The organism is Blastomonas sp. CCH9-A1 (genome assembly GCF_001557175.1).
Taxonomy (GTDB): domain Bacteria; phylum Pseudomonadota; class Alphaproteobacteria; order Sphingomonadales; family Sphingomonadaceae; genus Blastomonas; species Blastomonas delafieldii_A.
In genome coordinates, this window is the sequence record NZ_LSHM01000045.1 from 1 (window position 1) to 40,382 (window position 40,382).

45 protein-coding genes, 3 pseudogenes and 1 other annotated feature are annotated in these 40,382 nt (G+C 61.9%); of the genes and pseudogenes, 28 read left to right on the forward strand and 20 right to left on the reverse strand.

Translation table 11 applies throughout. The features are described 5' to 3' along the window. Nucleotides 1-58 precede the first annotated feature (58 nt). The 4 genes from AX725_RS13875 to AX725_RS13890 all read left to right on the forward strand — a co-directional run bounded on the left by AX725_RS13875 (nucleotide 59) and on the right by AX725_RS13890 (nucleotide 2,193). Nucleotides 59-313, forward strand: a complete 255-nt coding sequence (locus AX725_RS13875; RefSeq protein ID WP_449469943.1) for a helix-turn-helix domain-containing protein — start codon at nucleotides 59-61, stop codon at nucleotides 311-313. Nucleotides 314-401: 88 nt separating this feature from the next. Continuing rightward, nucleotides 402-638 carry a site-specific integrase gene (locus tag AX725_RS13880; protein WP_066110640.1) on the forward strand — a complete coding sequence of 79 codons (237 nt, stop codon included), beginning with the start codon at nucleotides 402-404 and terminating at the stop codon, nucleotides 636-638. Nucleotides 639-845: 207 nt separating this feature from the next. Next, a complete protein-coding gene (locus AX725_RS13885) occupies nucleotides 846-1,916 on the forward strand; it encodes an AAA family ATPase (RefSeq protein ID WP_066110638.1) in 1,071 nt (356 codons plus the stop codon). A gap of 127 nt (nucleotides 1,917-2,043) precedes the next feature. Beyond that, nucleotides 2,044-2,193: a hypothetical protein gene (locus AX725_RS13890; protein ID WP_196490417.1), complete on the forward strand. Its 150-nt coding sequence runs from the start codon at nucleotides 2,044-2,046 to the stop codon at nucleotides 2,191-2,193. Between the two features lie 33 nt (nucleotides 2,194-2,226). Here the strand turns inward: AX725_RS13890 and AX725_RS13895 are convergent, their stop codons facing one another. Together AX725_RS13895 and AX725_RS13900 are read right to left on the reverse strand one after the other, a co-directional pair. Continuing rightward, the gene (locus AX725_RS13895; RefSeq protein ID WP_060979523.1) at nucleotides 2,227-5,232 is read right to left on the reverse strand and encodes a Tn3 family transposase; all 3,006 of its coding nucleotides are present in this window, start codon (nucleotides 5,230-5,232) and stop codon (nucleotides 2,227-2,229) included. A 9-nt stretch (nucleotides 5,233-5,241) separates the two neighbouring features. After that, a complete protein-coding gene (locus tag AX725_RS13900) occupies nucleotides 5,242-5,859 on the reverse strand; it encodes a recombinase family protein (protein ID WP_015449304.1) in 618 nt (205 codons plus the stop codon). Between the two features lie 162 nt (nucleotides 5,860-6,021). On the opposite strand from AX725_RS13900, the gene AX725_RS13905 reads away from it, so the two are divergent. Continuing rightward, entirely contained in the window at nucleotides 6,022-6,363 is a 342-nt protein-coding gene (locus tag AX725_RS13905) for a BrnT family toxin (RefSeq protein WP_231726934.1), read from the forward strand. After that, entirely contained in the window at nucleotides 6,344-6,628 is a 285-nt protein-coding gene (locus AX725_RS13910; protein WP_010339846.1) for a BrnA antitoxin family protein, read from the forward strand. The genes AX725_RS13905 and AX725_RS13910 overlap by 20 nt, the downstream gene beginning before the upstream one ends. 234 nt (nucleotides 6,629-6,862) lie before the next feature. Here the strand turns inward: AX725_RS13910 and AX725_RS13915 are convergent, their stop codons facing one another. The 4 genes from AX725_RS13915 to AX725_RS13930 form a co-directional block, all read right to left on the reverse strand. Next, entirely contained in the window at nucleotides 6,863-7,333 is a 471-nt protein-coding gene (locus AX725_RS13915; protein ID WP_060979522.1) for a YybH family protein, read from the reverse strand. A gap of 10 nt (nucleotides 7,334-7,343) precedes the next feature. Next, nucleotides 7,344-8,033, reverse strand: coding sequence for a DUF2231 domain-containing protein (locus tag AX725_RS13920; RefSeq protein ID WP_208598038.1), 690 nt, complete (start codon nucleotides 8,031-8,033; stop codon nucleotides 7,344-7,346). 82 nt (nucleotides 8,034-8,115) lie between these two features. Next, nucleotides 8,116-8,883, reverse strand: coding sequence for a MauE/DoxX family redox-associated membrane protein (locus AX725_RS13925; RefSeq protein ID WP_060979526.1), 768 nt, complete (start codon nucleotides 8,881-8,883; stop codon nucleotides 8,116-8,118). Nucleotides 8,884-9,085: 202 nt separating this feature from the next. Continuing rightward, nucleotides 9,086-9,322, reverse strand: coding sequence for a hypothetical protein (locus tag AX725_RS13930; RefSeq protein ID WP_060979521.1), 237 nt, complete (start codon nucleotides 9,320-9,322; stop codon nucleotides 9,086-9,088). A gap of 191 nt (nucleotides 9,323-9,513) precedes the next feature. Between AX725_RS13930 and AX725_RS13935 the strand changes: the two genes are divergently transcribed. Further along, entirely contained in the window at nucleotides 9,514-9,882 is a 369-nt protein-coding gene (locus AX725_RS13935) for a DUF305 domain-containing protein (RefSeq protein ID WP_099046548.1), read from the forward strand. 192 nt (nucleotides 9,883-10,074) lie between these two features. Beyond that, nucleotides 10,075-10,404 carry a hypothetical protein gene (locus AX725_RS13940; protein ID WP_155646063.1) on the forward strand — a complete coding sequence of 110 codons (330 nt, stop codon included), beginning with the start codon at nucleotides 10,075-10,077 and terminating at the stop codon, nucleotides 10,402-10,404. Between the two features lie 78 nt (nucleotides 10,405-10,482). On the opposite strand, the gene AX725_RS13945 is transcribed toward AX725_RS13940, so the two are convergent. The 3 genes from AX725_RS13945 to AX725_RS13955 all read right to left on the reverse strand — a co-directional run bounded on the left by AX725_RS13945 (nucleotide 10,483) and on the right by AX725_RS13955 (nucleotide 13,663). Beyond that, nucleotides 10,483-11,418 (reverse strand): NAD(P)/FAD-dependent oxidoreductase, encoded by a 936-nt coding sequence (locus tag AX725_RS13945; protein ID WP_060979519.1) that lies wholly within the window; start codon nucleotides 11,416-11,418, stop codon nucleotides 10,483-10,485. A 346-nt stretch (nucleotides 11,419-11,764) separates the two neighbouring features. Then, nucleotides 11,765-12,196, reverse strand: coding sequence for a hypothetical protein (locus AX725_RS21550; RefSeq protein WP_230962526.1), 432 nt, complete (start codon nucleotides 12,194-12,196; stop codon nucleotides 11,765-11,767). Between the two features lie 183 nt (nucleotides 12,197-12,379). After that, nucleotides 12,380-13,663: a glycoside hydrolase family 130 protein gene (locus AX725_RS13955; protein ID WP_060979517.1), complete on the reverse strand. Its 1,284-nt coding sequence runs from the start codon at nucleotides 13,661-13,663 to the stop codon at nucleotides 12,380-12,382. Nucleotides 13,664-13,803: 140 nt separating this feature from the next. Here AX725_RS13955 and AX725_RS13960 point away from each other — a divergent pair, with 140 nt between their 5' ends. From AX725_RS13960 to AX725_RS13970, 3 genes are all read left to right on the forward strand, one after another. Continuing rightward, nucleotides 13,804-14,481 (forward strand): YgjV family protein, encoded by a 678-nt coding sequence (locus tag AX725_RS13960; RefSeq protein ID WP_060979516.1) that lies wholly within the window; start codon nucleotides 13,804-13,806, stop codon nucleotides 14,479-14,481. Further along, on the forward strand, nucleotides 14,478-15,044 hold the full coding sequence (locus tag AX725_RS13965) for a GNAT family N-acetyltransferase (RefSeq protein WP_066044258.1): 567 nt from the start codon (nucleotides 14,478-14,480) through the stop codon (nucleotides 15,042-15,044). The genes AX725_RS13960 and AX725_RS13965 overlap by 4 nt, the downstream gene beginning before the upstream one ends. 100 nt (nucleotides 15,045-15,144) lie before the next feature. After that, nucleotides 15,145-15,600: a hypothetical protein gene (locus AX725_RS13970; protein WP_066044257.1), complete on the forward strand. Its 456-nt coding sequence runs from the start codon at nucleotides 15,145-15,147 to the stop codon at nucleotides 15,598-15,600. Here AX725_RS13970 and AX725_RS13975 read toward each other — a convergent pair whose 3' ends face one another. From AX725_RS13975 to AX725_RS21310, 5 genes are all read right to left on the reverse strand, one after another. Continuing rightward, the gene (locus AX725_RS13975) at nucleotides 15,601-16,344 is read right to left on the reverse strand and encodes an energy transducer TonB (RefSeq protein ID WP_060979795.1); all 744 of its coding nucleotides are present in this window, start codon (nucleotides 16,342-16,344) and stop codon (nucleotides 15,601-15,603) included. It abuts the gene before it with no gap. A gap of 4 nt (nucleotides 16,345-16,348) precedes the next feature. Next, entirely contained in the window at nucleotides 16,349-16,963 is a 615-nt protein-coding gene (locus AX725_RS13980) for a hypothetical protein (protein WP_060979796.1), read from the reverse strand. 7 nt (nucleotides 16,964-16,970) lie between these two features. Continuing rightward, nucleotides 16,971-19,187, reverse strand: a complete 2,217-nt coding sequence (locus AX725_RS13985) for a TonB-dependent receptor (protein WP_066113912.1) — start codon at nucleotides 19,185-19,187, stop codon at nucleotides 16,971-16,973. A 410-nt stretch (nucleotides 19,188-19,597) separates the two neighbouring features. Beyond that, nucleotides 19,598-19,960 (reverse strand): hypothetical protein, encoded by a 363-nt coding sequence (locus AX725_RS13990; protein WP_230962527.1) that lies wholly within the window; start codon nucleotides 19,958-19,960, stop codon nucleotides 19,598-19,600. Continuing rightward, nucleotides 19,915-20,124, reverse strand: a complete 210-nt coding sequence (locus AX725_RS21310) for a hypothetical protein (RefSeq protein WP_167348229.1) — start codon at nucleotides 20,122-20,124, stop codon at nucleotides 19,915-19,917. Before AX725_RS21310 ends, AX725_RS13990 begins: the two co-directional genes overlap by 46 nt. Nucleotides 20,125-20,492: 368 nt before the next feature. On the opposite strand from AX725_RS21310, the gene fliE (AX725_RS13995) reads away from it, so the two are divergent. After that, entirely contained in the window at nucleotides 20,493-20,801 is a 309-nt protein-coding gene (fliE, locus tag AX725_RS13995) for a flagellar hook-basal body complex protein FliE (protein ID WP_060979797.1), read from the forward strand. A 308-nt stretch (nucleotides 20,802-21,109) separates the two neighbouring features. Here the strand turns inward: fliE (AX725_RS13995) and AX725_RS21315 are convergent, their stop codons facing one another. Continuing rightward, nucleotides 21,110-21,280 carry a hypothetical protein gene (locus AX725_RS21315; RefSeq protein WP_155645651.1) on the reverse strand — a complete coding sequence of 57 codons (171 nt, stop codon included), beginning with the start codon at nucleotides 21,278-21,280 and terminating at the stop codon, nucleotides 21,110-21,112. Nucleotides 21,281-21,341: 61 nt separating this feature from the next. Continuing rightward, nucleotides 21,342-22,376, reverse strand: a pseudogene (locus AX725_RS14005) (Tn3 family transposase); the annotation flags it as partial. A gap of 4 nt (nucleotides 22,377-22,380) precedes the next feature. On the opposite strand from AX725_RS14005, the pseudogene AX725_RS14010 reads away from it, so the two are divergent. Further along, a pseudogene (locus AX725_RS14010) lies at nucleotides 22,381-22,683 on the forward strand (transposase); the annotation flags it as partial. A gap of 22 nt (nucleotides 22,684-22,705) precedes the next feature. Here AX725_RS14010 and AX725_RS14015 read toward each other — a convergent pair. The 3 genes from AX725_RS14015 to AX725_RS14025 form a co-directional block, all read right to left on the reverse strand. Continuing rightward, entirely contained in the window at nucleotides 22,706-23,578 is an 873-nt protein-coding gene (locus AX725_RS14015) for a phospholipase D-like domain-containing protein (RefSeq protein WP_066113921.1), read from the reverse strand. 44 nt (nucleotides 23,579-23,622) lie between these two features. Further along, nucleotides 23,623-23,961 (reverse strand): YnfA family protein, encoded by a 339-nt coding sequence (locus AX725_RS14020; protein WP_060979606.1) that lies wholly within the window; start codon nucleotides 23,959-23,961, stop codon nucleotides 23,623-23,625. A gap of 130 nt (nucleotides 23,962-24,091) precedes the next feature. Then, nucleotides 24,092-24,496, reverse strand: a complete 405-nt coding sequence (locus AX725_RS14025; protein ID WP_052241857.1) for a MerR family transcriptional regulator — start codon at nucleotides 24,494-24,496, stop codon at nucleotides 24,092-24,094. 83 nt (nucleotides 24,497-24,579) lie between these two features. Between AX725_RS14025 and AX725_RS14030 the strand changes: the two genes are divergently transcribed. The 15 genes and pseudogenes from AX725_RS14030 to AX725_RS20625 all read left to right on the forward strand — a co-directional run. After that, entirely contained in the window at nucleotides 24,580-25,206 is a 627-nt protein-coding gene (locus AX725_RS14030) for a cation efflux transmembrane domain-containing protein (RefSeq protein ID WP_060979605.1), read from the forward strand. Continuing rightward, the gene (locus AX725_RS20620) at nucleotides 25,203-26,000 is read left to right on the forward strand and encodes a DUF3703 domain-containing protein (RefSeq protein WP_081097181.1); all 798 of its coding nucleotides are present in this window, start codon (nucleotides 25,203-25,205) and stop codon (nucleotides 25,998-26,000) included. Before AX725_RS14030 ends, AX725_RS20620 begins: the two co-directional genes overlap by 4 nt. Before the next feature lie 163 nt (nucleotides 26,001-26,163). Continuing rightward, complete coding sequence (locus tag AX725_RS20960) at nucleotides 26,164-26,331, forward strand: hypothetical protein (protein WP_155646035.1); 168 nt, start codon at nucleotides 26,164-26,166, stop codon at nucleotides 26,329-26,331. Between the two features lie 408 nt (nucleotides 26,332-26,739). Continuing rightward, nucleotides 26,740-28,017, forward strand: a complete 1,278-nt coding sequence (locus AX725_RS14040; protein ID WP_039330833.1) for a TolC family protein — start codon at nucleotides 26,740-26,742, stop codon at nucleotides 28,015-28,017. Further along, entirely contained in the window at nucleotides 28,017-29,186 is a 1,170-nt protein-coding gene (locus AX725_RS14045; protein WP_060979604.1) for an efflux RND transporter periplasmic adaptor subunit, read from the forward strand. Before AX725_RS14040 ends, AX725_RS14045 begins: the two co-directional genes overlap by 1 nt. Nucleotides 29,187-29,189: 3 nt before the next feature. Next, nucleotides 29,190-32,435 carry an efflux RND transporter permease subunit gene (locus AX725_RS14050; RefSeq protein ID WP_066113924.1) on the forward strand — a complete coding sequence of 1,082 codons (3,246 nt, stop codon included), beginning with the start codon at nucleotides 29,190-29,192 and terminating at the stop codon, nucleotides 32,433-32,435. 53 nt (nucleotides 32,436-32,488) lie between these two features. Beyond that, nucleotides 32,489-32,977, forward strand: a complete 489-nt coding sequence (locus AX725_RS14055) for an SRPBCC domain-containing protein (RefSeq protein WP_039330838.1) — start codon at nucleotides 32,489-32,491, stop codon at nucleotides 32,975-32,977. Next, the gene (locus AX725_RS14060; protein ID WP_066113927.1) at nucleotides 32,974-33,351 is read left to right on the forward strand and encodes a hypothetical protein; all 378 of its coding nucleotides are present in this window, start codon (nucleotides 32,974-32,976) and stop codon (nucleotides 33,349-33,351) included. The genes AX725_RS14055 and AX725_RS14060 overlap by 4 nt, the downstream gene beginning before the upstream one ends. 45 nt (nucleotides 33,352-33,396) lie before the next feature. Continuing rightward, nucleotides 33,397-33,738 carry a flagellar hook-basal body complex protein FliE gene (fliE, locus tag AX725_RS14065; RefSeq protein ID WP_060979601.1) on the forward strand — a complete coding sequence of 114 codons (342 nt, stop codon included), beginning with the start codon at nucleotides 33,397-33,399 and terminating at the stop codon, nucleotides 33,736-33,738. 31 nt (nucleotides 33,739-33,769) lie between these two features. Next, on the forward strand, nucleotides 33,770-34,657 hold the full coding sequence (locus AX725_RS14070) for a bestrophin family protein (protein ID WP_060979600.1): 888 nt from the start codon (nucleotides 33,770-33,772) through the stop codon (nucleotides 34,655-34,657). Further along, entirely contained in the window at nucleotides 34,657-35,046 is a 390-nt protein-coding gene (locus AX725_RS14075) for a hypothetical protein (protein WP_060979599.1), read from the forward strand. The genes AX725_RS14070 and AX725_RS14075 overlap by 1 nt, the downstream gene beginning before the upstream one ends. A 3-nt stretch (nucleotides 35,047-35,049) precedes the next feature. Next, complete coding sequence (locus AX725_RS14080; protein ID WP_004212882.1) at nucleotides 35,050-35,736, forward strand: ZIP family metal transporter; 687 nt, start codon at nucleotides 35,050-35,052, stop codon at nucleotides 35,734-35,736. After that, nucleotides 35,733-36,341, forward strand: coding sequence for a cation efflux transmembrane domain-containing protein (locus AX725_RS14085; RefSeq protein ID WP_004212885.1), 609 nt, complete (start codon nucleotides 35,733-35,735; stop codon nucleotides 36,339-36,341). The genes AX725_RS14080 and AX725_RS14085 overlap by 4 nt, the downstream gene beginning before the upstream one ends. After that, entirely contained in the window at nucleotides 36,338-38,872 is a 2,535-nt protein-coding gene (locus AX725_RS14090) for a heavy metal translocating P-type ATPase (RefSeq protein ID WP_060979598.1), read from the forward strand. The genes AX725_RS14085 and AX725_RS14090 overlap by 4 nt, the downstream gene beginning before the upstream one ends. Before the next feature lie 15 nt (nucleotides 38,873-38,887). Next, nucleotides 38,888-39,645: pseudogene (locus tag AX725_RS20625) on the forward strand (IS3 family transposase); the annotation flags it as partial. Then, nucleotides 39,169-39,276 (forward strand) — a sequence feature (AL1L pseudoknot). It overlaps the preceding pseudogene by 108 nt. A gap of 99 nt (nucleotides 39,646-39,744) precedes the next feature. On the opposite strand, the gene AX725_RS14105 reads toward AX725_RS20625, so the two are convergent. Then, on the reverse strand, nucleotides 39,745-40,382 hold a 638-nt coding region (locus AX725_RS14105), incomplete at its 5' end, for a site-specific integrase (protein ID WP_155645808.1).

Sequence of the window (40,382 nt, forward strand, 5' to 3'; positions counted from 1 at the left end):
TTCGCTATCCGTTCGCCCTTTCCGTGCAGATACGTCACTTTCGTGTAGTCACCCCCCGATGGCCAATCTGATGCTCTCGGTCATGGGTGCGTTTGCTGAGTTCGAGCGCGCCCTGATCCGCGAACGGCAACGCGAAGGCATTGCGATCGCTCGGCAGCGCGGCGCCTATCGGGGGCGGAAACGGTCGCTCTCGGATGAGATGATTGCCGATCTGCACCGCCGCGTTGCCGCCGGTGAACGCAAGGCGACCATCGCGCGCGACATGGGCATCAGCCGCGAAACCCTCTACCAGTACCTTCGCGCCGCTGCCTGACACCAATGTTCACATTATGTCCGGAAAATCGTTGTTCAGCGTACAAAGCTTGAGGTGACGCCCACAAGGGATGATGACAAAGGAGCCGATGTCAGATCGCTCGGTTGCCCGCTTGATCCAGCGCTACGCCGAAAAGGTTGGGCTCGATCCTGCCGCAGTCGGTGCGCACTCGCTGCGCTCAGGGTTCCTGACCGAGGCGGCCAAGGCCGGAGCCTCGCTGCCCAAGATGCAGGAGGTATCGCGTCAGAAGAAGGTGGAGGTGCTCCTCGGTTATGTTCGCGATGCCGCGTTGTTCGAGAACCACGCCGGTGAGAGCTTTCTATAGAGAATCTAGGCTATGGAATGCTGGCTTGCTCCACGATGGTCCCTGGTTTCAGGTACCCTTACGGAGCGTCACATATGGCAGAGGCATTATCGTGCTCGGTCTGCTAGGGCTGGATCGCGAATAATTGATTACACCGCAGGAAAATTTCATTAGATTCCCCGAGTAGTCGATTTTGATCCTGCCGATTGAGTGACTGAAACATAGAAAATGGCCCGCGCTGATCATCTCGTCTCGCTTGTTCGCGCCAGCGTTGCTGGCGACCGTGAGACGCTGCGCGCAGCGGCCGAGGCCATTGCGGCGGACGAACGAGCCAAAAATCACCACATCGTTGCAGATCGCATCGAACGCGCACTAAGCACCGTGCCGGTAACGCCGCCGCCTCTCACGACCTCCCAGCCTCAGGTCGGGCCAGGTCGAGACACGATCATCGAAATCGAAGCGCGGGTTAGATTTGATGATCTGCTCCTTTCGTTGCCGGCGCGCGAGAATGGGCGTCAGCTGATCGAAGAGCACATGCGGGCTGATGTTTTGCGCGCACATGCCTATGAGCCACGGCATCGAATTCTGCTTTCCGGGCCTCCTGGAAACGGGAAGACGTCCTTTGCTGAGGCAATCGCGGAAGCGCTGGGCTTACCATTCTTCGTTGTGCGTTATGATGCTTTGATCGGCAGTTACCTTGGTGAGACCAACGCCCGGCTTCGCAAACTGTTCGATTATGTGCGCACGCAGCCGAGCGTCCTATTTTTCGACGAGTTTGATGCTATCGGTAAAGAGCGTGGCGACACCCATGAAACCGGCGAAATCAAGCGCGTGGTCTCGTTCTTGCTCATGCAACTCGATCAATTGCCGCCGTATGTTATAGTTGTTGCGGCTACTAATCATGCAGAGTTGCTTGATCGCGCGGTATGGCGTCGCTTTCAGATGCGGTTGGCTTTTCCGCAGCCTGATCGCAAACTGCTTGAAGTGTTTTTGGACAGGGTCATCTCTGGCTGGCCTGAAACTCCGCGCATGAATGTACAGAAGCTCGCGACCCGCCTTGGCGAAGTAAGTTATGCCGAGGCGCTCGACCTATGCCAGAATGTGAGGCGCAGGCAGATACTGGGTTTGGGGGAGATTGGGATCGATGATGCGCTCGAGACAGAGCTTGAACTATGGAAATCGCGCGTACGGCCCGGGAATGTAGATGGCGAGCGATCCAACCAAGCCCCTGCTGAGGCTGACGCCAGACCAATCAAGACAACGTCCCGCCGGTCAGCAAAAATTTCCCCGACCACCTGAATCTTTCCCTCGGGATCGCCAGCAGGCCACATTTGCCCCGAAATTCGACCGCCTGGCCCAGGCTTTGGCGCGAGATCCGGGCGGTCTCGAACTGCGTGCTGATCCGGCTGCCCTGGCACCGGAGAGATTGCTCGTCTTCGAAGTCCGGGGCTCGGTGAACAATTTTGCCGCAGCCGTTCAGCGCGTGCCCGGCCTCGAACTGATCGACGAGGAGGAGTTAGGCAGCGACAACGACAAGGAGCCCGTTGCCTACCTCCTTGTTCCGGGGGTTGAGTAGCAACGGAACAGAAAACCTACATAAGGCGCGGCTTCAGGCATCGTCGATGCCCGTGACGCTGGGATCACGGAGCGGCCGCAGCTCGCCGCGCGCGACCATGTCGGGGATGGTGAAGGCGTAGCGCCCGAGCATGTTGATGTGTTGGGAGCCGAGCGGCGAGAGGCGCGCGACGTCCTCGTCGAGGATCACATGACCTTCGGTGCGGAGCTGGTTGAGCGCGGCGTCGATGTAGATCGTGTTCCAGAGCACGACCAGATTGACGACGAGCCCAAGCGCGCCGAGTTGATCTTCTTGCCCTTCGCGGTAACGCTGACGAAGCTCACCGCGCTTGCCGTGGAATACGGTGCGGGCGAGCTGGTGACGGCTCTCGCCCCGGTTGAGCTGGACCAGGATGCGTCGCCGGTAGGTTTCGTCATCGATGAACCGCAGCATGTAGAGCGACTTGATGAGGCGGCCAAGTTCCTGGAGCGCGCGCGCTAGCTTGGTCGGGCGATCGTTGGTCTGAAGGACACGGGTGAGCCCAGTCGCGCGCACGACGCCGAGTTTCAGCGATCCGGCCAGGCGCAGCAGGTCATCCCAGTGCTCGACGATCAGCTTGGTGTTGATCCTGTTCGACGCGAGGTCGTCCAGCACACCGTAATCGGCCTTTCCATCGACACGCCAGAACCGCGCGCCGCCGATATCGGCGATGCGCGGCGAGAACTGGAGCCCGAGGAGGTAGAAAACGCCGAAAATCGTGTCGGTATAGCCGGCCGTATCGGTCATGATTTCGCTTGGCCGCAATTCGGTTTCCTGGTCGAGCACGACCGCCAGCAGATGGAGGCTGTCGCGCAACGTACCGGGGACCGTCACGGCATTCAGCCCGGAAAAACGGTCGGAAACCAGATTGTACCAGGTGACGCCGCGTTCGCGCCCGAAATAGCGCGGGTTCGGGCCGGCGTGGATCGTGCGGACCGGCACGGTGAATCGCAGCCCATCGGCCGAGGCGACCTCGCCGCCGCCCCAGGCACGGGTCAGTGGAATCCTGTTATGCGCGGCGACCAGTAGCGCGTTGGCCGCCGTCAGCGTTTCGGCCCGCATGAAGTTCTGCTTCACCCAGCTCAGCCGCGACCGGCGCAAGGCGGGGACCTCCGAGCGGACAAGCGGCTCGAACCCGGTATTGGTTGCCTCCGCGACAAGCACTGCACAGATCGTGGTCGCTATATCCTCAGCGCGCGCATTGCCCTCACTGGCATGAGTGAACGCTGCCCCGAACCCCGTTCGCGCGTGCATCTCCAGGATCAGCTCGGGGAGATCGAGCCGCGGCAGTCGCGCATCGATCGCATTATGCAGGTTGGTGAGGCTCAATGGCTCGTCGATCTTATCGAGCGGTGCGATTGATAGGTCGGCGGCGCTCGCGGTCTTCGTAATTGTCACCGCATCGTTGTCCGGCACGCGCGCGGCTGTTTCGCGGTAGGCAAGATCGAGCCGCGCCGAAAGTTTGGCGATTTCCTCGTCGCCAGCGACCGCCACGCCGACCGTGCGGCATACCGTCGGTCGCGCCGCCTCCCAGCCAGCTCCCGTCAGTAGGCCCTTGCGAGGATCGGCATAGCGAAGTGAGCGAACGGGAAAGACGTCGCGGCGACGGATGGCGCGGCGTAGTCGGTCGAGCGTACAAAGCCGGTATCCGATCAGATCGAATGCACCGTCCGCGGTCTTCAGCTGGCGGGCCCAGGCCTTGGGTACGAAAGATGTTGGTACCGGTCCACGGCGCTTTTCACCCTGGTGAACTCTCCGCAGGTGATCGACCGCGTCCAACAGCGGCTGCCCCGCTGGCGCCGCCGCAAGATCGAGCCCAGCAAGCATCTTCGGCAGATAGCGCATCGTGCCAGTCTGCTGGCGCAACTCGACGAAGTAGCTCTCGTCGGTCGGCCGGGCGAGCAGGTTCACCTGCGCGACGGCCTCGGTCAGCGCTGCCCGGTCGACGAGCGCGAACACGGCTGCGCGGACCTCGGTGTCGCCGATACTGTCATCGAGCAGCACCGCCCCGACATCGCGAAGCCGGAGCGATGCGGCGTCGAGATCGCGCAGTGAGCGCATCCGCGCCTCCTTGGCGTTGATGCGCGCATTGGAGAACATCTTGGTCGACACGGCGTCGAACAGGTCGATGACATCGTCGCTGGCCGACGCTTCAAGCGTCCGGATGAAGGCAACCAGGGTCGCCGCGCGGCGATCGTCCGGCAACCGGGCGACGGCCTGCGCTTTCGCGGCGCCGGCAAATCGCGCTAATGCGGCGGCCTTGCCGGGCGGTACGCGGTCGAGTTCGGGCAAGCCTGTGGTGAATGTACGGATTTCGGTCAGTCGGTCGATGGCCCGGCTGATCTCAGGGCCGCTTTGCAGATATGGCCCATCACGGAGTCGATCGAGCGGGCTTTGCCGTCCATCTTCGGCAACAGCGACGAGCGTATCGAGCCGGGTACGTTGCTCTGACGTCAGCTTGTCGACCAGGCGGCGATGGACGTGCGCGGCGACTCGCGTGCGGACCCGTGCGATATCGCGCTCGAGGACGGACAATCCCGGTAACATCACCTTGAACTCGAGCAGCCATGTCGCGGCTGCGTCGAACAGGGCCGACGGTCGATCGGTGCCCGTCCAGCACAGCGCATACAGGAAACGATGCAATCGGAACGCGACGCCGGGATCGGAGAAGACTCGGTAGCCATAATGAATGCGGATGCGCGGGCCGTGCCGCCATCGTCCCTTGGTCGCGCAATATCGCGCCATTAGTTCGGCCGATCCGTCGATCGCCAGTTGGTCGCCAGCAAATCGCGTGACGGACGCAGGTATTTGCGCCGGATCTTCGAGAAAAGTGCCGAGCAGCCTCAACGAGCCAAGCTGCACCGCGACACCGAACCGGTTGTGGTCGCCGCGGTGTGCGCCGATGAACGCCCGGTCCGCATCGTCGAGATGAAAGTGCCGCGCCAGCTGTTCCGAGGTCGGATCGCCTACGAAGCGACCATATCGCAGTGCCTGGTCGTCCGAGAGAAAGCTGACTGGCACCGCTTCACGCTATGCCGCTGCCGCGGATCTGGTCCCGCGCTTGGCCAACAGTTCGCTGGCCCGCTCTCGCGGCTGTCCTTTGGCGTCGACATAGGCATAGAGTGTCGACACCGATACTCCGAGCTGGACAGCGACGTCGCGCGCGGCATTGTCGCGGTCTGCCATCAACGCCATTGCGGCCTTCAACTTCTGTTTCGTCATCACCCGTGGCCGCCCGCCCGCGCGGCCACGGGCCCTGGCCGCAGCCAGCCCTGCCATCGTGCGCTCGTGGATCAGGTCGCGCTCGAACTCGGCCAGGGTTGCGAAGATGCCGAACACTAACCGGCCCGTGACGGTCGTCGTATCGATATCGCCGGTCAGCACCTTCAGGCCGACGCCGCGCTTCTGCAGATCTCCGACCAGCCCGACGACGTGAGGCAGCGACCGTCCAATTCGGTCGAGCTTCCAGACAACAAGAGCGTCGCCATCACGCATGATATCGATTGCCTTGTCGAGCCCAGGCCGTTCGGTCGTACGGCCCGAGCAAACGTCGTCGAAGATCCGGTTGCATCCGGCACGATCGAGCGCATCACGTTGCAGATCGAGATTCTGCTCGCCCGTCGACACCCGCATGTACCCGATCAGCATCGACGCCCGCTCCCTCTTGCATCAATCTATCGAACGATGGGTTTACCGGCTATAGGTTTCTGGACGGGTAGATGTGAGATTGAAGGCCGTCCAGTGGGTCGATCGCGTTCGTCGGACCGCTTCGCATCAAACCGGGGTTTGTTGTGACCGCATGGTTCAGCGTTGCATCTGGCCCTCGAGCAATGTATGCACGATAATGTCAATACAGGAAGTTTTGTGATATTTGAGTGGGACGACGACAAGGCCGCTGCCAACCTGCGCAAGCACCATGTCGCATTCGAGCTGGCTGAGCTGGTCTGGGATGATCCCGCCCATATCATCGTGTTTGATCGCTATGAAAACGACGAAGAACGCTGGCACGCGATTGGCTTGGTACGCGGCATATTGATCTTAACGGTCGTCCACACGCTCCCCACGGGTGACGATGAGAACAGCATACGTATTATCAGCGCCCGAAAAGCGACAGCCGATGAAAGGAAACGTTATGAAGCACAAGATGACTGAGGCTGACATAGCGGCCCAAATTGCGCAGCTAGTGGACATGCCTGACACTGACATCGACACGGCGGATATTCCCGAGGCACCGATTGAGAATTGGGCTTTGGCAAAGCGTCCCGGTCTTTACAAGCCGCGCAAAAAACCCGTTACCCTGCGGCTCGATACCGATGTGGTGAGCTGGTTCAAGGATCACGCGCAATCGGGGGGATACCAGACCGAAATAAACCGCGTGCTGCGCCGTTATGTCCATGACAACGCGGACCGGAGATAAGCGGCTGCTTGGCTTATGTAGGTTTTCTGTTCCGTTGCTACTCAAACCCCAAGATGAGACGCCAAACGTTTCCGAAGACCAGATGAACCATTATGCGGGTATCCTTGAACACGATCACCCGACTAATTCCGCGACAAGCACGGCTCCGGAGCCGACTACGCCGGATCCAGCAAAGAAGCAGTAGCTACCGCGTCGTTGATACCCGAAAGCTTTGGGATCAACGACGCTGATCGATCAGGCGCCTCTCGGCGTGCGACCGCTATTGTGCATGCTGACGATCTTCCAGCTGCTTCCCACGCGCCGCAAGACGCTGGTTGCGACGCCAAGGCGTTCAGCAACAGCCCCGGTCTTCGGCTCGATCCTGTAGCGATAGCTCTCGGTCGCGAGGGCGACCGAACCTTCGAAACGGACGCTGACCTTGTAGTCTGAGAACTTGAACGATTTGAACGCCGCCAGCTCCGGCCCGAGATGATGGGCGAGGTAGGTCGCATAGGTCCCCTCGGAGCCGCCCGTTTCGAAAATCTGGGAGTCGGCCGCGAAGAGACGTTCTGTCCCGGTCGCGTCGAGCTTCTCGATCGCCGCCTTGTACTCAGACAGCACCGCTTCCACGGCTTTCGTGTCCACCATGCGCGATGCAGGCTGCGCAGCGACCGCAATCGGCACTACCAGCGACGTGGCCACAGCCACCCTCAAAGCAAAAATCATCTTTCCCCCTTCAGAACGCAAGATGGTTGAGGCCGCCATGCATGAACGTGCCCCCCAGGAACCCCTGTACCGATATTGCCAGCGTCATCAAAGCGAGCAGCACCCAGTAGACAGTACGCGATCGGTCGGGTGCTCTACGGTGCGCTGTAGCCAGGTAGGCAAGGCCTATTCCGAATACCGCGATCGAGGTACCAAGCCAGCGATGGGTCATCAGAATAGGGTTGCGGTCCGATAGATAAAAGCCGCCAGCGAACCAGCCGAGGAACGCCGCCACGATAGCCCCCAGCGCTCCGACCACGAGCATGACGTGCGCCGCCCGCTGATAATCGCGGTTCTGGCGCCATAGCCCGAACAGCTCGACCGCGAATGCACCGATGAACAGTGCGATTGGGAAATGGATGACCATCGTATGGACGCGGCCGAGCCAGCTCACGAGGCGCTCGCCGAAGCTCTTGTTTTTGTTGGCGCCCTCATCGTGCATGCCGCCCATCGCCATCTCGTCACCGGCCATATTCATACTGGGGCTCGTCATCGAGCCCATGTCCATGTGATCATCTGCCTTGGCGGGGGCTGTGCTATTGGCCACCCCGGGGCCTGCGCCCAGCGCGTCATGATCTTCATGCGCGAACGCAAGCGAGCCCGTCGACAGCGCGACAAAGCCCAGCACTATCATTGTCAACCGCTTTGCCGATCGCATCATAACATTTTCCTCGTCTTGAGTGATTTTATCGCTCGTATTGTTTTTGGACTGTTGCCGATCGATCAGTGATCTGACCGAGGCTCTAACCGGCCATCGTCAGCATGCCCGGAGCAAGCGCCATCCACATCGCCATGGCCACCATCATCACATTCTCGGTCAGCGAGATGAAGCCGAGGGGCACGTTGCTATCCCCTCCCACGCAAGCGCATTTCAACTCGCGTTTATCGATATAGACAGCCTTGAACACCGACACCGCGCCGATCGTCCCGATGACGAGAGCAACCGGCACCGATAGCCAGGTCAGAGCGCCCGCGATCATCAGCACGCCCGCGCCACCTTCGGCAAACGGGTAGATGTAGGAATAGGGCACCCAGCGTTTGGCGAGCAGATCGTACCCTAGGAACATACTGGAAAAGCTTTCGATGTTCTGGAGCTTCAGCAGCGCCAGGACGCACATCGAGAAGGCGATGAACCATTCGCCTGCGCGGATCGTGAACGGGGTGCCGAACACGGCATAGCTCGTGGCAAGCGCCATCAGCGCCGTCATCGCGAAGACCGCGATCACTGGACGGTAGGAGACAGCTTTCGGGTCGCTGACCGTCTTGCCGAAAAAGCGGCGCAGATCGTCATAGCCGCCTATTCGCTCGCCCGAGATAAATGTCTGGGGGGTCGTCTTCACCCCATACTCCACCTTGAAGGCATCGGTTTCTTCGCGGGTCGTAAGCCAATGATCCTCGACCGCGTAGCCCTCGCGCCGCAGCAGGTCCTTTGCTTTAAGACCGTAAGGACACGTGTGTTCGGCCGTCACCATCCGGTAGGTGGTTGCCCGCCTGGCCGCGCCGCTAGTCATGTGCATCTCCGCTTCTTTTCTCCGCCTGCAAAGTGCGAGCGAATACCCCCAGGTCATCCACTGAATCGTCATGGCGCAGGCGCCTGCGGAACAACCTTCCAGGGTCGCCAAAGGGCACATTCAAGGCCCTGACCATGCCGTCCCGGGATGCCAGCGGGCCGCTGGAATCGCTCCCGACAATCCGCTGGCAGCTACCGTCGTTTTACTTGTGCTTGCCTGCCTCGGGATGCCCACCCTTGTGATGAGCTGCTTTCTTTGGAGCGGCCTTCTTCGGAGCGGCCTTCTTGCTCTTCACGTCCATCTTCGATCCGGGCGCCATTTTCATCCCGGCCATCGAGCCGCCATTTGACTGCGCCGACGCGGCGCTGATCCCGGCAGTGGCGATACCGATGGCAGCTGCGGTCTGAAGGAGCCTCACGGCGATATTCATCTTGGTCATAACGTCTCCGATCGTGCCTAGGCCAGCGGCGGTGCAACCGTCCTGCCTACAAGATGATACGCGCCGGGAGGCGTTTGCCCTCGCCGGCCTGAAGCATGACAATCGCAGCGACAATTACGGCCTAACCCAATCCAGATGAACCGGACTGCCGCTTGCTCGTTAAGGATCGAACCACAAAGAAAGGAAACAGCATGATTCGTCTCCTCAGTATGATGAGCATCGCCGCAGCGACCGTCACCGCCACGCCGGCACTTGCCCAACATTCGCAAATGGGCGGAATGGCTATGCCCGGGATGCAGGGCATGCAGAACATGGGGCCAGCGCAAAAAGAGCTTTCGGCCGCGATGGACCGCATGAACCAGGCGATGATGCAGGGGATGATGGACCCCGATCCTGCCAAGGCATGGATGAAGAGCATGGCCGCTCACCACCGCGGCGCGATCGAGATGTCACAGATTATCATGCGTCATACAAAGAACGCAGAGGTGTTGGCAGAGGCTCGAAAGACCGTCGATGACAATCAGCGCGCGCTCGCTGAGTTGCAAGCAAAGATGCGCTGATACTTAACTGTCGCCCGCGGTCCGGTGAGGGGTGGCGACAGGCACCAGCCCTCACACGCGTGGCTCTGAGGGAAAAGATGACACGCTCGCCACTGACTTGGCGTGAACGGTCGCTGACAAATGCATTCAGACCTGCTTCAACGCGGACGATCTACCAAGACCTCACGTGATTGAACGATGAGGAGAACAGAAATGTTCGGCAAAATGTTTGCGGCTGTTGCGCTGGTCGCCTCTACAGCTGGTGTTCTGGTGCCAAGCGCGGCGCTTGCCCGGGATCGCGACCATGGTGGTTGGCAGAACCGAGCTGGTCATGAGCAAGGCGGGTATGGCAACCATGGTTATAACCGCCGTGGTGGGCATGGTTATAACACTGGCAACAGCCATTATAATGGCAATGGCAACGGCTATTATAACAACAGTGGCTACTATCCTCGCCAACATGCCTACAAGCGACAGCATGGGTATGATCGCGGGTATAATCGGCACGACCAACGCGGCTACGACAACTATCGCGGCCATTGATCTGGGTTCTCATCCCGAGACTTAATCGGATCGGGTGCGTGCATCGCAAATACATTTCCGATAATATCTCGGATCGGCTTACTCCGACTCTCTGAGGCGGAGCAAGTTGTGGATTGCTGTTGCTGCCTGCGCGGCTTGACCCATTGCAACACTGATTTGATCCAGACTCTCGACGACATCCCCGGCCGCGAACAAACCGCTGACCGAGGTCTGTTGATGTGCGTCGGTGATAACGCAGCCGCCTTCGCTAAGTTTTACCCCCATCTCAGCGACGAGCTGGGTGTGCGGCGAGGAGCCAAGTGCCGGATACAGGGTGTCAAACGAGAACCGTCGCCCATCTGCCAGTCGAACCGCAAGTTGATCGCCATCGATCGATATTTCGACTACCGCTTCTTTGATAATTTCGACACCAAGTCCAACGAGCCGCGCCTCGTCCGGCCACGAGAGTTCGGGCGATCGTTGCGCCAGCAGCGTCACCCGCGCACCATATGGGCGTAGGAACTCAGCCTCGGCAGCGCCATGGTCGTCGCAGCCGAGCACAGCGATATTGGCGCCCTTAGCCTCATATGCGTCGCACACCGGGCAATAGCGGATCAGGCCGCGCGCCAATGCGGCGTCGTGCGACGACTGAGGCATCGAGGGCCGGTGATTCCGAACGCCGGTCGTCAAGATCACGGTACGGGCTTGCCAGTTCGTCGCATCCGTCGCGACGGAGAACCCGTCCTCGACGATCGCCAGGCGGACCACCCTGCCCTGCTGGATCGTTGCACCATACGCTTGCGCCTGTCGCTTCATCCGCGACAGCAGGTCCGCACCGCCAATCCCGTCCGGAAAGCCCGGCAGATTGTGGGAGCGCGGAATCGAACTGGCGCGGCCTGCGCCTGCGTCGATGACAACACAGTTGCGAAGAAAACGCCCGAGATAGGTCGCGGCAGTCAGTCCGGCGGGGCCACCGCCGATGATGATGCAATCCACTTTTTCCTGCGACGTCGACCCGTCAGCTACCGTGCTCATAAAGCCATTCTCCCAAGCCGGCTCCAGCGCGCGCTCTCTTCAGGTTTACGCGCTCTGGCAGCTCACCCCTCGCACACGTCGAGCGTCGCGCAGGATAATCCCTTCCCCGCTTACGCCCTATGGTCGCCGTTCCAAGTCCGATGGCGGGTCGCGGCCACGATGCTCCGCCGCTAATCGATCGTAGCTCCGGGACGGGCTGCAAGCCGGATGCGTCGGCGGCCGAACATCACGGTGCGTTGGCGGTCACTGACGCCATCAATGCGTCTTGGCTCGCCATTCAAGCAAAGTTGAATGGTGTCACTGCGGCCGAGATTTCTGTACGAACAAGCTCGAACAGATTGGCGCTTCAATGACTGCCGTGACCGCCGCCACTATGACCACCACCGCCGCGATGGCCAAAGCTGCTGCCGTGCCCATAACCACCACCGTGGAGTCCGAATCCGATCCCAAACGAACCGTAGAAGGGCGACCCATAGCCCGGATAGCCATAGTAAGGATCGTAATAACCCCCGCCGCCCCGATAGCGCGCGTTATAGGCCAGATCCCGGGCCGGCACCGCGATCAGGCAAGCTTGTACACCTTGCGTCTGGGTCGCCGGGACCGGCGTGGCTGGAGGCGCGTCCAAAGCTGACAAGGGCTGCGCTACGAATGCTCCCGGCGTGTTACACGGCACCGCGAAATAGGCGATATTACGGCTTGGCTGTCCATACGTCGCGCAACCGCCAAGTGCCGCTGCCAGTCCGGAAATTGCCGAAAGTTTTAAAATCTGCGGTGACATGCGGAGCCTCCATCAATTGGCCTGGATCACGACTGTCGCTGAGGCTGCAAGGCGCATGCACGGCCTCAAACGCTGCTGCCAACCCGAAGCGCCGGCCGGATACGCCGGCAGACCAGGCGCGGCAGCATCGCCAATATTATTAGATACGCGTCTGGCCCGAAAATCCCTCAAAACGCCGCCTGCTCACTCCATCGCTGCGAGCAGATCATCGACCGTCGTGGTCGCGAACGCGGTAAAGCTGTCCGCGACGGCATAGGGGAGCAACAAGTGGTGGCCGGCCAGCAGCGCGCCGCAGCTGTAGACGACGTTGGGAACATAGCCGTCGCGCTGCTTGGGGCTGGGAGCCAGGACCGGGCGCGGCGTACGCGCCAGGAGCTTCGAGGGGTCGCGCTTGTCGAGGAGGCATGCGCCGATGCAGTAGTTGCGCACCGTGCCAACCCCGTGCGTCAACACCAGCCATCCCTCGTCGACCTCAATCGGTGAGCCGCAATTGCCCATCTGGACAAACTCCCACGGATAGCGCGGCTCGATCAGCTTGGCGCCGCCGGCCCAGTGAAGGATGTCGTCAGATTCCAGCAGCCAGATATTCTTGTTGTCCTGACGGCCCAGTATCGTGAACAAGCCGTCGATCCGACGGGGGAAAAGCGCCATCCCCTTGCCCGTCGAGGCATCGCCGGTAAGCGCGCGCATCTCGAAGGTGCTGAAATCGGTCGTGGTCAGCAGCTCCGATCGCGCCTCTGCGCCACTGAACGCGGTATAGGTTCCATGATCGGCGAACGTGCCTTCACCCTCGTCAAAACGAACCAGCCTGAGGTCCTCGATCCCCTGGCGTTGGCTGGGCAGCACGGGAAACAGCACGGTCTCGGATAAGTCTTCGCTGCCGCTATACCGAAGGCGGACCACGTCGCCCGTATCGGCACGCTCAATGATCGGCTGCATCGACACCGAGCTGGGATCATCCACAACCAGCGCGCCGCCGGGCTTCCACCGCCCCGTGCGGAAAGTCACGGAAGAAAGATGGCCCTCGCCGATCCCGCGCAGCGACAGAATAATCCGAACCTCACCATCGGTAACGTCGCTCTGGTCGGGATGGAGCACGGCGCTGGGATTGAACAACGCCGCGCTCTCATAGGCGTATTCCTGGCTGAAATAGGCTCCAATCAGTCGACGTCGCGCATCGTCGCAGCGGTCGGCACCTTTGAAGTGATCGGCGACCTCGTCGAAACGCCGCCGCAGCATCGCGTCGACGTCGCGGTGGTTCTCGTCCAGTGACGCGGTGACGCCCTCCAACTGGCGGGTCAGTTCCGCCTCGCCAAGCGACAGGATCAGATCGACCGTCTCCTGGGTGCGGGTCGTGCCAGCGTCAAAGCCTTGCGGATAGCCGGGCTCGAACGGCCTGACCAAAGTACGCGACGGGTCGGGCCGCAGCGTGACACGAGGAAAATGGAGCTTCGCGCGCTGGATCATGTCAGGCTTTCTCGAATGGCGGCATGAGAATGGGCGGGCTTGGCCAAATTAAACGAGGCCATGCGCATCGCGGACTGTGAAGGGAATATTAACCAGGCATCTTCATTATGCGGGTGTCGTCCTCATTCCCGCGAGAGAGCATGCCATCCTTGATTTCCGAAGCGATGACCGTTGGCGGTGCGACTAGCATTCTGCTGGGCATGATCGGGCTGGCGTGCGTTGTTATCTGGCCATTCCTGCGCTGCTTGCGTCGGGTAATCATCGTCCAAGGCGTCGGCGCGATCGCCTTTGCACTGCAATTCGCCGCCCTTGGTGCCTCGACCGCAGCGGTGGCTTGCGGCATCTCGCTCGCGCAGCTGCTGATCGCGTTGACCGTGCGGGATCGTGGGACGCGGTTGGCGCTCAACGTCGCGAGCCTCGCCATCCTTGTCACGCTGGCTATTTTCACATGGGCAGGCATATCATCGCTTCTCGCTGGCTGCGGCAGCATCGTCAGCATGGCCGCGCGCAACCAGCCATCGCCTTTACGGATGAAAATAGCTTTCCTGATCGGGGCTCCTTTCTGGCTGGCGCACAATATCATCGTTGGCGCGCCGTTTGCCCTCACGGTGGATTTCATATCTATCTTCACCAACATCGCGGGGCTTTGCCTAGCGTCGTTCGGGGTGCGGAAGAGCCTGCGAGACGAGGGTTCAGGCAAGGCGTCGCGAGGAGCAGGGGTCGTTTACTGGGCCTTTTTCCGCCAGCGTTTCAGCTGGGCGGGCCTCGCTAGGTTGAACCGGTATTCTGTCGCGGCGCAACGGGAGCGGCGCGCATGAGCCGTTTATCGGCCTCTGTGCCGGTCGCGCTCCGCTTCGTCGAGGGGAGCGCGCGTGAGAGCGCATCGCGCAGGTTCATTGCCCGGGCGGCGGGCGTTCGTGATGCAAAGGCGCTTGCCTCTTTGAAAACAGCGTTGAGCACCGAAGCCGAGCATATGGTGTTCGACGTCGCTGACCCCCGTGCCTTGGTGAAACGCTGCGTATCGGAATTGCGGGCTACAAGGTTTGGAAAGCGCGGCATTTTTCTTATCGAAACGGGGCATGGCATTGTCGGCTATGTCGATATCCGGCAAGTGCGGGAAGAAGGAGCAGAGGAATTCGCATCCTTCGATCTGGCGATCCGCAAGGAATATTGGGGGAACGGGCTCGGATCGCGGCTGCTCGCTCTTGCGGAACAATGGGCTGAAGAACGCAAACTGCGCTTCATCATTATTTCGGTGGCGATACAGAACGATCGAGCCAGGGCACTTTATGACCGTCTGGGTTATAGTATCTGCGACACGGTACGGACGGAGGGGAATAGCAAAGTGGCGCCACGGAAGCATACATCATGGGGCGCATGATTATGAAAACTGACCGACCGCGGCCAGGATCGATCTTGGAAGTGCGTAGCTCCGTCGCTCCGCTCGAGCACAGCCGGCTCCTCACGGGCTGCCCGTAGCTATGCTGAATGTCCGGCGCATCATCGTTTTGGGGCTGATGGTCGTGTTGGCCAACCCGGCTATCGCCCAGGACGCGCCTGCGAGCAAACCCAGGACTGCGGCGGGTGCGATCAAGTTCATCCAGGATATGCTGACCCGTGGCACGGCCGAAGCAAAGCCTTGGCCGGGCTTCGCGCGCGTGTCGCAGGTGACAAACGTAGCCACCAAAGGCAATTGCCTGATCACGTTGTCGCTGGCGGACAAGAGCGTTATTCGGATCGATCTGGCGCGCGCGGTTGGTTTGAGAAACAGAATATCGACGAATGCACCGCAATCCGCAGTTGAGATCGTTGGCGGGGTGCAACCCTACGAGGGCGTCGACCTCTATCTGGGCGACAATGCCGCAGTGCGACGTGCAAGTGACGCCATGACCTTTCTTCAAACATCCTGTGACATGTCAGCTCAGACCGGATTTTGATCAGCTTGCTGAGGGCGCACCCTTTAATTCGAACGGTATACGAACCAGGCCTCGCACCTCGCTTGGCCGACCATCGATGATCGTGGGTGACCATCGCCACTGGCGCACGGCGCTCAAAGCTGCCTTATCGAGCCGGTCGACCCCACTGCTGTCGGCGATCGATATGGCTGCTACGCGACCTTCCTCGTTGACGACCACCATGAGAACGACGGTGCCGGTTTCACGCCGACGTCGCGCTTCTGTGGGATAACGGGGCGGCTCGGCTGAGAGGAGCCGCGTGCTCAGGTTCACCATCGTCTCGGTATCGCGGGGCGGCGCGGACTTGGTTTCCTCGGCTTGGACCGGCGGTGGCTGCGGGGTCGGCTCCAGTTTCGTGATCGACTGAGCCGCGGCAGGCGCGGTCGGTATCGCCACGATCGGGGGAGGCGCCACTATCTGCTGGCGCTCCGGTGTTCGTTCAATGACCTTCTCAGTAGGTAGCGTGACCGGCTCCGGTGGAGGTGGATCGAGCGGAAGCAGGTTGACGACCAGCGGAGGCGCCGAGGCGAGCCGGACGTTGCCAACTTCCATATGCTGGAGCGCGATGAACCCGGCCGCGTGGATCGCGGCGATGAGGCCGATCGAGATCCAGCGAGGCTGCCGGCTTGGCTGGTACCGGCCGGGCATCTCGCCTTCCTGCGACGCTTTTATCGGCTTATCGGCTTCTCGGGGAGCTTCGCCTTGACCATGATCAATGACCTTCATTCGATCACTCACGCAGGGTCTCGGGAGCGGCCTGGTAAACGCCTGTCCGCACCCGCACGAGCAGCCCCCGCTTGAACATCAGGCTGACGACCTGGCGCGAGACACCGAAGCCAGCGAGATCACCTAACGATGTATGACCCCGCGCTCGCACGAAGCCGAGCGCTTTTGCCTGCAAGCTCTCCGGCGATGGAAAGTATGGTGACCGTGTCCGCTTGAGCGGAAGGTTGGTGACCGGAGAAATCGAGACCGACAGCTCCTCACACATCTCGGTCAGACCAGCGAGTCGAGCGAGCGTTGCATGGGTCAGGTAAACGCCGTCGTGGGCGAGGCGCCGCGCGCAGGCGAGCGCGACCGGGCGGACCGCCTTGCTGATCGTGATGGCCATACCGGGATTATCGCGCTGCAATCCGGCGATGATGCCGAGCAGGCACAGCTCATGACCGGTCACATAGACACACCCGATCGGCGCCGGGCGAAAGCCGATGGCTGACCCCGCGAGGCGGAGCTGATGGAAGAGGGCAGGCAACTCGCCGGTTGTGGCAGTCGGATCGGCCCCCCGAAAGAGGCCGATCACGTAGCGTTCGCGTGGGGCGAGCCGGGACAGGCTAAACACGCGCATGGGGGCGTCAGAACCGAGCGTTGACGCCAACCCGGAAGGCCGTCGGTGAGCCCGGCGTGATGTTGGTGTTGCTGAACGAGTACAGGAAGTATCGCGCGTTGAAGATGTTTTCTACGTTGAGCTGAAGATCGAGCTGGGGCGTGAGGCGGTAGTAGATCGCGCCATCGACGCGTGTGTAACCAGGCATGGATACGAGGTTGTCCGTTGCCGCGAAGCGCCGCCCCTGACGAATCACGCCGACCGCGGCGCCGAGCGATTCCGTTGGATCGAACCGCGTCCACAGCGCAGCCGCGTGCTTCGGCACGTTCGGCACCCGGTTCCCGCGCAGCACCGTTTCCGACTGCGTATCGAGGAACTTCGCGTCGGAATAGGTGTAGGAGGCGATCAGGCTGAGCTGGTCCGTAATCTCTCCCTGCGCGCTCAGCTCGACGCCCTTGGTGCGCTGGCGACCGATCGGGACCGTCGGCGAACTGGGATTGTTGGGATCACTCAGCGCCAGTACATTGCTGCGATCGAGCTGGAATACCGCGCCCGCGACATTGAAGGTCGGGAGAATGTCCCACTTCGCGCCGATCTCGTAATTCTGATACTTCTCCGGCGCGAGGCTCTGATTGGTCAGGTTGAGGCCGGCGAGTTGATCGCCGCCGCGCGGCAGGTAGGTCCGCGAGTAGGCGGCGTAGATCGACGCCTGCTCGACAGGCTTAAAAATCAAACCGGCGCGGGGCGACCACAGGTTATCAGTGACATCGAACTCGCGCTGCTGGCCGGCCGGGAAGCCGATCGTCCGCTGATCGCGCACCTTCGTGCTGAAGTTCTCGTAGCGAATGCCGAGCACGACCTCGAACATCGGCGACAGCGCAATCTGATCCTGGATGTATCCGGCGGCGACCTTGGCGACGCTATTATTCTGGCCGCTGCTCGCGACTTGGCGCCACAGCAGGTCGGGACGACGGATGCGGGGCGCCGCAATTGTCGCGAAGACCGTCTGGACACCCTGCGCGTTGGTGGAGGTCGGGAAAAAGCCTTCAAGGCGAAGGTTGTCCGTTTCTTGCCGGCCAAACTCGGCACCGATCAGAAGCGTATGCTCAATGGAGCCGGTCGCAAATCTCGCGTTGAGGTCAGTCTGATTGAACAGGTTCTCGCGCTGGGTCGCGTTATCGTAGGCCTGGATTGGGACGATCGTGCCCGGCGCGTAGCTGCCAGCCGGGAGGCCGGCAGGATTGACCTGGGTGGTCGTGTTCACCGCGCCGGGAAAGACGTTGCGGTAGAATTTGTCGTATTGGGCATAGCGCGTGCGGTTGCGGATCACCACGTCGTCGCTGAAGCGGTGCTCGATGAACAGCGTGCCGGCGTCAGTGCTGGTCCAGGTCGGGCTATTGTCGGGGTCGCCGAAAAACTCCCCGCGCCGCGTGCGCAGTGGTTTGCCCAGGTAGGAGGACACGCCGCGGTCAGCGACGCGATCGTCCTCGAAATGCTCGTATCCTATCGAGACCGTCGTGTCCGCGCCGAGTGCCAAGGTGGCGGTGGGGTTCAGGCCCCAGCGCTTATAGTCGACTCCATCACGGTAGCTGCCGCTGTTCTGGTAGACACCCGTCAGCCGGAGCGACAGCATGTCGTTCACCGGTGCGCCTAGATCGATCTGGCCGCGATAGTGATCGAAGCTGCCCGCCTCGACACGGCCGCCAATATGCTGCCGACCATCGGCGACCTTGGTGACGCGGTTGATAAGGCCGCCGACGCCGCCGCGGCCAAAAATCATCGCGTTCGGCCCTTTGAAAACCTCAAGCCGCTCGATGTTGTAGAGGTCTCGATAGGTCTGAACGTCATCACGGATGCCGTCGACGAAGAAATCGCCGGTGGTCGAGTTACCGCGGAACGACAGGGTTTCCCGGTTGCCCTCGCCCTGCGACGCGAAGACGCCGGGAACGTAGCGGATCGCGTCGCCGATGCTGTTTGACGCCTGGTCGGCGATTTGCTTCACCGGAACGACGGTAACGCTTTGGGGCACGTCAACGAGCGGCGTGTCGGTCCGGGTCGCACTGACGCTGCGTGAGACCTTGTAGGAGGTCTCCGCCTCCTGTTCGTCAATGGCCGTGTCGGTCACGGTCACCGTGCCAAGCTCGGCAGGCTTGCTCTGCGCCTGTCCCCAGGCTGGCGATCCAGCAGCGATCAGCAACGTCGTCGATAATGCGCCTAGCGAGACGCCCTTGATAATGGTCTTCATAACCCCCCTCGTTCTATTGTCATAGCCAATGGCGCCGTTTGTTGCGAACCGTTCTCATTTCTCGGGCTACCAATTACGCTACCGCAAGTCAATCGCAACATGCTGAGGCGCTGAGTTCGGATTGAACAGGATTCTTCTCGGAGATCTGAGTCACACGATCGGCCGTGGTCCGAGCGACTGGTGACCGCAGGGCATCTTGACTCGGGCGTGCGCTGCTTCCCGATTGGATGATGGCTAGGTGTAGCGGCTTGCAATGATGATCGCCCAGAACTGCAATAGAGGGGTGTTTCGGGCTCGGATTGTGTGAGACGCTGGCGATCGGCCGGCGCACGATCGTTGAGACACAACCCACATTCGGTGCGACGGACCTAAGATATTCAATCAGCAGCGCACGATCGCGGATAAGGCGATCAAAGCGGCAATCCTGCTGCGCGCATATCGTCGGTTAGCTCACGTGCACGAGCCGGATCGAGCCCGCCGCAGAGGAGTTGTCGGATTTCCGCCGGCTTGGCGTCAAACCGGTCCGCCAGGCTCTTCGTATCGTAGCCGTGGCGGGTAAGCTGGGGTTCGAGGTCGTCAATCTGCCGCGACAGCACGCCCTCGACCGTCGCGGCATCGATGGGTTTCACGCTGGCCTCAAACCCTGCTTCGAACGCGCGAACGAGATGGCGGCCGATTTGGAGTGGGGTCTTGAGCTTGGCGGCGAGCAGGATCGCCGCATCCTCGGTCAGCACCGCATCCGGTTCGATCCCCAGCGACAGCGCGGTGCGCAACGCCCAATCGATATAGTCGCGCTGCCGATCGGCAGCGTCTCCACTCGGCGCACTGCCTCCATCCAGATCGCTAACGCAATCAAGGTGAGCGGCCAGAGAAACAGCGGCGCGAAGCCCGTCGCGGAGACTGCGCCGAGCAGCGCCAGCGCGATCCAGCGCAGCATCCGATAACTCACTAAGCGCCCCACCTTGCGTCCCTCGATCTGCACTAACGAACCAGGGAATGGCAGAGTGTCCTAATGGCGGCAATGGGCCGAGGCTGCGTAAAAGTAGGGATTGTGTAGTCTATAAATCCGTCAATTCTGACGCCGCAGGCGCTCCGCCTAAAGCAGACCGCCGTCGAGCAAAATCGAGGCAAGGCTTCCTACCAACAGCTTCGGCCCAGCGGGCAATTGGTCGAGCCGGAGATCGGGCCGACCCCTCCGTGCCGATGCCGACTAACCCTGTCGGAGTTTAGCCTTGAGGTCACCACAACGCCACCGCCAGATCATGACGTTCTCGGTCAACGAGATGAACCCCACTCGACGCCGCGATTAGCACGGCGCTTAGCAAGGTGGCCGGCTCCGCCCAGCTCGGCGATCGGGGCGCCACGACCGTCTCCGCCACCGCTCCAGCGCCCCCGACCGGCCTTGGATCAACCTTTCGAGCCGCGCTTCAGAAACTAAACGACATCAACGCGGAAGCGGGCGCGTTGACCGTCGCCTACGAGAAGGGCGAGACGACGGACATCGCCCAGGTGATGCTCGCCCGGCAACGCTCCAGCATCGGGTTTGAGGCTACGTTGCAAATCCGCAACAAGGTGCTCTCGGCCTACAAGGACATCATGAATATGGCGGTGTGACCGCGCCGCCGGATGCGCTCGCCCGACGCCCGGTGTTCGTGTCGGGAGCTCGACCAAGAAAAGCAGCAAACCGCGCGACGTCGCGAACGTAGTTAGGCTGCTTAGCTGGGATAGCCGGCGCAACTTCATGTCTTTGATTCACAATCAGGCGCTCTCGCAGCGTCTCCAACCCGTCGAACTGCGAAGTAAGACAGCGTGGATTATCGCGTGTGTCGGAAGCAGCCCACAATCAGAACCCAGACTATGAGCGCCGGTCGGCTTCGGCAAACGGAATTTACCTAGTCTGATATGTATGATAATGTCCTTTATCACACATTCAAAAGGACCATGATCGCCATGCCCGAGACGGCCTCGACACCGCCGCAGCGCCGCCCTGTCATCCGGGCCGTGAGCTTCGATGAGGCCGGCGCGGCGATCGGCCGCTTGCTGCCGATCGCGCTGCCGCCCACGCGCGCGGCCGAGACCGGCGCGTCGGCCAAGGTGAGGGCATAGCGTGGATGGTACGCTAAACAACGCTAAGGGCGAACAATCAGCGAACGCTTAGGCGGCGCGGCTATCCGGCGGCAGATTGAGGGCCTTGCGGCCAGCGGAAGCGGCTGCTCGATCCCAGAGGAAATCGCCCGAGAAAGCAATATGCTCCCAACCTACTGGGGACGTATGGGCGAGTAGATCATCAGGCACCGCGACCGATGTTGATCGTAGATGCTGGGCGGCGGCATCCATGTAGATCGTGTTCCAATAGACGATCGCGGCGACGAGCAGATTGAGGCCGGACGCCCGATATTGCTGCGCCTCGTGGCTGCGGTCGATGATGCGGCCCTGGCGGAATGTGTAGATCGCCTGCGTCAGGGCATGGCGCTGCTCGCTGTTGTTGAGACCGGCATGGCATCGCCGGCGCAGATCGGGATTTTCTAGCCAGTCCAGCATGAACAGCGTCCGCTCGATCTTGCCGATTTCCTGTAGCGCGACATCGAGCTGGTTCTGCCGTTCGTAGGCAGCGAGCTTTCGCAGCATGACCGATGGCGCGACATGGCCGGCCTTGATCGACCCTACGAGGCGCAGCACGTCTTCCCATTGCTCACCGATGATGTCGGTGCGGATACGCTTGCCCAACAGCGGGGTGATGGACGGATAGGCCGTGACCGGCGCGATCGGCGCGAGCCGCCTGTCGGGGAAGTCGCGCAGGCGCGGGCAGAAGCGAAATCCCAGCATCGCGCACAGGGCGAAGACATGATCGGTCGCCCCGCCGGTGTCGGTGTAATGCTCGACGATCCTGAGATCGGTGCCGTGGCTGGTGAGGCCGTCGAGGACATAGGGCGCCTCATGCGTCGCGGCCGAGATCACTTTGACGTGGTAGGGCGCGCGCTGATCAGAATTATGGGTGTAGAAGCTGAAGCCATGATCGACGCCATAGCGGGCGTTGATATCGCCGCCCGACGCGCCGCGCTTCGCGGCCCTGAAGAACTGGCCATCGGAACTGGACGTGGTGCCGTCGCCCCATACTCGTGAGAATGGCAGGCGGTGGTGCGCGTTGATGAGGAGGGCCAGCGCCGCGCGGTAGCTGTCGTCGCGGATAGCCTTCACCAGCGTGCTGCGCGAGGCCGAGGTTCGCATCAGCATGGATGGTCGAGGGCGGTGGATGGACAACGTCTTCATCGAGCGCCTCTGGCGCTCCCTGAAGTACGAATGCGTCTACCTCCATGCCTTCGAGACCGGCTCGGAGCTGAAGGCTGGCCTTGGCCGGTGGATCACCTATTACAATACCCAGCGTCCGCACTCGGGCCTTGCCGGAAAAACCCCGGTCGAGGCCTATCGGCGGATCGGGCAATCAGATCATGGGGGGCATGCCCCCCATGATCTGATGATCAAGCAGGCGGCATAATGACAACCGGGATTAGCTTAACTTAGCCGCCAAACTGTCCAAGAAGGCGGCACCACCTCACGACGCTGTCCGCCAGGATGCAGCCGTTGAAGGTCTCGAGCTTGTTGATGATCCCGGTTGCTGCATCACGCTGGTAGTTGAACAGCTTCTGCCAGACGAGGCTCTCCTGATAGCCCGTCCGGTCATTGGGCAGAACGTCTTCATCGATATCCTCCAGGAACGCATGGAAGATATTGTAGAGCATAATGAAATAGACGCGCTCGGGGGAATTCTCCTGATAGACCGAGGCGATGTGGTCGCAGATCGCGTCAGTGACGTCTTCCACGCGCGACGGGTCGGACCAGATGGTGTCGAAGAGCTGGATGTAGCTCTGCGTGTGCATCGCCTCGTCGAAGCGATTCACGAAATTGGATACAGCGTTGCCCTGAGCATAGCCCAAGTCGACTGCCGTGAAGCCAGAAAGCGGCATGTAAGCGACGCTGGCAGGCGCTCCGTCAACCGCAAGAAACTGCTGCATTGGGGCAGAAGACGCATTTGACTTGAAGCGCGCCTTCTTCCGGATCCATTCAGCGCATTCCCGCGCGATCGCTCGCTGAGTCAGCCGGTTGCGAAGCTGGATCTCGAACTCCGACCCGGAGAGACCGGCAACCCTTTTGGATTTAGGGATGAAGAACTCGCGGCGCTCACGCGTCTTCCCGTCTGTCGCACGCTCGGCAGTGAACGTCTGCTCGGTGAACAGAAATTGCAGCTCTTCGATCTGGTAAAGCTCCTTGCGCAGAGCCTCGAACGCGAAAATGGAGAAGCTTGATGCGGCAATGCGGAGCCGCTGGCCGCGCTTGATGTCTTTCTTGAGCGCGTCACCAAGCAGAACGTTGATGTTGTCGATTATCTGCACGGTTTAGACTGTCCGGCGACCGAGGGTCTTGCAGCTGGCTACCATCAGGCTGTTCGTCCCGGTCCCATCAGAATCAATCCCGCTCCGACGAGGCAAATTGCAGCGCCAATGATATCCCAGCGGTCGGGTCGCGCGCCTTCGACACTCCAAAGCCAGATGAGAGACGCTGCGATGTAAACACCGCCATAGGCTGCGAAGGCTCGGCCCGCAGCGGACGTATCGACCAGCGTCAGCAGCCAGGCAAATATGGCGAGCGACACCATGCCCGGCGCAACCCACCAGGCAGATTTGTCGAGCCGCAACCATGCCCAGAACGAGAAGCAACCGGCGATCTCCGCCAGCGCGGCGAGCGCATAGATGAGTCCGGTTTGCAGGGTTGGCATGGTTAGTGCTCGATCCGTGGCGATAGTGGGGCTGGGCAGACCATTGCCGGGTGTCGCAGCATCGTCAACGCGGTCTGGTGGATCCATGCACGCGAGGCCGAAGCGTTGGCGCCAAAGCAGCGATCTTCGATCACGTTGCGGTCAGCGTGCGCGGGGCGAGGGTCTCGATGATCTTGCAGTCGGCAACGGTCCCGTGACGGCAGGATCCGATGACCCGGTCCAGTTCGCCGCGCAGTGCGCTCAGATCGGCGATCTTGCGGTCGATTTCGGTGAGGTGGACGCGCGCGATTCCGTCAACGGCATCGCAGGATTGGGCCTTGTCATCCGACAGCGTGAGCAGTTCGCGCACGGCTTCGAGCGTGAAACCGAGATCGCGGGCGCGGCGGATGAACGACAGGCGCGCCAGATGATCATTGCCATAGGCACGGTAATTGGCACTTGTCCGGGCGGGTGGCGGCAACAGCCCGATCTTTTCATAATAGCGCACCGTCTCAACCTTCGTCGCCGTGGCGCTCGCGAGTTCGCCAATTTTCACTGCCACTCCTTCGGGCTTGACCCTGTAGTTGCTACAGGGTGTAGATAGAATGCCGACTCGCGGATTGTCGAGAAGGCAAAAAGATGGCTGATGATTGCTGCAAGGCCGCGTGCGGAACGACGGCAACTCTGAACGACCCGCGCTGGCGCAGGGCCTTGTGGATCGCGCTCGGCGTGAACGCCGGCATGTTCGCGGTGGAAATGGCGGCAGGGGCCGCTGCGGACAGCCGCGCGTTGCAGGCGGACGCACTCGATTTTCTGGGCGATGCCACCAATTATGCGATCAGCCTGCTGGTCGCCGGGATGGCGCTGGCATGGCGCGCGCGGGCGGCGCTGGCCAAGGGGCTCGCCCTCATTGGTCTGGGTGGTTGGGTCATGATCACAGCCGTTCTGGCGGCGCTCGGCGGAGCTGCACCCGAGCCTGAACTGATGGGAGTCATCGGCGCGCTCGCGCTGGCGGCCAACACCGGTGTCGCCATCATGCTCTACCGTTTTCGCACTGGAGACGCGAACATGCGCTCGGTCTGGATATGCTCGCGCAATGACGCGATCGGCAATATCGCCGTCATGGCAGCCGCACTTGGCGTGTTCGGCACCGGGACAGCCTGGCCCGACCTCATTGTTGCAGCGATTCTGGCGCTGCTCGGGATCAGCGGCGGCATTCAGATTGTCCAGCAGGCACGGCGTGAATTGCGGAGCGTTGCGGCATGAAGGTTTCCCGTTCGACACATATCGCGCTCAAGCCGGAAACAGTCTGGGCCGAGGTGCAGACGGCGCGCCTGCTGCAGCATATCGCCTGGCCGCTGGTGCGCTTCATCCCGGTCGATGACGCGGCGTTCGACGGGTTTCGGCCTGGCGAGCGCTATGAGGTCAAGCTCCGCCTCCTTGGCATTATTCCGTTCGGGACACAGTGGATCGTGACGTCCCAGCACGAAGCTGCCGGCACCGAATGGCCGAAGCGTCTGCGCGATGACGGCTATAGTCACCTGATCACAAGGTGGGACCATTGGATTACGGTTGCTCCGGATCGGAGCGGGGGGACACATTACACCGACGAGGTTGAGGTGTCCGCCGGCTTGTTGACCCCGCTTATCTGGGCATTCGCGCAGATCTTTTATTGGCACCGGCAGGGACGCTGGCGGGAGCTGGCTAAAAGCCTAAGCGCGCGGCGGGTAATTGCGGCCGAAATGGCGGCATATCGGTCAGCTGAAGCTTTAGGAAATCATGGCCTTGCCTGGCGCCATCTTGAACGGGTGCACATTATTGCACAGCCCTTTTGGGGCCTCCATCTCGCCATTCACGGCGCAATGTTCAGTCTCGCCATCCGGCAGCGCGATTGGAGCGAAGCACTTGGCCAGATCTTCCGACTGCTTCTGGCACCCATCGGCGCGCTGACGGGAAGGTTGCCGATCGGAAATACCGGGCTGTCGACTGTGAGCGCCTTTCAGCCAATGCCAATTCCGCCTGATCTTTTGGAGCTCTTGCAAGACGGGGTAGGCGAATGACCTTAAGCGTTTACGGTTGCTGTTTCCGGTCGGAACGAGTAGGTCATTAGGGTGCGATCTATGTTCCTTCTGTTAGGGCTGGCTATCGGTCTTGCCTTTTTCGGCGTTGAATCGCCGGCTGCAGCGCATGGTGCGAGCGGGTACGACAGCGTCATGATGCTGGATGCTCACGCTGATCATGCAAACAGGGACGGGCACCGGAATAGTTCCAGCGATGACGGTGGCCCATGTCATGGGCTGGTTCATCATCATTGCAGCATCGGACTTGCCAGCGAAGGGGCAAGTGATTTTGGTCTGCCACTGGGCGGCGATACCTCGCATTCAGCCTTGAGTAACGCCGTTCTGAGTTCGTTCGCTCAAGCGCCTCCCCTTCAACCGCCGTCAGCCTGAACCCAGTCGCTCAGTGCACTCGGGCCATTGCGCCCGTGTGCCATTTGCACCTGTGTTCAGGAGTTTTCCATGCAATTGCTTTTGTGCGTCCCCACCCGGGCGGCGATGCTGGTCGCTGCCTCGCCAGCGCTGGCTGCCTCCCCCTTTATCAGCGGTAGCGAAATCGAGCACCCACTTGCCGATACTATCCGGCTAATCACAACCCGGACTGTTGCGGCTAACTCCGTGTCTCTCCCTCTGCGCAGGGCATATCCCACTCCAAAGACAAGACGCGCCGGCAAAGGTCAATCGTCCGACTTGCCGATTGGTCACCCATGCAGGCCGGTCTTTATGACGGAGCGCCATCTCGATGCATAAGATTTTTGTGACTTTCTTAATCGCCGCCTCATGCGCTTCGATCGCCCATGCACAGGTCGGATCGATCGCACCCTTTTCGCAAGATTCGCCAGTTTACACGCTTGAACAGGCAGTCAGTTCAGCTGGCGGATCCGCACCCGCCACGGAAGCAGCCAGTGCTGCGGTCGAGGCAGCGCGCGCGGGTCGCACCGTTGCGGGCTTGCGGCCGAACCCGGTCGTTCAAGGCCAGGTTGAGAACGTCGTCGGGTCAGGTCCGTATCGGGGCGTCCGCAGCGCGGAAACCACGGTCGGTTTTGCAATCCCGATCGAGCTAGGCGGCAAGCGCGGCGCCCGCGTCGCGGTCGCCAATGCGCAATTGTCCCGGGCCGAGATCCAGGCCGCGATCATCGCGGCGGATGTCCGGCTTCAGGTGACGCAGCTCTATGTCGAAGCCGTCGCAGCCGACCGGCGGGTGGCGACGGCGCGGGATCAGGCCCGGATCGCCAGCGACGCGCTTCAGGCTGCACGCATTCGGGTGCAGGCGGGCCGCGCCTCCCCTTTGGAGGAGCAGCGAGCGGAGGTTGCCCGTATCAACGCTGAGGCGAATGTGGAGCAACAGCTTCGCTTGGCCAAAGCGGCTCATACAAACCTGGAGCGGCGGATCGGCGGACCGATAACCGGTGTTCTTGACGGGACAGCACTCGACCGCTTCGCCAATGCAAACGTTTATGGTCCGGTAGCGACAGTGGACACTTCCAGTACTCTGGCAATGGCGGCCGCGAACGCTGATGTTTCTATTGCAGAAGCTGGGGTACGTCTTGCACGCGCCAATCGGGTTCCTGATCTGAATGTCGGTCCTGCTATTCGCCGCTTGGAAGAGACCAACGACTTGGCGGCGGTGTTGACCGTGTCGATTCCGATCCCGGTGTTCAATAATGGTCGCGCGGCGATTACGCAGGCGACCGCGCAGCAGTCTCAGGCAGATGCTCAGCGCCGGGTGGCTGCGCTCGACATAGAGCAGGCAATCACCGACGCGCAGGCCCAAGCGGCAAATGCGGAAACAGCGGCTCGCACAGCCTCCGGCCCTGCCTTGGCGGCTGCCGAGGAGGCCGCCCGCATTGCCCGGATCGGTTATCGGGAGGGTAAGTTCGGGCAACTTGAGTTGCTTGATGCAGAACGTACCCTCGCCGAGACGCGTAACGCTGCGATCAATGCGCTCGCAAACTATCAGAATGCCCGTGCGCGGTTGGAGCGGCTCACCACTCCTGCGCCCGATGGAGGAAACAAGTGATGAAGAGTCTTTATCTCGCTGGCGCAGCGTCGCTCGCGCTCCTGCTGGCTGCATGTGGCGGCGAAAATTCAGGTAATGAGGAAGGCGCCGCCGCCAATGAAAGGGCCGCGAACGGGGAAAATGGCGGTACTGAATCGGGCCATGCCGATGAAGGCGTCGTCACGCTAGATGCCGATCAGATCGCTGCCGCCGGCGTGCAGATCGGACGACCGATCATCGGCGGAGCCGGGACGATCGAACTGCCTGCGATAATCGAGGGCGACCCACAGGGAACGCAGGTCGTCTCGGCCGCAATTGCGGGACGCGTGGTCGCGCTCACCCGTAACCTCGGCCAATCGGTCGGACGCGGCCAGACCATTGCGGTCATCGAAAGCCGCGAGGCGGCGCAGATCAAGGGCGAGGTCGAGGCGGCGCGGGCGCGGCTTCAGCTCGCTAATTCGAACCTCGCGCGCGAACAGCGGCTGTTCGCGCAGAGAGTCTCCCCTGAACAGGATCTGATCGCCGCCCGCACAGCGGCGACGGAGGCGCGGATCGCCCTGACGCAGGCGCAGAGCATGGTTTCGGCGGCGGGTGTCGGCGGCGGCGGGCTCAACCGGCTCGGCATTGCCGCGCCGATCTCGGGCCAGATCATTGCGCGCCCCGTGACGCTGGGACAAACGGTCGCGGCGGATGCCGAACTCTATCGCATCGCCAACCTGAGCCAGGTGTCGATCGCGCTTAATCTCAAGCCCGAGGATGCGGGCCGGGTGCGTCCCGGCAATACGGTGCTGGTGAAGGCGGCAGGCCGTCAGGCGACCGCCCGCGTGACCTTCGTGTCGCCGGCGCTTGATCCGCAGACGCGGCTCGTGCCTGCGCTCGCCACCCTCGACAATCGCGGTGGCGAATGGCGGGTCGGCGAGCCTGTGACGGCAGCCGTGCAGCTCACGGGCAGCGGCGGGAGCGGGGCGGTCCGCGTGCCGACGACGGCGGTCCAGAGTTTCGAGGGCAAGTCGGTCGTGTTCGTGCGCACGCCCACCGGCTTCAAGGCGACCCCGGTCCAGCTCGGCGATGCGTCGGGCGACACGGTGATCGTCCGGTCGGGCCTGACCGGCAACGAACAGATCGCCACCACCGGAAGTTTCACGCTCAAGGCCGAGATCGGCAAGGGCGAAGCGAGCCACGAGGATTAAGCCATGATCGCCCGTATCGTAACCTGGGCGGTCGAGAAGCGCTGGCTAGTCCTGCTCCTCACCGTCATCGTCGCCGCCATCGGCGCCTTTTCCCTCTACCGGCTACCGATCGACGCGGTGCCGGACATCACCAACAATCAGGTCCAGATCAACGTCCGCGCGCCTGCCCTCTCGCCCGAGCTGGTCGAGAAGCAGGTGTCGTTTCCAATCGAAACCGCGCTCGCCGGCACCCCCGGCCTAGAATATACGCGCTCGTTGAGCCGCAACGGATTCGCGCAGATTACTGCCGTCTTTTCGGACGCGACGGACATCTACTTTGCCCGCCAGCAGGTGGGTGAGCGTTTGCAGGGCGTGCAGGAGAACCTCCCTGATGGCGTAAACCCTGAAATGGGTCCGATAGCGACAGGCCTGGGCGAGGTGTACATGTACACCGTTCGGCTCGAGCATCGTGAGGACGACAAGCACAAGCCCGGTGAACCGGGCCAGCAGCCTGACGGCAGCTATATCACGCCCGAGGGTGAACGACTGACGACCGAAGTCGACAAAGCGACCTATTTGCGCACAGCGCAGGACTGGATAGTGACGCCGCTTCTGAAAACCACGCCAGGCCTAGCAGGAGTTGACTCAATTGGCGGCTACGCCAAACAGTTTCTCGTCGTGCCCGACGTTCAAAAGCTGGCTTCGCTCAACATTACCCTCACAGATCTGGGTACTGCGCTGGAACGCAACAACACCAGCGTCGGGGGTGGCTTCGTCAATCGCAATGGTGAGGGTCTGGCTGTCCGCTCGGACGCGCTTGTTCGCAATGCGAGCGAGTTGGCCAGGACAGTGATCGCGACGCGTAATGGCGTGCCGATCACTGTCGAACAGGTTGCGACTGTGAAGACGGGTCAGGCGATCCGCATGGGTTCGGCGTCGGAGAACGGCACGGAAGTCGTCGTCGGCACGGCGATCATGCGGATTGGCGAGAACAGCCGCATCGTTTCGACTGCGGTCTCGGAAAAACTTAAGACGATAAACGCTTCGCTGCCCCCTGACGTCGTCATTCAGCCAGTGCTCAACCGCACGGAGCTGGTAAATTCGACGATCAAGACCGTCGCCAAGAATCTTTCGGAAGGCGCTCTCTTGGTTATCGTCGTCCTCTTCCTGTTGCTGGGCAACTTCCGTGCAGCACTGATTGCGGCGTTGGTTATCCCAATTACCATGATGCTGACCGGTTTCGGGATGCTGCGCGCAGGCGTCTCGGCCAATCTGATGAGCCTTGGCGCCTTGGACTTTGGCCTGATCGTTGATGGCGCTGTCATAATCGTCGAAAACGCGTTGCGGCGGCTTGCCGAGCAACAGCATCATGAAGGGCGACTGCTGACCGTGAAGGAACGGCTGGCGACCGTGGCTCGCGCCGCCCGCGAAATGATCCGTCCCTCGGTCTACGGGCAGGCGATCATCATCCTCGTCTATGTGCCGCTGCTCACACTGACCGGCGTGGAGGGCAAGACGTTCGTGCCGATGGCGCTCACCGTCATCATCGCGCTCGCCTTCGCCTTCATTCTTTCTCTCACATTTGTGCCGGCGATGATCGCGATCTGGCTGTCCAAGAAGGTCGAGGAGAAGGACGGCCGCATCATAACGTGGCTGAAGAAGCGCTACGAACCTGGTCTCGACAGGGCCATGGCGCGCCCGACTCTAACGATCGGCGCGGGTGTCGCGAGCCTAGTAGTGGCGGCGCTTGCGTTCACCACCCTCGGCTCGGTGTTCCTACCGCAGCTCGATGAAGGCGACCTGTTGATCCAGTCGCTCCGCATCCCGGCAACGTCGGTTCAGCAGAGCCAGGCGATGCAGGTGCCGATTGAGCGGATGATGTCCAAGCAGCCCGAGGTAGCGTTCGTCTATTCCAAGACGGGCACGGCCGAACTGGCTTCGGACCCGATGCCGCCCAACGCGACCGACATGTTCGTCATCCTGAAGCCGCGCAAGGATTGGCCCGATCCCGAGTTGCCGAAGGAGGAATTGGTAAGCCGCATTGAGGCGAACCTCGCGAAGATCCCGGGCAATGCCTACGAGATCACCCAGCCCATCCAGATGCGCTTCAACGAGCTGATCGCCGGCGTGCGCGGCGACATCGCCGTAAAGGTATTCGGCGACGACTTCAGCCAGATGAACCGGACGGCCGAGCAGATCGCCGCGGTGCTGCGCAAAACGGAAGGTGCGGCGGACGTGAAGGTCGAACAGACAACGGGCCTGCCCATGCTCGACATTCGCGTCAATCGCGACGCAATGGCGCGGTTGGGGGTCACCGCGCAGGATGTGCAGGACACCGTCACCGCCACGATCGGCGGTCGAACCTCGGGCCAGATCTTCGAGGGCGACCGTCGCTTCCCGGTGGTGATCCGGCTGTCCGAGGCGCAACGTGCAGACATCGGTCTGCTCGAACAGGTGCAGGTGCCGTTGGCAGGGGGTGGCTATGTGCCGCTCTCCAGCGTCGCCGACATCAAGGTGATCGATGGTCCCAACCAGATCAGCCGAGAAAACGGCAAACGCCGCGTGGTGGTCCAGGCCAATGTGCGCGGTCGCGACGTCGGCAGTGTCGTCGCGGACGCGCAGGCGGCGATCGGCAGCCAGGTCCGGCTGCCCGCTGGTGCCTATCTCGAATGGGGCGGCCAGTTCGAGAACCTACAATCGGCAAGCGAGCGGCTGAAGCTGGTCATCCCGGCCTGCTTCATCCTGATCCTCCTGCTTCTCTACGGGGCGTTGGGATCGGTGCGGGATGCCGCGATCGTGTTCACCGGCGTGCCGTTTGCGCTGGTGGGCGGCGTGCTGCTGCTGTTCCTGCGTGGCATGGACTTCTCGATCTCGGCGGCGGTGGGCTTCATCGCCCTGTCGGGCATCGCAGTCCTCAATGGCTTGGTCATGGTCAGTTCGATCCACGACCTGATCCGGTCGGGCATGAGCCGCGAGGAGGCCGCGCACGTCGGCGCAATGCAGCGTTTGCGCCCCGTCATCATGACTGCATTAGTCGCCAGCCTCGGCTTCGTTCCGATGGCGCTGGGTTCGGGGGCAGGCGCGGAGGTGCAGAAGCCTCTGGCGACGGTCGTCATTGGCGGCCTGATCTCGGCGACGCTGCTGACGCTGTTCGTGCTGCCGACGCTCTACGCCCGGTTCGGGCAGAAGGTGATCGGAAACCCCGAGCACTACAGAGAGGAGCATGAAGGGGACGACCACGGTCAGACCTTCGTGAACAACTTGGCCTGATGGGTGAGCGGGGCGGTCCGCGATCGCCCCGCTCATCTCTTGGAGATGGGGATATGCCTCGCACCATAACCAGTTCAATGCTTCACGGTGGGCCACTGCGCATCTGGTCGGCGCTGACCGATCCGGATCACCGCCGGGCGTGGAGTCCGCTCGTATTTCTAGATAGCCCGTCCCGCCTGGGTGACACGGAATGCACCTTCGCGATTCAGGGCATCACCCGGCCGATCCGAACGCCCGCCCGGGTCGATCAATTCGACAAGCCGCATGCCTTCGCATGGTCCTGCGGCATCCCTTACCTTTTCACCCTCGAGGAACGGTACGAATTGGCAGGGAACGATGGCGGCACCAGGGTAACGCATAGCTGCACGCTACGCGGTGCGCTTTCATTCCCATTCGCGGCTATGATGTTGCGCCGCCTGCATTCCCTGATGGTCGAGGCAGACGAACGCTTCGCGACCTATCTGCGCTGGCGGGTAGGCCAGCCTGCCCGTGGGATCAATCGTCAGCGCGTCCCCTCCCGCTACAGGAGGAAGGCGCGATGATGACGCACTGGAAGCGGGCACTGCCCGCTCTTGTCCTCGCTGGTGGGCTGGCGGCTTGCTCGGAAAGCAAGCCGCCGGCCCCGCCAACGGAGCAGCAAATCCATTCGTCCGATAGCGCTGTGGCGACCGGGGAAATGGGCCGGCATCCGTATCGTTGTTCCGATGGGGAACCCCTGTTCGTCGACTACAAGGACAACGGCCTGCAGATCGATTTGCGGCGCTCCAGCAGCGCCGTGCCCATGACGCTGACCGCGCCAGCGCAGGGCCTCCAATATGTCGGCGAGACAGCCACCGCGACCTTCAAGGGGTCGCAGCTCACCATCGTGGAAGGCGAAGGCCGCACGCGGACCTGCGAACGGGAGGGCACCCGATGAACCTTCATGTCTTCCGACACGTCGCACCGCAACGGGAGAGAAACGATGTCTGACACGTCAATCTCGAATGTGATGGCCATTCGCGCCGAAGTAATCGCGCGAAGCCGCGCCTTGCGCGAGGCGCAGCCGACGGCACTGCCCGGCGTGACGCCGACCGCTCCAGCCTCAACCTTTGCCGACACCCTCAATGCCGTGGTGGCGAAGGTCAACGAGACCCAGGAGCAGGAGGATGTCGTTACCGAAGCATATGAACGGGGCGAAACCACCGACATTGCAACCGTCGCGCTCATCCAGAGCCGTGCGTCCATTACTTTCGAGGCGACGCTGCAAGTCCGGAACAAGCTGCTGTCTGCATATCGAGACATCATGAACATGCCGATCGGATGACGATCGCGAAGATAACTAAGGCGGTATTGGTATGATTGTCGGCACAAGGCCACGATTCAAGCAGATTATTGTCGAGGTTTGGAAGCCCCTCACGATCCTGTTCGTGTGGGACGTGGCGGTGACGGCATTCCACATGATGACCCCGATCAAGGAACCGCCTTTGCCGACGGCGCTGTTCGGCACTGCCATCGCGCTCTTCATGGGGTTTCGGACCAACGCCGCTTATGCACGCTGGTGGGAAGCGCGAACTCTTTGGGGCGCGCTCATCAATGCCTCGCGCAGCTTGGCCCGGATCACGCGCAGCCTGACCAAGGGGGAACCCGAGGGCAGTGAGATGCGGCACAACATCATCCTGCGGCAGATCGCCTTTGCGCACTCGATGCGCTGCCAGCTTCGCCGACAGTCGCCCTATGAAGAGATTGCCCGGGTCGCTGGAACGGAAGTCGCCGATATGGCGGTCGCCCGCCTGAACCCTGCCAACGCGCTCCTGGAGGACATATCGGGCATTTACGCCGACGCGCTCGCGGAAGGTCGGATCACCGAAATCCAGCAGGCAACTGTGGAGCGCGTCCTGATCGACATCGCCAATGCGCAGGGCGGCATGGAGCGGATCAAGAACACGCCGCTGCCCAATGGCTTTCGGTTCTTCCCGAACCTCTTCACGCATGTGTTCTGCGTGCTGCTCCCGATCGCGCTGGTCGAATCCCTGGGCCTTGCCACGCCGATCGGATCGACGTTGATCGGCCTCGTGTTTCTCGCGGTGCTGAGCATCGGCGAGGATCTGACCGATCCGTTCGCCAATAGCGTCCACGACGTGCCCCTCACGGCCATGTGCCGCACGATCGAAATCGACCTTCTCCAGACGGCGGAACTGCCGGCCCCCGAGCCGCTGACGCCTGACCACGGGGTGCTGTGGTAATGGGCGTGCGCGCTTTTCTGCATCTGCCCGGCCTGACGATTGCGCGCGCTGGCGCCGTTTTCGTTACCGGCGTGGTTGTAGGGGCGTGCAATCCAGTCCCCAGCGAACCCGCCGAGCCAGCTCACGATAAGCGGCTGACGCCAAGGCTGATCGCGCAACGCATCATGTATTGCGACGACGGCACCCGCGCCGATGTCGATTTCATCGACGACGGCTTGAAAATGGCCGTCACCTGGCTGCCGAAGGGCAGGACCGAGATCCTGCGCGCGCAGCGAACCGGTGATGAATTTCGCGGCGACCATTCGCGGGCTGTCGTGGCGGGCGGATCGATCGCGTTCACGCGACGCGGGAAGATCCGCGTCTGCCACCGAACCCCGGAGGAGTCCTAGGAAATGCAGGCACTGCTCTATACGCTTGCGCCTGTGCTGGCGGTCGTGCTCGGCGCGATTGTCGCGAGCCGCACCAAGTTGAAACCTGGCCTCGTGGCGGGCCTACAGCATCTCGCTGCCGGCGTCGTGTTCGCGGCGGCAGCGACCGAAATCCTGCCGCAGGTCAAGCATGAGGCATCGCCCAGCGCGACGTTGATCGGCGGGGCGGCGGGCGTCGCGACCATGCTGGGGCTCAAGGCTCTTGAGGCCCGCTTCAAGGGGCCGATGGCGCTACTCGCCGCGATCGGCATCGACATTCTGGTCGACGGCCTGGTGCTCGGCCTCGCTTTCGTGGCGGGCGAGAAGGCAGGTCTCCTGCTGACGATCGCGCTCACTCTGGAAGTGTTATTTCTGGGACTGACGCTGACCGACGAGCTGGCGGAAACCTATCGCTCGCGCTTGCGCATCATCGTGATCGTCTCGGCATTGGCCCTGCTGCTGCCGATCGGCGCGCTCGCTGCCGTGCCGGTCGCCGCGCTGTCGCCGGTGATGATCGCCGGCTTCCTCAGCTTCGGGCTGATGGCGCTGCTCTACCTCGTCACGGAGGAGTTGCTGGTCGAGGCGCACGAGAAACCCGACACCCCGCTCATCAGCTCGATGTTTTTCGTCGGCTTCCTGGCCCTGCTGACACTTGAGGAGATGATGGGATGATCCCGGGCAACGACAACAATGGCGGGCAGGAGCGCCGCACACTGTGGATCGTCCTGCTGCTGAACGCGGCGATCGCTGCGGGCTTCTTCGTTTCCGGCTTCTTCGCGGACTCGAGCGCGCTGATCGCCAACGGCGTCGACAACCTGTCCGATACGGCTGTGTATGCGCTGAGCCTTGTGGCGCTCACCCGGGGCCAGACATGGAAGACACGCGCCGCGGTCGCTTCGGGCGTCATGCTGCTGATCTTCGCGGGCGGCATCTTGATCGATGTCGGACGGCGCTACGTGCAGGGCAGCGAGCCCATCGGACCTACCATGATGGTCATGTCCGCGATCGCCGGCGTCGTGAATTACCTCTGCCTGCGGCTGCTCCAGCGCCTCAAGGATCCGGACGTCAATCTCCGGGCCGCAACCACCTTCAGCTTCAACGACTTCATTTCCAACGGCGGCATCCTGATCGCCGGCGTGCTGGTGCTGTGGTTGGGTACCAATTGGCCGGACCTGCTGGTCGGCTTCGCCACCGCCATCATCGCCATCAAGGGCGGTGTCGAAATCCTGCGCGACGCGCGGGCCGAAACCAAGAAAAGCGAAAGGAGGTCGTCATGAACGACAAGCTCGAACTCGACATTCCAGTGTTGTTGCCGGACCTTCCTGACGCGGCCGATGCCTGCCTGGACCGTCTCGTATCAACCCTGTCAAAGCGCGAAGGTGTCGAGCGGGCGCATGTGATCTGTCTCGACGGCAACACGCCAGCGGCGCTGTGCATCCATTTCGATGCCGCCAAGCTGCCGCTGCCACGGTTGCGCGAAATGGTGCGCGCCGCAGGTGCCGAAATCACCGAGCGCTACGGCCATGCGATCTGGCAGGTGACGGGGATCAACCACGAACGTCGGGCGCGCACGGTCAGCGATGCGCTGTGCGCCTTGCCCGGCGTGGTCCAGGCAAGCGCCAGCACCAGCGGGTCTGTCCGGGTCGAATATGATCGCCGCGAAACCACCGAAGAGGAGGTGCGGGCCGCGCTTCGCAAGCTGAAGGTCGGTGTGGGCAAACGCGTCGCGGCAGACGAACATGCCGACCATGACCACGGCCCAGGAGGCCACGGCGCGGAAAAAGAGAAGCACGGCCCCGACGATGGTCACGACCATAGCCATGCCGAATTTCTTGGTCCCAATACCGAGCTGATCTTCGCGCTCGCCTGCGGCACGCTGCTGGGGATCGGGTTCGCGATCGAGAAGCTGGTGCCCAGCGCGCCGGGTTGGCTGCCGACCGCTTGCTATATCACGGCCTATTTCTTCGGCGGATTCTTCACGCTGCGCGAGGCGATCGATAACCTTCGGATGAAGAAGTTCGAGATCGACACGCTGATGTTGGTCGCTGCCGCCGGCGCCGCTGCGCTGGGCGCATGGGCCGAAGGCGCGCTGCTGCTGTTCCTGTTCAGCCTTGGTCACGCGCTCGAGCATTACGCGATGGGTCGCGCCAAGAAGGCGATCGAGGCGCTGGCGAAGCTTGCGCCCGAAACAGCGACCGTTCGGCGCGACGGGCAGACCATCGAAATCCCGGTCGAACAGATGGTCGTCGGGGACATCGCCATCGTCCGCCCGAACGAGCGCCTGCCTGCGGACGGCTTCGTCATCAAGGGCACCAGCGCGATCAACCAGGCCCCGGTGACGGGCGAAAGCATCCCGGTCGACAAGGTGCCGGTCGCGGACGCGGCGGCAGCGCGCGCCAAGCCCGATGCGGTGGACGCGGAAAGTCGGGTGTTCGCCGGTACGATCAACGGCGGCGGCGCGATCGAGATCGAGGTGACACGCCGTTCCAACGAAAGCGCGCTCGCCAAGGTCGTGAAGATGGTGAGCGAGGCAGAGACGCAGAAGTCGCCGACGCAGCGCTTCACCGACCGGTTCGAGCAAATCTTCGTACCTGCTGTCCTCATCTTCTCTGTGCTCCTGCTGTTTGCATGGGTGGTCGTCGACGAGCCGTTCCGCGACAGCTTCTATCGCGCGATGGCGGTGCTGGTGGCGGCAAGCCCATGTGCGCTTGCGATTGCAACGCCAAGCGCGGTGTTGTCGGGCGTTGCCCGTGCAGCGCGGGGCGGCGTGCTCGTGAAGGGTGGTGCACCGCTCGAAAACCTTGGGTCACTCAAAGCGATCGCTTTTGACAAGACGGGTACGCTGACTGAAGGGCGTCCGCGCATCACGGATGTCGTGCCCGTCGATGGCGCCGATGAAGGCGAGTTGCTGGCGCTGGCGGTCGCCGTCGAGGCGCTAAGCGACCATCCTTTGGCCCAAGCTATCGTCAGGGACGGCCGCGACCGTCTGAACGATCGCGCCATGCCGACTGTCGGCGACCTCAAGAGCCTGACCGGTCGAGGCGTCACCGCGAGCGTGGATGGCGAGACGGTCTGGATCGGCAAGGCCGAGATGTTCGGAAGTGAGGGCATTCCAGCGCTGGGGCAGGGAGCGCAAGACGCGATCACGAAACTGCGCGAGAACGGTCGCACAACGATGGTGGTTCGCAAGGGGGACCGTGACCTGGGCGCGATCGGCCTGATGGACACGCCCCGCGCAGCGGCAAAGACCGCGCTGCGCCGGCTGCACGAGATGGGCGTGTCGCGGATGATAATGATTTCTGGCGATCACCAGAAAGTCGCCGAAGCGATCGCCAAAAAAGTCGGGATCGACGAGGCATGGGGCGACCTCATGCCTGAAGACAAGGTCGCGGCAATCAAAAAGCTTGCCGGCGAGGAAAAGGTCGCGATGGTGGGCGACGGCGTCAACGATGCGCCGGCGATGGCAAGCGCGACGGTCGGCATCGCGATGGGCGCAGCGGGTTCGGATGTAGCGCTGGAGACGGCAGATGTGGCGTTGATGGCCGATGATCTTGCGCATCTACCATTCGCGGTCGGCCTAAGCCGGCACACCCGCAGAATAATCCGGCAAAACGTCTTCGTCAGCTTGGGTGTCGTCGCCTTCCTCGTGCCTGCCACCATTCTCGGCCTCGGTATTGGGCCTGCGGTGGCGGTTCATGAGGGATCAACGCTGCTCGTCGTCGTTAATGCGCTCAGGCTGCTGGGCTACCGCGAACGAGCAATCATTGCTTTGAACCGCCCCGGGATTGCCGGAGGCCCCAACTCCTGAGAGGAAGGGTCTACGATGAGCAAGACGACGAACAAGTTTGCACCGGAGGTTCGTGAGCGGGCCGTCCGCATGGTGCTGGACCACCAAGGCGACCATTCGTCCCGCTGGGCGGCGATCACATCCATTGCCGAGAAGATCGGCTGTTCGGGGCACACGGTGCTAGAGTGGGTAAAGAAGACTGAGGTGAACAGCGGCAAACGTGCTGGCGTTCCCACCGAACTGGCAGACCGCTTGAAGGCGCTGGAGCGCGAGAACCGTGAGCTTCGGCAGGCCAACGAGATTTTGCGCAAGGCGTCGGCATATTTTGCCCAGGCGGAGCTCGACCGCCCGTTCAAGCAATGACTGCCTTCATTGTCGAGCATCGGGATGAGTATGGGGTCGAGCCGATCTGCCGGGTCGCCCCATCCACCTATCATGAACGTGTGGCATCGCGACGCGATCCCTCGCGCCTGTCACCACGTGTCCAGCGTGATGAGGCCATGAAGCCCGAGGTTCGGCGGGTGTTCGATGCCAACTTCAAGGTCTACGGCGTGGGCAAGGTGTGGCGGCAGATGCAGCGGGAGGGCTTTGATATTGCCCGCTGCACAGTGGAGCGGTTGATGCGTGATTTGGGCCTGCAGGGCGTGATCCGGGGCAAGCCGGTGAAGACGACGATCAGCGACAAGGCGGCTCCGTGTCCGCTCGATCAGGTCAACCGTCAGTTCCATGCGCCGGCACCGAACATGCTGTGGGTGTCGGACTTCACCTATGTCGCGACGTGGTCGGGGTTCGTCTAAGCGCTGAATGTCAGCTTCTGGCGGGAGCTGACATTCAAGCTATCTCATGTGAAAAATCCTGTCTGATCGGCGAAGCAGAGTGCATAAAAACACGGTCTACAAAAATCTCTCGCCCGCATGGTTTTCGAACAGCGCTGCGTCGCGGACGTAGCCGAGCAGCACTTCGACCTTTTTCTGCCGCGATACCTCCTGCATCTTCGGCAATGACGCACCGGACTTGGCCGCCTCGGTGAGAAATCCTGAGCGCAGCGAGTGGGCACCGACTGCGGCAGGATCGAGACCAACCTTTTCTGCATAGCGCTGGATTAGGCGGGCAACTGAGCGATCTGACATCGGCTCCTTGGTCATCATCCCTTGTGCGTCGGTGCGGTAAAACAACGGACCCGCCTCTCCTCCTCTGACGCTGAGCCATTCATTCAGCCGGGCACCGGGCTTGAGCACCTTACCAGAAGGCACCGCGATGACCTGCCCTGCCCCCTCCTGGTCAGTTTTCGAATGCCGGATCGTCAGCTTAAGCCCCTCGCGCACAAGTTCGAGGTCAGCCAACTGCAATGCGACTAATTCGGAACGCCTCAGCGCCGCCGCCAACCCAAGTGCCATGACCGCCCGGTCGCGGATCGCTCGTGGACTCTGGCCTTCGGCCGCTGCGAACATCCGAGCCAGATCGGCGGCCAGAATAGGGGGCCGGTGAGAGAATGTTCGAAAACGTACGCTAAGCATCCCGACCGTTCCGA

Bases quoted from the DNA above. Each gene is read 5' to 3' on its own strand.
- AX725_RS14070 (WP_060979600.1), top strand. From the start codon at position 33,770: ATGATTGTCGGCACAAGGCCACGATTCAAGCAGATTATTGTCGAGGTT.
- AX725_RS14020 (WP_060979606.1), bottom strand. From the start codon at position 23,961: ATGCCAACCCTGCAAACCGGACTCATCTATGCGCTCGCCGCGCTGGCG.
- AX725_RS14060 (WP_066113927.1), top strand. From the start codon at position 32,974: ATGATGACGCACTGGAAGCGGGCACTGCCCGCTCTTGTCCTCGCTGGT.
- AX725_RS13920 (WP_208598038.1), bottom strand. From the start codon at position 8,033: ATGATGCGATCGGCAAAGCGGTTGACAATGATAGTGCTGGGCTTTGTC.
- AX725_RS20960 (WP_155646035.1), top strand. From the start codon at position 26,164: ATGCTCACGCTGATCATGCAAACAGGGACGGGCACCGGAATAGTTCCA.
- AX725_RS14090 (WP_060979598.1), top strand. From the start codon at position 36,338: ATGAACGACAAGCTCGAACTCGACATTCCAGTGTTGTTGCCGGACCTT.
- AX725_RS13900 (WP_015449304.1), bottom strand. From the start codon at position 5,859: ATGCTGATCGGGTACATGCGGGTGTCGACGGGCGAGCAGAATCTCGAT.
- AX725_RS21550 (WP_230962526.1), bottom strand. From the start codon at position 12,196: ATGTCACCGCAGATTTTAAAACTTTCGGCAATTTCCGGACTGGCAGCG.
- AX725_RS14050 (WP_066113924.1), top strand. From the start codon at position 29,190: ATGATCGCCCGTATCGTAACCTGGGCGGTCGAGAAGCGCTGGCTAGTC.
- AX725_RS13980 (WP_060979796.1), bottom strand. From the start codon at position 16,963: ATGCGCGTGTTTAGCCTGTCCCGGCTCGCCCCACGCGAACGCTACGTG.
- AX725_RS14040 (WP_039330833.1), top strand. From the start codon at position 26,740: ATGCATAAGATTTTTGTGACTTTCTTAATCGCCGCCTCATGCGCTTCG.
- AX725_RS13880 (WP_066110640.1), top strand. From the start codon at position 402: ATGTCAGATCGCTCGGTTGCCCGCTTGATCCAGCGCTACGCCGAAAAG.
- AX725_RS21310 (WP_167348229.1), bottom strand. From the start codon at position 20,124: ATGCTGCGCTGGATCGCGCTGGCGCTGCTCGGCGCAGTCTCCGCGACG.
- AX725_RS13885 (WP_066110638.1), top strand. From the start codon at position 846: ATGGCCCGCGCTGATCATCTCGTCTCGCTTGTTCGCGCCAGCGTTGCT.
- AX725_RS13960 (WP_060979516.1), top strand. From the start codon at position 13,804: ATGCCATCCTTGATTTCCGAAGCGATGACCGTTGGCGGTGCGACTAGC.
- AX725_RS13975 (WP_060979795.1), bottom strand. From the start codon at position 16,344: ATGAAGGTCATTGATCATGGTCAAGGCGAAGCTCCCCGAGAAGCCGAT.
- AX725_RS13925 (WP_060979526.1), bottom strand. From the start codon at position 8,883: ATGACTAGCGGCGCGGCCAGGCGGGCAACCACCTACCGGATGGTGACG.
- AX725_RS14030 (WP_060979605.1), top strand. From the start codon at position 24,580: ATGGCTGATGATTGCTGCAAGGCCGCGTGCGGAACGACGGCAACTCTG.
- AX725_RS13910 (WP_010339846.1), top strand. From the start codon at position 6,344: ATGAAGCACAAGATGACTGAGGCTGACATAGCGGCCCAAATTGCGCAG.
- AX725_RS14045 (WP_060979604.1), top strand. From the start codon at position 28,017: ATGAAGAGTCTTTATCTCGCTGGCGCAGCGTCGCTCGCGCTCCTGCTG.
- AX725_RS13945 (WP_060979519.1), bottom strand. From the start codon at position 11,418: ATGAGCACGGTAGCTGACGGGTCGACGTCGCAGGAAAAAGTGGATTGC.
- AX725_RS13985 (WP_066113912.1), bottom strand. From the start codon at position 19,187: ATGAAGACCATTATCAAGGGCGTCTCGCTAGGCGCATTATCGACGACG.
- AX725_RS13965 (WP_066044258.1), top strand. From the start codon at position 14,478: ATGAGCCGTTTATCGGCCTCTGTGCCGGTCGCGCTCCGCTTCGTCGAG.
- AX725_RS14080 (WP_004212882.1), top strand. From the start codon at position 35,050: ATGCAGGCACTGCTCTATACGCTTGCGCCTGTGCTGGCGGTCGTGCTC.
- AX725_RS20620 (WP_081097181.1), top strand. From the start codon at position 25,203: ATGAAGGTTTCCCGTTCGACACATATCGCGCTCAAGCCGGAAACAGTC.
- fliE (WP_060979601.1), top strand. From the start codon at position 33,397: ATGTCTGACACGTCAATCTCGAATGTGATGGCCATTCGCGCCGAAGTA.
- AX725_RS13915 (WP_060979522.1), bottom strand. From the start codon at position 7,333: ATGATTTTTGCTTTGAGGGTGGCTGTGGCCACGTCGCTGGTAGTGCCG.
- AX725_RS13955 (WP_060979517.1), bottom strand. From the start codon at position 13,663: ATGATCCAGCGCGCGAAGCTCCATTTTCCTCGTGTCACGCTGCGGCCC.
- AX725_RS13935 (WP_099046548.1), top strand. From the start codon at position 9,514: ATGATTCGTCTCCTCAGTATGATGAGCATCGCCGCAGCGACCGTCACC.
- AX725_RS14055 (WP_039330838.1), top strand. From the start codon at position 32,489: ATGCCTCGCACCATAACCAGTTCAATGCTTCACGGTGGGCCACTGCGC.
- AX725_RS13970 (WP_066044257.1), top strand. From the start codon at position 15,145: ATGCTGAATGTCCGGCGCATCATCGTTTTGGGGCTGATGGTCGTGTTG.
- AX725_RS13940 (WP_155646063.1), top strand. From the start codon at position 10,075: ATGTTCGGCAAAATGTTTGCGGCTGTTGCGCTGGTCGCCTCTACAGCT.
- AX725_RS14075 (WP_060979599.1), top strand. From the start codon at position 34,657: ATGGGCGTGCGCGCTTTTCTGCATCTGCCCGGCCTGACGATTGCGCGC.
- AX725_RS13875 (WP_449469943.1), top strand. From the start codon at position 59: ATGGCCAATCTGATGCTCTCGGTCATGGGTGCGTTTGCTGAGTTCGAG.
- AX725_RS13930 (WP_060979521.1), bottom strand. From the start codon at position 9,322: ATGACCAAGATGAATATCGCCGTGAGGCTCCTTCAGACCGCAGCTGCC.
- AX725_RS14085 (WP_004212885.1), top strand. From the start codon at position 35,733: ATGATCCCGGGCAACGACAACAATGGCGGGCAGGAGCGCCGCACACTG.